Genomic DNA, 55,580 nt, shown 5'->3' with positions numbered 1-55,580 from the left:
CCGTACTCACAAGCACCCACACGAATTGCTTGATTCGATTTGTTAAAGAGCGGTTGGTTAAGAACTTTTCGTCTCAACCGAGGCGCGCATTCTACGCTTTCCTCATTTGCTGTCAAGCGTTTATTTTGAAGTTTTTGCCGAGAAACTCGTTTAGCTTCAAACACTTGACTCGCTGCGATCTCTCGTAGCGGGAGGCGAATCATACAGCGTTTAGAAGCGCTGTCAACCATCATCTCGACCGCTATCGACCGAAGGATCGAAGCGCTTCCAGTACTACCTGAATCGCTTAACTCTTTGAATTTCAAGGAGTTTTGCTTTCCGACTACGCTGGAAGTGGGGCGCATTATAAGGGGATTCGAAAGCCCGTCAACCTTTAATTTCAAGAAATTGAAATATAAGGGTAAAAGACCGTATCAAGGCCGCCAGGTGTTCGCCACAACACCTTCAGCGCCTATGCGATCGAGCGCCGCCCGCGCGGCGCATCGCCGGCAAGCCGGCTCCCACATTTGTTTCGGGCCAGTCACTCCTGGGGCCGAGGCACTCGGCCCCTTGGCGCCCGCCTTTATAGCGAGCTGGAACGACAAGGGGCGCGCGCCGGCGGCACAGGACACATTGGCCCGAAACAGATGTAGGAGCTGGCTTGCCGGCGATGCGCCGCGCGGGCGGCGCTCGATCTTGTAGGCGCCAGAGAACCCAAGGCAGGCACCTCTCAAAGCCAACACCATCTCAAAACAGCCCCTGAGCGCCCTGCCTCAACCAAGCAGCCAAAACCCTAAAAGCAAAGCAGGGAGGCCTGACGGCCTCCCTGCTTTTCAGTAAAACCCGCTGCCTCTAGAGCACACCAGCACCACGTAAGCGCTGCACCTCAGCAGTATCCAGACCCAACACCTCCCCCAGCACCATCTCGGTATGCTCGCCCAGCAGCGGCGGCGCCCGGCGATATTCCACCGGTGTCTCCGACAACCGTATCGGGCTCGCCACCTGCGGCACGCTACCCGCCAATGGATGCGGAATATTCACCGCCAACCCACGCGCCAGCACCTGAGGGTCCTGGAACATCTGCGCCAGGTCATTGATAGGCCCACACGGCACCCCCGCAGCCTCCAGCTGGCTCACCCACTCGGCCGTGGTCTTGAACACCGTAGCCTGGCGGATCAATGGAATCAGCTCGGCCCGGTTGGCCACCCGCAGCTTGTTGGTAACGAAACGCGGATCATCCGCCCATTGCGGCTGCCCGGCCACCTCGGCGAACTTGCGAAACTGGCTATCGTTACCCACGGTAAGAATGAAGTCGCCATCCGCCGTCGGAAAATCTTGGTAAGGCACGATATTGGGATGCGCATTCCCCAGGCGGCGAGGCGGGTTGCCCGTGGTCAGGTAGTTCATCGCCTGGTTCGCCAGGCAGGCTACCTGCACATCGAGCAACGCCATGTCGACATGCTGGCCTACCCCGGTCTGGTCCCGATGGGCGAGCGCAGCAAGAATGGCTACCGTGGAATACAACCCGGTCAGGATGTCGGTCAGTGCCACCCCAACCTTGACCGGCCCCGCACCTTCCTCGCCCTCCGGGCGACCGGTCAGGCTCATCAGCCCACCCAAACCCTGGATCATGAAGTCATAACCCGCGCGCTTGGCATAAGGCCCAGTCTGACCGAAGCCGGTGATGGAACAATAGATAAGCCGCGGGTTGACCGCCTTCAGGCTCTGATAGTCCAGCCCATAGGCAGCCAACCCACCCACCTTGAAGTTCTCGATGACGATATCCGACTTCGCCGCCAACTCATGCACCAGGCGCTGCCCTTCGGGCTGGGTAAAGTCGATGGTCACCGAGCGCTTGTTACGGTTGGCCGACAGGTAATAGGCCGCCTCACTGGTGTTCTCACCCTGGGCGTCCTTGAGGAAAGGTGGCCCCCATGAACGGGTATCGTCACCACTGCCAGGGCGCTCGACCTTGATCACGTCGGCGCCAAGGTCAGCGAGAATCTGGCCAGACCATGGGCCGGCCAACACGCGCGAAAGGTCCAGCACCCGCAGATGTGATAGCGCGCCCATGGGCTGGCTCCTTATCAATAGAAGGCCTGGATACCGGTTTGCGCACGCCCCAGGATCAGTGCATGCACGTCGTGGGTACCTTCATAGGTGTTGACCACCTCCAGGTTGACCAAGTGACGGGCCACCCCGAACTCATCGGAGATGCCATTGCCACCCAGCATGTCACGCGCCATGCGGGCGATATCCAACGCCTTGCCGCAGGAGTTACGCTTCATGATCGAGGTGATTTCCACCGCCGCGGTACCTTCGTCCTTCATCCGCCCCAGGCGCAGGCAGCCCTGCAGTGCCAGGGTGATTTCGGTCTGCATGTCGGCCAGCTTCTTCTGGATCAGCTGGTTGGCAGCCAGCGGGCGGCCGAACTGCTGACGATCCAGGGTGTATTGACGTGCGGTGTGCCAGCAGGCTTCGGCGGCACCCAATGCGCCCCAGGAGATACCGTAGCGGGCCGAGTTCAGGCAGGTGAACGGACCTTTGAGGCCGCGCACATCCGGGAAGATGTTTTCTTCCGGCACGAACACATTGTCCATGACGATTTCACCGGTGATCGAGGCGCGCAGGCCGACCTTGCCGTGGATCGCCGGGGCGCTAAGGCCTTCCCAGCCCTTTTCCAGAACAAAGCCGCGGATATCACCCGCATCATCCTTGGCCCAGACCACGAACACATCGGCGATCGGGCTGTTGGTGATCCACATCTTGCTGCCGGTAAGGCGGTAGCCGCCATCGACCTTCCGGGCACGCGTGATCATCGAGCCCGGGTCAGAACCGTGATTCGGCTCGGTCAAGCCAAAGCAACCGATCCACTCACCACTGGCCAGTTTGGGCAAATACTTCTGCTTTTGCGCCTCGGTACCGAATTCGTTGATCGGCACCATCACCAGCGACGACTGCACGCTCATCATCGAGCGGTAACCCGAGTCGATACGCTCCACTTCGCGAGCGATCAGGCCATAGCATACGTAATTGAGGCCGCTACCACCGTACTGCTCGGGAATGGTGGCGCCCAGCAGCCCGACCTCACCCATCTCGCGGAAGATCGCCGGATCAGTCTGCTCATGACGAAAGGCCTCGAGCACACGCGGGGCCAGCTTGTCCTGGGCGAACTGATAAGCGCTGTCACGTACCATGCGCTCTTCTTCAGTGAGCTGCTGATCGAGCAGCAGCGGGTCGATCCAGTTGAAGCTTGCTTTACCGGCCATGAGCGAAATCCTCGAAATAGGGGGGCAGTTTCTTGTGCCTTTGAGCCTAGGCCTGATCGGCCGCCGCGACAAACGAGGATTGCGCACCAATTAGTGATAATTTGTCACTTCGTGAATCGGCAAAACGCCATATTGACAGCCTTACAAGTGAGGTTGACGTACATGCGCCGCAAGATCCCCAGTACCGCCGCCCTGGTTTGCTTCGAGGCGGCGGCCCGCAACGAGAGCTTCACCAAGGCCGCCCAGGAACTCGCCCTGACCCAGAGTGCCGTCTGTCGGCAGATCGGCGGCCTGGAGGCCTTCCTCAATGTGGAACTGTTCCGCCGCTCGCGCCGCGGCGTGAAGCTGACCGAAGCCGGCCTTTCCTATAGCCGCCAGGTTGCCGCCCAACTGGACGCCGTGGAACGCGACACCCTGTCGGTGATGCGCCAGCAGGGCGCCAACGTGATCGAACTGGCCGTGGTGCCGACCTTCGGTACCCAGTGGCTGCTACCGCGGCTCAAGGACTTCCAGCAATGCCACCCGGAGGTCACGGTCAACCTCACAAACCGCACCCGGCCATTCCTGTTTGCAGACACCACCTTTGACGCCGCTATCTATTTCGGCGACGCCGACTGGTCCGGCACCCAGTCGCACCGGCTGATGGGGGAAAACCCGGTACCCGTGTGCAGCCCGGCGCTGCTGGGCGGGCAGGGCATGCTCGAGGCGCGCCGCATCGCGCAACTGCCACTGCTGCAGCAAAGCACGCGCCCCTATGCCTGGCGGCAATGGTTCGGCAGCGTGGGCATGAATGTAGAGCGCGACATGACAGGCCCGCGCTATGAACTATTCTCGATGCTCGCCCAGGCGGCCATGCACCAGATGGGCATCGCCCTGATTCCGCCGTTCCTGATTCAGCGCGAGTTGGAGGAGGGGAGATTGGTGGTCGCTAACAGACATGCCCTGAGTAGCGACAAGGCCTACTATCTGATGATCCCAGAGCGGAAGGTGGAGTCGGCCTCGCTGCGCGCCTTTCGCGACTGGCTGGTGAGCCAAGCCCAGGCGTATACGGCGAGAGCGATAAACTGACTTCGTAGTCAATTATTTTAAACACCTACAGATATATGTATTTGTCGCATATACATAAACTGTTATGCACGCCCAAAAAATGCCCTTTAACCCTGATGACTACGCGGCTTTGCGGGTTATTTTGCGACATTCACCAAGCCATAAGCGGATTGAGCGAAATTTTTTTGATTTTTTCTCCTAAGCTGCCAATAGCCCATGCTTGACGGGCTGCAGCCTTATCGTTGCGACATACGGTCACAGGGTGACTTGTAGTTTTAACTTCGTTTCGCTCCAGAACCGGTTGAAGGCCTCTGGCTTCGTCTGCAAAATGCTTCGCCCGCCCGGGATTCGGCGGGTTGGCGCTCCACAGCCGCCCCAGCGCACCATCCGAAGTGTGCTGGCTTTTACAAAGACAAAAGGTCACCGCAGGAGAAATAGTCGTGCACATTGGTGTTCCTCTCGAGACGCAGACCGGTGAGACAAGGGTCGCTGCGACCCCAGAAACCATCAAGAAACTGATTGGCCAGGGCCATCAGGTCACCGTCCAACGGGGGGCAGGGCTCAACGCCAGCATTCCGGACAGTGCCTATGAGGCCGTGGGCGCTTCCCTGGGGAGCGCCGCCGATGCCTACGGCGCCCAATTGGTGCTCAAGGTGGTCGCCCCCAACGACCAGGAACTGGCGCTGATCAACAGCGGCAGCCTTCTGGTGGGCATGCTCAACCCCTTCAACAGCGAGCTGATTGGCAAGATGGCCGAACGCGGCATTACCGCCTTTGCCCTTGAAGCGGCGCCACGCACCTCGCGGGCGCAGAGCCTCGATGTGCTGTCGTCGCAGGCCAACATCGCCGGTTACAAGGCGGTGTTGCTGGCTGCGCATCACTACCCACGCTTCATGCCCATGCTGATGACCGCCGCCGGTACCGTTAAGGCCGCGCGCGTGTTGATCCTGGGCGCAGGCGTTGCCGGCCTGCAGGCCATCGCCACGGCCAAGCGCCTGGGCGCGGTGATCGAGGCGTCCGATGTACGCCCGGCCGTGAAGGAGCAGATCGAGTCGCTGGGTGCCAAGTTCATCGACGTGCCCTACGAAACCGATGAGGAGCGCGAGTGCGCCGAAGGCGTCGGCGGCTATGCCCGACCAATGCCGGCCAGCTGGATGCAACGCCAGGCCCAGGCCGTGCATGAGCGCGCCAAGCAGGCGGATATCGTCATCACCACGGCGCTGATTCCCGGCCGCAAAGCGCCGACGCTACTTGGCGCCGAGACCGTGGCGCAGATGAAACCCGGCTCGGTGGTCATCGACCTGGCCGCTGCCCAAGGCGGCAACTGCCCACTGACCGTGGCTGATCAGGTGGTGATGGAGAACGGCGTGATCATCGTCGGCCCGACCAACCTGCCGGCCCAGGTGGGCGCCGATGCCTCGGCGCTGTATGCACGCAACCTGCTGGACTTCATGAAGCTGCTGTTCGACAAGGACGGCGCGTTGGTCATCAACCTCGAAGACGATATCGTCGCGGCCTGCCTCATGTGCCGTGATGGTCAAGTCGTCCGCAAGAACGGCTAAGGAGCACGACAATGGAAGACATGCTGATTTCCCATGGCATCTACAACCTGATCATCTTCGTGCTGGCCATCTATGTGGGCTATCACGTGGTGTGGAACGTCACCCCGGCGCTGCACACGCCGCTGATGGCCGTGACCAACGCCATCTCCGCCATCGTCATCGTCGGTGCCATGCTGGCCGCCGCTCTGACCGTGACCCCGGCTGGCAAGCTGATGGGCACCCTTGCCGTGGCCCTGGCCGCGGTCAATGTGTTCGGTGGCTTCCTGGTCACCCGTCGCATGCTTGAGATGTTCAAGAAGAAAGCCAAGAACGAGGCGCAGAAGTAAGCATGAGCATGAATCTGGTAACGCTTCTCTACCTTGTCGCCTCGGTATGCTTCATCCAGGCGCTCAAGGGCCTGTCGCACCCGACCACCTCGCGGCGCGGCAACCTGTTCGGCATGATCGGCATGGGGATCGCCATCCTCACTACGGTTGGCCTTATATATAAGCTGGGCGCGCTCTCTGTTGGCAACGGCAGCGCCACCGCCGGCATCGGCTACGTCATCGTCGGCCTGCTGGTCGGCGGTACCGCCGGTTCGATCATGGCCAAGCGCGTCGAGATGACCAAGATGCCCGAGCTGGTCGCCTTCATGCACAGCATGATCGGCCTGGCCGCGGTGTTCATCGCCATCGCCGCCGTGCTGGAGCCGCAGTCGATGGGCATCGTTGCCGCGATCAGCGACCCGATCCCCACCGGTAACCGCCTGGAGCTGTTCCTCGGCGCTGCCATCGGTGCCATTACCTTCTCCGGTTCGGTGATCGCCTTCGGCAAGCTGTCGGGCAAGTACAAGTTCCGCCTGTTCCAGGGCGCACCAGTACAGTTCGCAGGCCAGCACAAGCTGAACCTGATCCTCGGCCTGACCACCATCGCCCTGGGCCTGCTGTTCACCTTCACCGGTCACTACAGTGCCTTCACCCTGATGCTGGTCCTGGCCTTCATCATGGGCGTGCTGATCATCATTCCAATCGGTGGCGCCGACATGCCGGTGGTGGTGTCGATGCTCAACAGCTATTCGGGATGGGCGGCAGCCGGTATCGGCTTCTCGCTGAACAACTCGATGCTGATCATCGCAGGCTCCCTGGTCGGCTCAAGCGGTGCCATCCTCTCGTACATCATGTGCAAGGCGATGAACCGTTCGTTCTTCAACGTCATCCTCGGCGGCTTCGGCGGCGATACCGATACCGGCGCGGCACAAGGCTCGAAAGAGCAGCGCCCGGTGAAATCCGGCTCGGCCGACGATGCCACCTTCCTGCTGAGCAACGCCGACAGCGTGATCATCGTCCCGGGCTACGGCCTGGCGGTGGCCCGTGCCCAGCACGCACTGAAGGAACTGACCGAGAAACTGAGCCACAACGGCGTGACCGTGAAGTATGCGATCCACCCGGTGGCGGGGCGTATGCCTGGGCACATGAACGTGCTGCTGGCCGAGGCCGAAGTGCCGTACGACCAAGTGTTCGAAATGGAAGACATCAACGCCGAGTTCGGCCAGGCCGACGTGGTACTGGTGCTGGGCGCCAACGACGTGGTCAACCCGGCGGCGAAGAACGATCCCAAGTCGCCGATCGCCGGCATGCCGATCCTCGAAGCGTTCAAGGCCAAGACCATCATCGTCAACAAGCGCTCCATGGCCAGCGGCTATGCCGGCCTCGACAACGAGCTGTTCTACCTGGACAAGACCATGATGGTATTCGGCGACGCCAAGAAGGTCATCGAAGACATGGTGAAGGCGGTGGAGTGACAGCCGCCGTTGCAAACCAGCTGATATAAAGGAAGCCCCGGTCAGAAACGGCCGGGGCTTTTCTTTTATTGATCCGGATCAACGGCTCTATTCCAAGGCTTCTCATACGACCATGGTCGTGGGACGGCAACGGGCGAAATCTCTAGACTGCGCTGCAGTAGCTTCAGTAGCCCGAGATAACAATCCATGTACCGTGATCGTATCCGCTTGTCCTCCCTGCACAGCAAGGTAATGAGTGCGGCTGATGCCGCTGGTCTGATCGAGGACGGCATGACCGTCGGCATGAGCGGTTTCACCCGCGCCGGCGAAGCCAAGGCCGTACCACATGCACTGGCCGAGCGTGCCAAGCAATCGCCACTGAAAATCAGCCTGATGACCGGCGCCAGCCTGGGCAACGACCTGGACAAGCAACTGACCGAGGCCGGCGTGCTGGCCCGCCGCATGCCGTTCCAGGTCGACAGCACCCTGCGCAAGGCCATCAACGACGGCCAGGTGATGTTCATCGACCAGCACCTGTCGGAAACCGTCGAGCAACTGCGCAACCAGCAGCTGAAACTGCCGGATATCGCGGTCATCGAAGCCGTGGCCATCACCGAACAAGGCCACATCGTGCCGACCACCTCGGTGGGCAACTCGGCCAGCTTCGCGATCTTCGCCAAGCAGGTGATCGTCGAGATCAACCTCTCGCACAACACCAACCTCGAAGGCCTGCACGACATCTACATCCCGACCTACCGCCCGACCCGCACGCCAATCCCGTTGGTCAAGGTCGATGACCGTATCGGCAGCACCGCCATCCCGATCGACCCGGCCAAGATCGTCGGCATCGTCATCAGCGACCAGCCGGACTCGCCGTCCACCGTACTGCCACCGGACGACGAAACCCAGGGCATCGCCGACCACCTGATCAACTTCCTGAAGAAAGAAGTCGAAGCTGGCCGCATGACCAACAAGCTCGGCCCGCTGCAGGCCGGTATCGGCAGCATTGCCAACGCGGTGATGTGCGGCCTGATCGAGTCGCCGTTCGAAGACCTGACCATGTACTCCGAAGTACTGCAGGACTCCACCTTCGACCTGATCGACGCTGGCAAGCTCAGCTTCGCCTCGGGCAGCTCGATCACCCTGTCGACCCGCCGCAATGCCGACGTGTTCGGCAACCTGGAGCGCTACAAGGACAAGCTGGTACTGCGCCCGCAGGAAATCTCCAACCACCCGGAAGTGGTGCGTCGCCTGGGCATCATCGGTATCAATACCGCGCTGGAGTTCGACATCTACGGCAACGTCAACTCCACCCACGTGTGCGGCACCAAGATGATGAACGGCATTGGTGGCTCGGGCGACTTTGCCCGTAACGCCCACCTGGCCGTGTTCGTCACCAAATCGATTGCCAAAGGCGGCGCGATTTCCAGCGTGGTGCCGATGGTCAGCCATGTCGACCATACCGAGCACGACGTGGACATCCTGGTCACCGAGCAAGGCCTGGCCGACCTGCGCGGCCTGGCGCCACGCGAGCGGGCCCGCGCGATCATCGACAACTGTGTGCACCCAGACTACCGCGCTGCGCTGAACGACTACTTCGATCGCGCCTGCCAGCGTGGCGGCCATACCCCGCACATCCTGCGCGAAGCCCTGAGCTGGCACGAAAACCTGGAAGAAACCGGGCGCATGCTGGCTAGCTGATTCAGGCTTGGTACGGAACAGCGGCCCTGCTTCTGCTGTTCCGGCCTCTTCGCGGGTAAACCCGCTCCTACAAAGCTGTGCAAAACCCTGTAGGAGCGGGTTTACCCGCGAATGGGCCACAGCAGTCAAATTTTTCTGCCCAATATCCTCATCAACCATGAAATAAACTGTACTACTGTACTGGTTATTTCGAACCTTCCTCTCCCGAAAATCCTGCTCTTCAAGCCAAAGCGCACCAATAAAGTGCAGACCAGTACAGTTACGCCTATTTCGAGTGCAACAGTAGGGTTACACAGTTAACTGAGCCATCGTCTTTCAACTGAACTGTATCTACTGTTATGGACGACGAAGGAGGATCATGGGCACCAGTTAAATCACTACCTAATCCCGCCATAAGCGGAAGGATGAAACATCATGGAACGTACCCTCAGTTCCGGTCTGGTTTTTGAAAGCAACGCCCAGCAATCCAACGCTTCGCTGCCGCTGCGTGCCCTGTCTACCCTGCTGCTGTGGCAGCGTCGCATGGCCAGCCGCCGTCAACTGGCTCGCCTGGACGCCCGCCTGCTGGCCGACGCTGGTATCAGCGAGTCGCAGCGTTACGAAGAGCTGAGCAAGCCTTTCTGGCGCTAAGCACCGGCTTGCCGGCTGCGGCCGGCACCGCGAATTCCAAAAACCCGTTGCAGGTGACTGCGACGGGTTTTTTGTTTTCAGGGCGCGTACTAGAGCCCTTCGCAGAGCAACACATACAGTTCTGATGAAATCAAAATTCACCAGTACAGTTTATTCGCGCGCCGTTCATTTAACATCCAGATACATCAACGCGTGATACGCTTGGCTTAACAGTCTGGTAGAACCCACTGTTAAAAGTACCGCGACGAGCTGTGTGAGCGTCCGATAAGCAGAACCAGCAGAACCACCCGACCCTAGTCCAGGAGTCCACGATCATGTCCCGTACATACCTGATTGGCGCCGCTCTGATGCTGAGCCTGGCCGGCACCGCAAACGCCACCAGCTTCGTCGTCACCACTGACGCCGTCGTCGGCGCAGTGGCCGCGTCCACCGACGCCACTTCCGATGTTTCCTCTTCGTTCCGTGACGACAAGATCGTCCAGGCCGCTCGTGACGACGCCGCCAGCTTCGTTGGCAGCCAGGGCGACATCCGCGGCGCCAAGCTGGAAAGCGCTTTCCTGCACATCCGCTCGCAAATGCCCGCCCTGCAGGCCAGCGACGCGCAACTGGCCCAGGCCATCCTGGCGTTCTGATCCAGACTGAGCCGCCCAGCTGTGCTGGTCCACACCGGCACAGCCGCATCCACCCTTGCCATCCATGTTTCCAGCTGTTGTAGAGCCCATGCGTTATCTGTTGCCGTTGCTGTTCTCCGTTGTTGGCATGGCCAGCGCCAATGCCATGGATACCACCACGCAAGGTCTGGTCATCACCGGCTATGTCACCAGCCAGGTCACCACCGCACCGTTCGACCGCAAACTGGTCCGCCAGGCCCGCGACGATGCCGCCGCCTTCGTCGCCAGCGACGGCCAGATCCGCGGTGCGCGGCTGGAGGCGGCCCTGCAATCCTTACGTCACGATTGCGCCCGGCACAGCGTCGGCGACCTGGAACTGGCGCAGGCAATTCTCGTCCAATGACTACACCTGACTCCCTGTATTTTCGGAGATGCTCCATGCGTAAACCGCTGATTGCCGCTACCCTCGGCATGCTCCTGCTGGCCGACCTGGCCCAGGCACAGACCCTGGTGGCCACCAGCAATATCATCGTGCGTGCCTTTGGCCGTTCGATCGACTTCACCTCTGACACCACCACCTCGATCCGCGATTCCAAAGTGGTGCGTGAAGCCCACGACGACGCCGCCAGCTTCGTCGCCAGCAACGGTGACATCCGTGGTGCCCAGCTCGAGGCAGCCTTCAACACCTTGCGCGAACGCGTGCCCGAAGCGCGTGGCGCCAGCGACCAGGTACTGGCCGAAGCCATCCTCGCGCTGTGAACCGCGTGCGTGCCTGGCTGCTCGGCTGCGCCCTGACGCTGCTCGGCACACCCGCATTGGCCGGCCTGCAGCTTGAGCTGCAGGCATCCGGTCTCGACCCGCAACAGACCCAAGCCACCCAGGCCCTGCTCGACGAAGCCCTGGCCAAGCTGCCCCCTCGATTCAAGCAGCAGTTGGACCGCCGAGTGCGGGTCAGCTGGAGCGACAACATGCCCGCCGACGCCTATGGCCAGGCATCGTTGGTGTCCACCCTCGAGCTCAACCGCCGCCTGCTGCCCAGCCTCACCGATGGCAGCGCCGCCAGCGAGCGCACCCAGCGCCCGCATGGCACGGTGCGTGAAGAACTGCTGGCCACCGTACTGCACGAGCTCACCCATATCTACGACCGCGCCCGGCTGTGGCCCAGCGCCGAAAACTCGCTGATCGCCCGCTGCAAACGCCAGCAAGGCACGTTGGGCAAGGTGGGCCTGCCCGAGGAGTGCCGTGGCCAGGCCGAACGCCGCTTCACCCTCAGCGACGACCCGCGCCTGCTCGACCTGGCCGGCTGGCAGCAGTACGTAGGCCGCCGCGGCGAGCGCGAACAGCACAACGGCCAGTTCGTGCGCAGCCCCGACAGCTATGAACTGAGTAGCCCCAAGGAATACATCGCAGTCAACATGGAGTATTTCCTCCTCGACCCGAGCTACGGCTGCCGCCGTCCGGCGCTGAACCAGTACCTGCGCGAGCACTTCGGCTGGGCCCCGCAACAGGACACCTGCGCCAAGGGCTTGCCATTCATCAATGCCGGCAACGACTTCGCCCGCCAGCCACTGGGCGAAATCGACCCGGAGCGGGTCTATGAAGTGGACTACCTACTGGCCGAAGCCAACCAGAACCTGGTCAGCCGCTGGGGCCACAGCATGCTGCGCCTGGTGATCTGCAAACCAGGGCGCCCACGCGGGCCGGACTGCCGTCTGGACCTCGACCAGAGTCTGGTGCTGTCGTACCGCGCCTTCGTCAACGACGTGCAGCTGTCCAGCTGGGACGGCCTGGTCGGTGCCTACCCCTCGCGGCTGTTCGTGCTGCCGCTGGGCCAGGTGATCGACGAATACACCAAGACCGAACTGCGCAGCCTGGCCTCGGTACCCTTGAAGCTCAACCGCGACGAAATCGAGAACCTGGTGCGCCAGGCCGCCGAGATGCACTGGAGCTATGACGGCAACTACTGGTTCCTGTCCAACAACTGCGCGGTGGAATCGTTGAAACTGCTGCGCAGCGGCACCGCCAACCCGCGCCTGAACGACCTCGACAGCATCATGCCCAACGGCTTGCTGGCCGTGCTCAAGGGCAGGGGGCTGGCCGACACCAGCGTGCTCGACGACCCGCGCGAGGCGCTGCGCCTGGGCTACCGCTTCGACTCCTACCGCGACCGCTACCAGGCCATGTTCGAGGTGCTGAGGAAACAGCTGCCAATCAAGCAGGCCCAGGTCGAAGACTGGCTGGCCCTGGATGCCGAGCAACGCCGCCCGTGGTTCGCCCAGGCCGACCTGCGCACCAGCGCCGCCTTGCTGCTGCTCGAACAGGCCAGCTTGCGCCGGCAACTGCTGCTGGCCCAGGACGAAGTCAAGCAACGCTACCTGAATGCCGCGGCACGGAACGATGGCAGTGTCAGCAAGGCCGATGCGACCCTCAAGCAAATGCTCGCCAACAGCGGCTTCCTCAGCCGCCCGGCAGAGTTGCTCGATACCCAGGGCTACGGGCTGCCGCAGCCAGCGGAGCGCAAGCACCTGGAGCAGGTGAGCAGCGAGCGGCAGGCGCAGTTGCTGCGCTTGAGCACCAGCCTGGACAAAGAGGTGAGGGCGCTGCTGGAGCCTTCGCGGGCCAGGGAAATTGCCGCCGTCGAGGCCAATGTGAAGCAGATCGGTGAACATCTGCGAGCGCTGCACAAGGCTGCGGGTGGTCTGCAATTATGATGTCCGCTGCACCGGCCCTATCGCCGGCAAGCCAGCTCCCACAGTATCCCACTACCTTCAAGCCTGTAGTTATGCTGTGGGAGCTGGCTTGCCGGCGATAGGGCCAGCAGCACAAACATCATTCCTTAAAGGCTTTCCCCATCCTCTACCGGCAAATCCTCATCCAGATGCAGCCACGGCAACCGGCTACCCACCCAGATATGCCGATTTGCCCGCACCCGCTCCGGATGATCCAGCGTCGCCACCGTCACATCCACAGTCTCCGGGCTGTGCGTAGTCACCAGCGCCACATGCGCGCCACACTGCCCACAGAAGTAGCGGCTGCAACTGGCCGGCGCCACATAGCAGTTGGGCTGACCCGCCAGCCACCGAAACCCCGAGCGCGGCAGGGTGAGCCAGGTCACCACCAGCCCGCCGCTGACCCGCCGGCAGATCGAACAGTGGCAGTGGGCAATGTCCGTCAGGTCGCCCTCCAGCCGATAGCGCAAGGCGCCGCAGTGGCAGCCACCCTCGGTCACATCCTGCATCACCTACCTCTCGTCGCCTTTGCTTCAGCGAAAGCTGACTGAAAGCTTGCCCTCATAGGATAGCCCCACTACCGGCACGAGACCGGTCAGCCAGGGCACTCCGGTAAAAACCGCGCCCGGCCCAATCAACAACAACAATGGTGATTCTGATGTATTCCTGTACCCGCCTTCTCGCAGTCCCCCTCCGCATGCTCCCCGCGCAGCGCCAAACGCGCTGATCCGCCCGAATCGACGTTCCTTTCGCCGCGCCACGCCTGGAGTATTGCCATGCTGACCTTCCTCGGCTTTGCCATGGTCATCACCTTCATGTACCTGATCATGACCAAGCGCCTGTCGGCCTTGATCGCACTGATCCTGGTACCGATCCTGTTCGCCCTGTTCGGCGGTTTCTCCGCCAAGATCGGCCCCATGATGCTCGAGGGCATCAGCAAGCTCGCGCCTACCGGCGTGATGCTGATGTTCGCCATCCTCTATTTCGCCCTGATGATCGACTCCGGCCTGTTCGACCCGGCCGTGCGCAAGATCCTCAAGCTGGTCAAGGGCGACCCGCTGAAAGTCTCTGTCGGCACCGCAGTACTGGCCCTGGTGGTCTCGCTCGACGGTGACGGCGCCACCACCTACATGATCTGCTGCGCCGCCATGCTGCCGATGTACAGCCGCCTGGGCATGAGCCCGCGAATCATGGCCGGCCTGATCATCCTCGCCGGCGGGGTGATGAACATGACCCCCTGGGGTGGCCCGACCGCCCGCGCCGCCAGCGCCCTGCACGTCGACCCGTCGGACATCTTCGTGCCGATGATCCCGGCCATGCTGTTCGGCGTGCTGGCGATCCTGGCCATCGCCTACCTGTACGGCAAGCGTGAACGCGCCCGCCTGGGCGAGCTGCACCTGCCCACCGACGACATCGATCACAGTGAAATCACCGTATCGCAGTACCCGGATGCGCGCCGGCCAAAACTGCTGTACTTCAACGCTGCCCTGACAGCCGCCCTGATGGTCGCCCTGATCGCCGGCGTGCTGCCGCTGCCGGTGCTGTTCATGATCGCCTTCAGCATCGCCATGATCGTCAACTACCCGTGCCTGCAGCAGCAAAAGGACCGCATCGCCGCCCACGCCGGCAGCGTGCTGGCCGTGACCGGGCTGATCTTCGCCGCCGGCATCTTCACTGGCATCCTGTCGGGCACCGGCATGGTCGATGCCATGTCCAAGAGCCTGCTGGGAGTCATCCCCGAGGCGCTGGGCCCGTACCTGGCGGTGATTACCGCGATCGTGAGCATGCCGTTCACCTTCTTCATGTCCAACGACGCGTTCTACTACGGCGTGTTGCCAGTGCTGGCCGAAGCCGCCAGCCACTACGGCATCAGCCCGGTGGAAATGGCCCGTGCCTCGATCGTCGGCCAGCCGGTGCACCTGCTCAGCCCGCTGGTCCCTTCGACCTACCTGCTGGTGGCCCTGGCCGGTATCGAATTCGGCGATCATCAGCGCTTCACGCTCAAGTGGGCAGTGCTGGTGTGCCTGTGCATAATGCTCGCCGCACTGCTGATGGGGATTTTCCCGCTGTTCAGTAGTCTTTAATAAACACGTATCACCCTGACGCGATGCGCTCCTAGTCCGGGCGCATCGCCTTTACCGTTCGAAGGAAAACACATGGAATGGCTGACCAGCCCGGAAATCTGGGTTGCCTTTTTTACCCTCACCGCGCTTGAGATCGTCCTCGGTATCGACAACATCATCATGATCTCGATCCTGGTCAGTCGCATGCCCAAGCACATGCAGCCGCGTACCCGGATCTTCGGCCTGGCCTTGGCCATGGTCACCCGTATCATGCTGCTGCTATCGATCACCTGGGTCATGCGCCTTACTGCCGACCTGTTCGTGGTGTTCGGCCAGGGCATCTCCGGGCGTGACCTGATCCTGTTCTTCGGTGGCCTGTTCCTGCTGTGGAAAAGCTCGCAAGAGATCTACCACGGCCTGGAGGGCGAGGACGAGAGCGCGGAAGAGCCGAAAGGCGCGGGTGGCAAGTTCTTCTACACCATCATCCAGATCGCCATCATCGACATCGTGTTCTCGCTGGACTCGGTGATCACTGCGGTGGGCATGGTTTCCCACGTACCAGTGATGGTCGCCGCCATCGTCGTCGCCGTGCTGGTGATGATGCTGTGCGCCGGCGCCATCAGCGACTTCATCGACAAGCACCCGTCGCTGAAGATGCTTGCGCTGTCGTTCCTGATCGTGGTCGGGACCGTGCTGATCGCCGAAGCCTTCGATGTGCATGTGCCGAAGGGCTACGTCTACTTCGCCATGGCCTTCTCGCTGGCAGTGGAAGCCATCAACATCCGCATGCGCACCGCCTTGGCCCGCAAGGAAGGCAAAGAGCATGAGCCAGTGAAACTGCGCAAGGACATTCCGGGTCAATAAGATCAGGAAGTGCAGGACAACAAGGGCCCTTCGGGGCCCTTTTTCATGCCCACATTACTGAACACAGATCCTGAGGGTGGTGCGGTACCTGTGGGAGCGGGCGTGCCCGCGAAGAGGCCGGCACAGGAATCATTCATTTCACATGTATTTCAAATAAATGACCGCCATGCGAAGCTGGCGACAGCTGCGCAAAACAACTAAAGCTTTGAGTGAGCACTGAAAATTCTTCAAACGCTCACGCTTCTTCTCTTGGCCCACTGGGCCAATGCAACAGGGGGCTTTTGCCATGCTGACCCTGCTCAACCTGCTCTCGGCCGTTACCTTGCTGGTCTGGGGCACCCACATCGTGCGTACCGGCATCCTCCGGGTATTCGGTTCCAGCCTGCGCCGCATCATCAGCCAGAACATGAACAAGCGCCCGCTGGCGTTCATAGCCGGTATTCTGGTCACTGCCATGGTGCAGAGCAGCAACGCCACGGCCATGCTGGTCACCTCGTTCGTCGGCCAGGGCCTGATGGCCATGACCCCGGCGCTGGCGATCATGCTCGGTGCCGACGTGGGTACCGCGCTCATGGCCCGGGTGCTGACCTTCGATCTGTCCTGGCTGTCGCCGCTGCTGATCTTCCTTGGCGTGATCTTCTTCCTTTCGCGCAAGCAGACACGGGCCGGCCAACTGGGCCGGGTAGGCATTGGGCTCGGCCTGATCATCCTGGCATTGGAGCTGATCGTGCAGGCAGCCGGGCCCATCACCCACGCCCAAGGTGTGAAAGTGCTGTTCGCCTCGCTGACCGGCGACATCCTGCTCGACGCCCTGGTCGGCGCGCTGTTCGCCATGATTTCCTATTCCAGCCTGGCCGCCGTGCTGCTCACGGCAACGCTGGCCGGTGCCGAGGTAATCAGCCTGCCCGTGGCCATCGGCCTGGTGGTCGGCGCCAACATCGGCAGCGGGCTGCTGGCGTTCATCGGCACCAGCATGCAGAACGCCGCCGGGCGCCGGGTAGCCTTGGGCAGCCTGCTGTACAAGCTGATCGGCCTGCTGCTGATCATCCCCGTGCTGCACCCGCTGGTGGCATGGATGGACTCGCTGAGTTTCAGCCCGCAGGAGTTGGTCATCGGCTTCCACCTGCTCTACAACACGCTGCGCTGCCTGATCATGCTGCCTACGGTCAAGCCCATGGGCCGGTTGTGCAACACCCTGCTGCCCGAGCGGGAAACCGGCAACGGCCAGATGCGTCCGCGCCACCTCGATGCCTCGGCGCTGGAAACGCCCAGTTTGGCCCTGGCCAACGCCGCCCGCGAAACCCTGCGCCTGGGCGATATCGTCGATAGCCTGCTCGAAGCCATGCTCGGTGCCTTGCGCGGTACCCAGCCCGCCTTGCCACAGCAGGTCCGCGCCCTGGGCGAGGATGCCGAAGCCTTGTACAGCGCGATCAAGCTGTACCTGGCGCAGATGTCGCGCGAAGACCTCAGCGAGCAGGACAACCGCCGCTGGGCCGAGATCATCGAACTGGCGATCAACCTCAAGCTGGCCTGCGACTTGGTCGAACGCATGCTGCGCAAGGTCCAGCAGCAGAAAACCAGCCAGCGCCGAGAGTTTTCCCAAGTGGGCCTGCAGGAGCTGACCGGCCTGCAGGAACAGCTGCTGGCCAACCTGCGCCTGGGCCTGTCGGTGTTCCTCAGTGCCGACCCGGAAAGCGCCCGCTTGCTACTACGGGAAAAACGCCGTTTTCGCGCCCAGGAACGGCGCCTTGCCCACGCCCATGTCAGCCGCCTGCAACGCAAGGTAGTGCAAAGTATCGAGACGAGTTCGCTACACTTGGAGCTGATCGCCGACATGAAGCGGTTGAACTCTTTGTTCTGTAGCAGTGCCTATGTGGTACTGGGCGGCTCGGACACGGGCGGGCTAATGCTCGACAGCGTGCCGGACGAAGCCCGTCAGCCGTGATTTCGCCTACCAGAGGACCCAAGCTCGCCCATGCGTTGCCTGATGTTCGTTTGCCTGCTGATCTGCAGCCTGCCCTCATTCGCCCTCGACCGCTCGCGGGTGGAAGGCTACCTGCTGCCCAATGGCCTGCAGGTCATCCTGAAAAACGGCTACGAACGTGATCATGTGGCAATCCGCCTGGTGGTCGGGGTGGGCCTGGACGACTTCGATTGCGAGCAGAAAGAACTACCGCACCTGCTCGAACACCTGCTTTTCAGCGGCATCGACGAAACGGGCGAGGGCGGCCTGGAAGAGCGCCTGCAATCGCTGGGCGGCGAGTGGAACGCCTACACCAGCAGCGCCGACACCACCTTCGTCATCGAAGCCCCGGCGCGCAACCAGCGCAAGATCCTGGACCTGCTGTTGGCGGTGGTCCGCGATACCCGTATCGATGCCAAGGCCCTCGCCACGGCTAAAAGGATCATCGAACGCGAAGATGGCGGCCACTACGGCCACTTGCAGCGCTGGCTCGACCGTCAGGACATCGGCCACCCCGCCAGCGATCAGCTGGCCACCGAGCTGGGCCTGAAATGCCCCGAGCGCTCCAACCTCGACGACATGACCCTGGAACAGGTGCAGGCCTTGCGTGACCACTGGTACGCGGCCAACAACATGACCCTGATCATGGTCGGTGGCCTCGACCGCCTGCTACCCGCCTACCTGGAACGTACCTTTGGCGAGCTGCCCGCCAGCGAACCCGAAGAACGCCGCACCCTGGAAAGCATCACCCAGCAGGCCGAACAGCGCCGCGACCTGACCCGCGGCTGGCTGGGCGACAGCGTCAAACTGCACTGGCTGTTCATCGAGCCGGTGCTGGACAACGACCATCAAGCCACCCTCGACCTGCTGTCGCGCTACCTGGACTGGGCGCTGTACGACCAGTTGCGCCTGCGCAACGGCTTGTCCTACGGCCCGTCGGTGCAACGTGAAAGCTTTGGCGACAGCGGCCTGCTCAGCCTCAATGCCGACCTGGAGCGCGATGACATCGACAAGGCGATCAAGGTGATGCAGGCCTTGTTCGACCACCTGCGCAAGGAAGGCCTCGACCCGGAAACCTTCGCCCGCATCAAGGACGCCAGTGTTGCCAAGGAAAGCTGGAGCACCCAGGGCAACAGTGCCCTGGCCGACTACTACTGGGGCGCGCTGAACGACTATACCGACGGGCGTTTTGCCAACCCGGTGCGCAAGCTGCGCCAGGTCAGCCTGGAGCAGGCCAACGCAGCACTCAAGGAACTACTCAAGGAAGATGGCTATGTGCGCATCGAGAAACCGTTGCTTGGTTATGACGAGCTGTACGGGCTGGTCGCCTTGCTGTTAGGCCTGATCCTCGCCGCGGGCCTGTTGCGCTGGCGCCGGCATGGGCCGGAGCGGCCGAGTGGTGCTACACGGCAGCGCTGATTCGGCGGTATCCTTTTGCCAGTACCGGCCCTTTCGCGGGCTCGCCCGCTCCCACATTGACCGCGTTATCGCTGAACATTGTGGGAGCGGGCGAGCCCGCGAAAGGGCCAGCACTACCACCTCATCCTTTCTGTTGTAGCCCCAATGCCCCCAATACCCCGCATCGTCCAGCGCATCATCGAACTACTCAAACGCTACCCCGGCATCATCGCGCTCGGCGGTTTCCTTTCTGGCATCGGCAGCTTCATCCTGGTTGACCGCCAAGCCGGCCTGGCCAGCTGGGTGGCCGTGCTCATGCTGGTCAGCTGGGTCTGGCTGATGCTGGAAAACACCCTCACCGGCCTGTTCGCGCGCACCTTCAACCGCGAAATCCCGCAGCCATTGCTGCGCTACGCGACGCAGATGATTCACCAGGAATCGCTGTTCTTCGTCCTGCCGTTCTTCTTCATCACCACCACCTGGAACAGCAGCCAGCTGGTGTTCACCGGTTTGCTCGGTGCCGCCGGCCTGGTTTCGATCATCGACCCGCTATACTACAAGTGGCTGGCACCGCGGCGCTGGCTGTTCCTGGCGCTGCATACCCTGACCCTGTTCGCCGCCCTGCTGACCGCGCTGCCGATCATCCTGCACCTGACCACCGCGCAAAGCTTCAAGCTGGCCTTGATCGCGGCCATGGCCCTGTCGTTCCCCAGCCTGGCCAGCAGCTTCCCGATCAACACCTGGCGCCGTGGCGTGGCCCTGGTGCTGGTCACCCTGTCGGTCGGCGGCGGGGGTTGGCTGCTGCGCTCCTGGGTGCCACCGGCAACCTTGTGGATGACCGAAGTGGCGGTGAGTACCGAAGTGCTGAACCGCCAACCGGGCGAGTCGCTGGACGAAATTGCCGCCAGCCGCATACGCAGCAGCGGCCTGTATGCCTACACCGCCATCAACGCACCACGCGGCCTGAACGAGCGGATCTACCACGTGTGGCAAAAGGACGGCAAAGAGGTCGACCGCATTGCCCTGAACATCCATGGCGGGCGCAAGGAAGGCTACCGCGCCTGGACCCACAAGCAGAACTTCCCGCCGAACCCGGTGGGCAAATGGCAGGTGAGGGTGCTGACCGAGGATGGCCAGGTGATTGGCGTGCTGCGCTTCAAGGTGGTCGACGACGCCCCGGCGCAGTGATTGAAAAGGGGCTGCTTCGCAGCCCATCGCCGGCAAGCCAGCTCCCACAGATATTGCACAGGGCTTGCGGCCTATGCGGCCGAGGTGGGAGCTGGCTTGCCGGCGATGGGCCGCAAAGCGGCCCCAGGCTCCTGCAGCCAGCACATAATCACCAAACAGCCCATGCCCGCTACGCTATGATCAGCCCCTAAGCCTTAGCGCCGAGTCAATTGCATGGAGCCTATGACCCCCCCCAGCGCCACCCTGGACACCAGTAGCCAACCGCCTTGCCTGCGCATTACCGGTGACTGGACCCTGGCGCACTACGCCCGCCTCAAGCACGACAGCGAGCGCCTGCACGCGCAAACCGCCGCCGACACCATCGCCGACCTCAGCCAGCTGGGCCGCCTGGACACCGCCGGTGCCTCGCTGCTGGCCGAACTGCTCGGTTCCGAGCGCCTGTCGCACTGCACCCACGACCTGCCCGAAGCCAGCCGCGCGCTACTCAAGACCGTCTATTGCTCGGTCCAGGACTACTGCATCCCGGTCAAGGAACCCGAGCGCAACGTGCTGCTGTTGCTGCTGGAACGCATCGGCCGCGCCGTCGGCACGCTGTGGCAGGACACCATGCAGTTGCTCGGCTTCGTCGGCTTGATCCTCGAGACCTTGCTGCGCCGCGCCCTGCAGCCGCACCGCTGGCGCATCACCCCGGTCGTGGCCCACATCGAACAGACCGGCCTGGACGCCGCCCCCATCGTCGCCTTGCTGACCTTCCTGGTGGGCGCGGTGGTGGCCTTCCTCGGCGCCACGGTGCTGGCCGACTTCGGCGCGACTATCTTCACCGTCGACCTGGTGGCATTCTCGTTCCTGCGTGAGTTCGGCGTGCTGCTGACCGCCATCCTCATGGCCGGTCGCACGGCCAGCGCGTTCACTGCGCAGATCGGCTCGATGAAAGCCAACGAGGAGGTCGACGCCATCCGCACCCTGGGGTTGAACCCCATGGAGCTGCTGGTGGTGCCGCGGGTGCTGGCGTTGCTGATCGCACTGCCCTTGCTGAGCTTTGTCGCGATGATCTGCGGCATCGTCGGCGGCGCGGTGGTCTGCGCCCTGTCACTGGGCATCTCGCCCGCCATGTTCCTGTCGCTGCTGCAGAGCGACATCGGCGTGCAACATTTCCTCGTCGGCCTGGCCAAGGCACCGTTCTTCGCCTTCCTGATCGCGGCCATCGGCTGCCTCGAAGGTTTCAAGGTCAGCGGCAGCGCCGAATCGGTGGGGGCGCACACCACCTCGGCGGTGGTGCAGTCGATTTTCGTGGTCATCGTGCTGGACGCGGTGGCTGCCCTGTTCTTCATGGAGATGGGCTGGTGAGTGACCAGGAAGCCGTGATCGAGGCCCGTGGTATCTGCAACCGCTTCGGCCGCCAGAGCGTGCACGAAAACCTCGACCTGGACCTGTACCGCGGCGAGATCCTCGCCGTGGTCGGCGGGTCGGGCAGCGGCAAGTCGGTGCTGTTGCGCAGCATCATCGGCCTGCGCCGGCCCAACGAAGGGCAGATCAAGGTATTCGGCCAGGACCTGGCCGGCCTGCGCGAAGAACAGCGCTCACAGGTGGAACGGCGCTTCGGCGTGCTGTTCCAGAAGGGCGCTTTGTTCTCGTCGCTGACCGTCACCGAGAACGTGGCGTTGCCGTTGATCGAGCACGCTGGGCTGTCCCGCGCCGATGCCGAGCACCTGGCCGGCGTGAAACTGGCCCTGGCCGGGCTGCCGATCTCGGCCGCCGACAAGTACCCGGCCTCGTTGTCGGGCGGCATGATCAAGCGCGCGGCACTGGCCCGGGCCCTGGCACTGGACCCAGACATCCTGTTCCTCGACGAACCTACCGCCGGCCTGGACCCGATCGGCGCTGCCGCGTTCGACCAGTTGATCCTGACCCTGCGTGACGCCCTGGGCCTGTCGGTATTCCTCATCACCCACGACCTCGACACCCTGTACACCATTACCGACCGCATCGCCGTGCTGTCGCAGAAGAAGGTCCTGGTGGCCGGCCCGCTGGCCGAAGTCGAGCAAACCAACGACGCCTGGATTCAAGAATACTTTCACGGCCCACGCGGGCGCGCAGCCGAGCAGGCCGCCACTCGTGCGGGACAGGAGCGCTGAGCAATGGAAACCCGAGCCCATCACGTCCTTATCGGCCTGGTCACCGTCCTGGTGGTGAGCGGCGCCATGCTGTTCGGCCTGTGGCTGACCAAATCCAGTGTCGACGACGCCTTCAAAGACTACGAAGTGGTGTTCAACGAGGCTGTTTCCGGCCTGTCCCGCGGCAGCCCGGTGCAGTACAACGGCATCAAGGTGGGCGATGTGTCCACCCTGCGCCTGGACCCGAAAGACCCACGCCGGGTACTGGCACGGGTACGCCTGAGCGCTGACACCCCGGTGAAGGAAGACACCCAGGCCAAGCTGACCCTGGCCGGCGTCACCGGCAACTCGTTCATCCAGCTCAGTGGCGGCACGCCACAAAGCCCCGAGCTGAAGGGCAAGGACGGCAAGCTGCCGGTGATCGTCGCCTCGCCCTCGCCAATCTCGCGCCTGCTCAACGACAGCAGCGACCTGGTGACTAATATCAATCTGCTGCTGCACAACGCCAACCAGATGTTCTCCGAAGACAACATCGGCCACCTCAGCAGCACCCTGGCCAACCTCGACAAGACCACCGGCGCCTTCGCCGGCCAGCACGGCAGCATTGCCCAGGCCATCGAGCAACTGGTGCAGGTGGGCAAGCAGGCCAGCGCCACCCTGGCCGAAACCCAGGCACTGATGCGCAATGCCAACGGCCTGCTGGGCAGCGAGGGTAAACAGGCGATCGGCAGCGCCGAGCAGGCCATGCAGTCGCTGGCCACCAGCGCCGCCACTATCAACCGCCTGCTCGAAGACAACCGCGAAGCTATCGGCGACGGTGCCCAGGGCCTGAACCAGCTCAGCCCGGCCATTCGCGAGCTGCGCGAAACCCTCAACGCACTCAAAGGCATTTCCCGGCAACTGGAGGCCGACCCCAGCGGCTACCTGCTCGGCCGCGACAACAACAAGGAGTTCCAGCCATGAAACCGTCGCTGCGCCTACTGGCCTTGGCGGCCGCACTGAGCCTGGCCAGTGCCTGCTCGATCCTGCCGCAGAGCGAACCCGTCGACCTCTACCGCCTGCCGGTAAACCAGCCCAGCCGCACCGCGCCTTCGCTGGACTGGTCATTGCGCCTGAACAAGCCGCTGGCCAGCGAAGTGCTGGCCGGGCCACGGATCGCCGTGATTCCCCACGGCGACGTGGTCAGCAGCTACAAGGGTGCGCGCTGGAGCGATGCCGTACCGGTGCTGCTGCGCAACCGCCTGCTCGACGGTTTCCAGCGTGACGGCCAGGTGCAGCGCCTGAGCGCCGACGACAGCAACCTGCAGGCCGACTACGAGCTGGTCGGCGAGCTGCAGGCGTTTCAGAGTGAGTACCGCACGGACGGGACGGTAGAGGTGGTGATTCGCTATGACGCGCGGCTGGTGCAGGGCCGCACTCAACGCATTCTTGCCAGTAAACGCTTCGAGATCCGTCAGCCGCTGGCGGACAAGCAGGTGTCAGCGGTGGTTGTCGGCTTCGGCCAGGCTTGCGACCAGCTGACAGGGCAGGTGGTGGGCTGGACCATTGCCCAGGCTGGCAAACCTACCGCTCACTAAAGCCCAGCCCGCTTTTCTTGTGGGAGCGGCCTTGTGTCGCGAAAGGGCCGCAACGCGGCCCCAGGGTCTCAACATTAATGCAAATATTGCTGGGACCGCTTCGCGGCCCTTTCGCGACACAAGGCCGCTCTCACAATGCGACCGCATCAAGCAAAGAACCAGTAGCAGACGAAGATCGCCGCGACTACGCCTGAGAATTCGGCCAGCAGTGCGCAACCCACTGCATGGCGCACACGCTGGATACCCACCGCACCAAAGTACACCGCCAGCACGTAGAAGGTGGTTTCGGTACTGCCCTGAATGGTCGCCGCCACCAGCGCCGGGAAGCTGTCCACGCCATGGGTCTGCATGGTCTCGATCAGCATGGCCCGCGCCGCGCTGCCGGAGAACGGCTTGACCAGCGCGGTGGGCAGGCCCTCGACGAAGCGGGTGTCGAGGCCCATCCAGTTCACCGCATGGCGGATACCATCCAGGGCCAGCTCCAGGGCGCCGGAAGCACGCAGCACACCGACCGCCACCAGCATCGCCACCAGGTAGGGCAACAGGCTCTTGGCCACGTCGAAGCCTTCCTTGGCACCTTCGACAAAAGCTTCATACACCTTCACCCGCCTCAAGGCACCGATCACCAGGAACAGGATGATCACGCCAAACAGCGTGAGGTTGCCCAGGATCGACGACAGGCTGGCCAGCGCGGCTGCCGACAAGGTGCCGAGGAAAGCCATGAAGCCACCCAGCAGCAAGGCGCCGGGGATCAGGTAGGCGAGCACCACCGGGTCCCACACACGCAAACGCTGCATCACCGCTACCGACAGCAGGCCGACCACGGTCGAGACGCTGGTGGCCAGCAGGATCGGCAGGAACACCATGGTCGGGTCCGTCGCGCCTTGCTGGGCCCGGTACATGAAGATGGTCACCGGCAGCAGGGTCAGTGACGAGGCGTTGAGTACCAGGAACAGGATCTGCGCGTTGCTCGCCGTGATGCTGCTGGGGTTCAGCTCCTGCAGCGCGCGCATGGCCTTCAGGCCAATCGGCGTGGCGGCGTTGTCCAGGCCCAGGCCGTTGGCGGCGAAGTTCATGGTGATCAGGCCCAAGGCCGGGTGACCGGGCGGTACTTCCGGCATCAGGCGGGCGAACAGCGGGCCCAGGACCTTGGCCAGCCACTCGACGATGCCGGCTTTTTCGGCAATCTTGAGAAAGCCCAGCCACAGGGTCAGTGTGCCGAACAGCAACACCATCACCTCGACCGACAGCTTGGCCATGGCGAAGATGCTCTCGACCATTGCGGCGAAGATGCCAGCGTTACCACCTACCAGCCATTGGGCCAGGGCGGACACCGCCGCCACCAGGAAAAAGCCGAGCCAAAGGCCGTTGAGCATCCGTGTGTTCCCCCTGAAAAATGCCCGAATGATAGCGTATCGGGATGCATGGCTGGAGACTGCACGCCTGGCACAGGACTCTGTGGGGGTTTACCCTAAGCCAGTCAGTTAAGGTTTCTGCAGACTTTACTGGGGCTGCTCTGCAGCCCTTCGCGGGCACGCCCGCTCCCACAGGGACCGCGCATTTCCAAAGCTCAGCGCCAAACCTGTGGGAGCGGGCGTGCCCGCGAAGGGCCGCAAAGCGGCCCCAGGATCCCACAGACAACAAAAAGCCCCGACAGGTCGGGGCTTTTTGTTCACACATCAGGCTCAGCGCTTGACGGCTTCGCCAACCATGGCGGTTTCCTGCTTGCCGGCCATCAGCGAGGCGTAGTACTTCTCGCCCTTGGCGGCGTCGTACATGCCTTCCCAACGGGCGATGACCAGGGCTGCCAGGGCGTTGCCAACCACATTCAGCGCGGTACGGGCCATGTCCATGATGCGGTCGACACCGGCGATGAAGGCCAGGCCTTCCAGCGGGATACCCACGCTGCCCAAGGTGGCCAGCAGAACCACGAAGGACACGCCCGGCACGCCGGCGATACCTTTGGAGGTGACCATCAGGGTCAGTACCAGCAGCAACTGCTGGCTCCACGACAGGTCGATGCCGTACAGCTGGGCAATGAAGATGGCCGCGATGCTCTGGTACAGGGTCGAACCGTCGAGGTTGAAGGAGTAGCCAGTCGGCACCACGAACGAGCAGATCGACTTCGGCGCACCGTACTTCTCCATCTTCTCGATCACACGCGGCAGCACGGTTTCCGAGCTGGAGGTGGAGTAGGCCAGGATCAGCTCATCTTTCATGATGCGCATGATCTTGATCACCGAGAAGCCGAACACGCGGGCGACCAGGCCCAGCACCATGAAGGCGAAGAAGGCGATGGCGAAGTACACCAGCAGCACCAGCTTGGCCAGCGGCAGCAGCGAGCTGAATCCGAAGTTGGCCACGGTCACCGCGATCAGGGCGAATACGCCGATCGGGGCGTAGTTCATGATCATGTGGGTGACCTTGAACATGGTTTCCGAAACAGCCTGGAAGGTGCGCACCAGCGGGTCACGCAGCTCTGCCTGCAGGCTCGACAGGCCCAGGCCGAACATTACCGAGAAGAAGATGATCGGCAGCATTTCGCCACGCATCAGCGCTGCGAAGATGTTCGATGGGATCAGGTTGAGCAGGGTTTCGATGAACGCGTGCTCATGCTGCACTTCGGCCGCGGTGGCCTGGTACTTGGAGATGTCCACGGTACCCAGGGTGCTCATGTCGATGCCGGCGCCCGGGTGGAACAGGTTGGCCAGCACCAAGCCGACAACGATGGCGATGGTGGTCACCACTTCGAAGTAGATGATGGTCTTCAGGCCAATGCTGCCCAGTTTCTTCGCATCGCCAACCCCGGCGATACCCACGATCAGCGACGAAATCACGATCGGGACGACGATCATCTTGATCAGGCGAATGAAGATGTCACCAGCGGGTTGGAGGACGTTGCTGATCCACCATGCCTTTTCTGCACTGAAATGATTCAGTAGCGCGCCGATTGCAACACCCAGGACCAGACCGATGACGATCTGCCAGGCGAGGCTCAGTTTTGCCTTCTTCATGTCTTTACCCTTTGTTCTAGTGGTCATGGCACCCGACGGAAAAGCGCGTAACAGAGCCGTTGGCTAGGTCACGAGCAGTACAAGCTTGCGTCCGGCGACTTCATGTAAGGACACCGCAGGCGAGCGACAGGACGCTCTGGCCGGCGAAAAAGGCGGCAACTATTGCGATGGCAAAGGGGGAAAGCTAATGCCTGAACAGCATGACCCATGCCGTTTATGCATACTGTTTCAAGCCAAAACGGAGGGTTTGCAAGTGCTTGATTTATAACGTTCGGAATCCCGAACAAGACCAAACCGCCATATTTCGGCAGATTTGACGGGGTAAAAAGGACGCGGAAGATGGCCTGTTCGACAATCCGAATGGCTGAAATGTCACTTGTACAAGCACGGCGAGGGTCGAAAAAAAATTGATGTACGGTCGAGACAAAATGTGTCCCGAGGGAGAAATCGCGCAAGGTGAGAGACGTTTCCTACATGGCGCCTCGGAAGTCAGGTCTGGTTCGGTATCCCTGTGACACCGCCGACCTGATACTTCCGATTTTGCCTTTCCTGACCCGGCCCAACGCTGGAGGCACTCCCTGTACCCCTAGGCCACTCCGATCCTGCAACAATCAGAACAGCCCGGCCCCTTGGTCATGTGCTGCCCCTCCTCGGGGCGGCGCATCATAGAAGGCTGAAATATAGAAAGGTTCAGCTTCTATTACGTGACAGTGGATGACCTTTCATCGATACCGGCAGCGCAGGCTCAGTACCAGTTCGGGTCACGCTTGAGCTGCTCCTGCAGCATCGCCTTCATGCCATCGTCCGGCTTACCCAGCCAGCGGTACTGCGCATGACGGGTGGGCGACTTGTCGCTCGGCAAGCCTTCGGGTACCTCCACGAGCATCCCGTAGGCATCGTCCTTGTCCCAGCTGAAGGCCACGATCAGGCGCTTGTAGGTGCAGTTGTCCTGGGCCTCGCACAACGGGCCGACCAGGTATTTGTCACCGTCTTCGGTAACGGCAGACATCTGCTGCTGGGCACTACCGGTCAGATTGACCACCCAATCGGGCAGGCGTTCCTCGCCTTTGATCGTGTCCTGCCAGGTTTCCCGGTAGTCCGGGTCCGAGCCAAGCAGTTGGTCGACCCGGACCTGGCCGTCATTGGCCGCCATCGCCGCCGCACTGCCACCCAGTAACAGGGCGGCAGCCAGGGCTGTACAAAGCTTCCTGCTCATCTTCAACCTCGTCCACGTCCAAAGAAGAAGGAGGCTACGAACAGCACCAGGAAGACAATGAACAGGATCTTCGCGATACCCGTGGCAGCGCCCGCGATACCACCGAAGCCCAGTACGGCGGCGACAATGGCGATGATGAGGAAAGTGATAGCCCAACTCAGCATGGTGGTTCTCCTTTCTTTTCGGAATGGGTCCGGCCTGAGGTCAGAAGACCCAGCGCTCCTGGGGCACGACATTTTCCAGGGTGGCCGGTGAAGCAGTGGCCTGGCCGCCCGGCAGTGGGTCAGCGGCCTTGACCAGGGTATTGGCACGGGTTGCCTGAATCTGGGTCAACAGGGCGGTCTGCGCCGCCACTTGCTCGGTCAGGCGTGCGGTCTGCCAGCTGTAATAGAAGAGGCCTGCGGCCAAGGTCAGCAGCAGCGCCATGCCGAGTGACAGCAGCTGACGCAAGGGCAGTGCGGCGTTCTGCGAGCGGTTGACGGATTGGCGGTTCATGCCGGCTCCTCCTGCTGTAATTTTTGTTCAACCCTGAACAGGTGGTTGCAGCCTGCATGCCAGCCTTTAATTTCAAATAAAATCCTTTTAAATCATAAAGTTATGATATTTCCGCAAAACCGCTGAGGACGTATCCTGCACGATGCCGCCCAGGCCGTCGTGCGAATTGCACGATCAGCCCTCGACCTTGGTCGCCACCTTGAGCATGTCGGCATCCACCCCGCGCACGCCGATGATCTGCCGGGCAATCTCCACGGCGATGGTTTTCTGCTCAGGGCTGACCACCTCGCCCGACAACCGCACCAGGCCCTCTTCACTGGCCACTTTCAGGTTCAGGCCATCGAGGTTGCGGCTGAACCGGTAGCTGTTCTGGATCTTGTCGATGATCCAGCTGTCGCTCGGTTGCGGCCCGACCGGTGTTCCCACCGGGGTTTCCCGGGCCTTGGCCATGGCGGCGGTATCGAGGCTGACCAGGTTGTTGACCAGGTGCACACCCTCGGTGGTACGCGCCAGCACGCCCGCCAGCTCCTTGGCTTCTACACTGTCGACCTTGCCACGCAGGGTCACCACGCCTGCGCTGCTTTGTACTTCTATAGGCGCCTTCTCGGTGATGCGGCTCCACAGCAGCCGCGCACGAATCACCGCGGCCAGGGTGGCGTCTTCCAAGCGCTGGGCGTAGGCACGCAGCTCCAGCGGGCGCTCCACCAGTTGGGCGTTGACCTGCAGCTGGTTGTCCACCTGCTCGATGCCGCGGGTGGCCAGGGCGACATGCTCGGCCAACTGGCGCTCGACTTCGCTCTCGACCTCACCGGAAAGCCGTGCCTGCTTGCCGTCCACCGCAACCTCGATACGGAACGGGTTGAGCATGCGGTTCAACGACAGGGCTGTTTGCAGGGCACCTTGCAGGCGAGCGTCCTGCACCGGATCGGCGAATGCCGGCGTGCACAGCGGCAGCAAAGCGGCCGCCAAAACGACGGTACGGATGAAAAAGGACATGGCAGTGCCTCCTTTTGTAGGCAAAAGCTGAAAATCGTCGCAACCAATGTGCCACCGCGTGGCTCTAAGGAAATCATCGGCATATCGCGGCCTTCAGCCGTCGATTGGCCATTGGCTAGCATGCAAAGGACAGAATCCTTCAGAATTGACCATGCAACTTGCCCGATTTTTCCCACACTAATTGAAGATCTATCCCTAAGGAGCGTAGGAAATGGAATCAGCCCAGGACAACCAAGGCCGCATTCTGCTGGTGGATGACGAGTCCGCGATCCTGCGCACCTTCCGTTACTGCCTGGAGGACGAGGGCTACAGCGTGGCCACGGCCAACAGCGCCGCCCAGGCCGAAAGCCTGTTGCAGCGCCAGGTGTTCGACCTGTGCTTCCTCGATTTGCGCCTGGGCGAGGACAACGGGCTCGACGTGCTGGCGCAGATGCGTATCCAGGCCCCGTGGATGCGGGTGGTGATCGTCACTGCGCATTCGGCGATCGACACGGCGGTGGACGCGATCCAGGCTGGCGCCGCCGATTACCTGGTCAAGCCATGTAGCCCCGACCAGTTGCGCCTTGCCACGGCCAAACAACTGGAAGTGCGCCAGCTTTCTGCGCGCCTGGAAGCCCTGGAAGGCGAGGTACGCAAACCCAAGGACGGCCTCGACTCGCACAGCCCGGCGATGATGTCCGTGCTGGAAACCGCCCGCCAGGTCGCCACCACCGACGCGAATATCCTCATCCTTGGCGAGTCCGGCACCGGTAAAGGCGAGCTGGCCCGAGCCATCCATGGCTGGAGCAAGCGTGCGCGCAAAGCCTGCGTGACCATCAACTGCCCGTCGCTGAACGCCGAGCTGATGGAAAGCGAGTTGTTCGGCCACACCCGCGGCGCTTTCACCGGCGCCAGTGAAAGCACCCTGGGGCGGGTCAGCCAGGCCGACGGCGGTACCCTGTTCCTCGACGAGATCGGCGATTTCCCACTGACCTTGCAGCCCAAACTACTGCGCTTCATCCAGGACAAGGAATACGAACGCGTCGGTGACCCGGTCACCCGCCGCGCCGATGTGCGCATTCTGGCCGCCACCAACCTCAACCTCGAAGAGATGGTGCGCGAAAGCCGCTTCCGCGAAGACCTGCTGTATCGCCTGAATGTCATCACCCTGCACCTGCCGCCCCTGCGCGAGCGCAGTGAAGACATCCTGACCCTGGCCGACCGTTTCCTTGCCCGTTTCGTCAAGGAATACTCCCGGCCCGCCCGTGGGTTCAGTGACGAAGCGCGCACGGCCCTGCTCAACTACCGCTGGCCCGGCAACATTCGCGAACTGCGCAACGTGGTGGAGCGGGCCAGTATCATCTGCCCGCAGGAGCGCGTGGAAATCAGCCATCTGGGCATGGGCGAACAGCCCACCGGCAATGCCCCGCGCGTCGGTGCCGCCCTGAGCCTGGATGAACTCGAGCGCGCCCATATCGGTGCCGTCCTGGCTGCCAGCGACACCCTGGACCAGGCCGCCAAGACCTTGGGCATCGATGCCTCCACCCTGTACCGCAAGCGCAAGCAGTACAACCTATGAAGTGGCCACCGATGAAGCTGCGCACGCGGCTTTTCCTCAGCATCTCGGCGCTGGTCACCGTGGCCCTGCTCGGCCTGCTGCTGGGCCTGGTCAGCGTGCTGCAGATGGCCACGGTGCAACAGAAGCTGGTGCGCGATACCACCCATGCCCTGGAAGTGGGGCTTAAGTTGCGCCAGAACCTTGGTGAACAGTTGACCCTGATCCTCGATGAAGACACCGCCCCGGAAAACCTGCGGCTACTGCAAGACACCTTCCAGGCCCTGCTCACGCAGGGGCTGGAGCAAGGCGGCGAGCGCACCGGCTTCAGCAAGGCCAGCAGCAACTACCAGGCCTTCCTCCAGGCCTACCGCGACAGCCCTGCGCCCGCCCGCAGCATGGGTGTCGAGCAACCGCTGGGAGCCGCGTTCAACCAGGTCCGCATCGACCTGATCGATTCCCACAGGCAGGCTCTGGAACACATCACCCGCAGCGAGGAACATACCCGTGACCGCGCCCTGCTGGTCAGCGGTGTACTCGGCCTGATGGGCCTGGTGGTGCTGGTACTGGGCTTCGTCACCGCACACAACATCGCCCGGCGCTTCGGCCAGCCGATCGAAGCCCTGGCCAAGGCGGCCGACCAACTGGGCAAAGGCAATTTCGACGTCACCCTGCCAGTCACCCAGGCCACCGAACTGAACCAGCTGACCCGCCGCTTCGGCCTCATGGCCGATGCCTTGCGCAAGCACCAGGCCACCAACGTCGACGAACTGCTGGCCGGCCAGCAACGCCTGCAGGCCGTGCTGGACAGCATCGACGATGGCCTGCTGATCATCGACCGCCAGGGCTGCCTGGAGCACCTGAACCCGGTAGCGCAGCGCCAGCTGGGCTGGAGCGACAGCCGTGTGGGCAGCAGCCTGGCCGAGGCCCTGCAGCGCCCGGAGCTGGAGCAACAGCTGCGCCAGGTACTACGCGGCGGTAGCCTCGACCGCCCGCCGGACGACCTGAACATGGAGGTCGATGAAGAAACCCGCCTGCTCACCTACAGCCTGACCCCGGTCAGCCACCCGCAAGGGCCGATCCTCGGCGCGGTGATGGTGCTGCACGATGTGACCGAGCAACGGGCCTTCGAGCGTGTGCGCAGCGAGTTCGTGCTGCGCGCCTCCCACGAGCTGCGTACCCCCGTAACCGGCATGCACATGGCCTTTGGCCTGTTGCGCGAGCGGGTCAAGTTCCCGCCCGGGGCGCGCGAGAACGACCTGCTGGAAACCATCGGCGAGGAAATGCAGCGTCTGACCCAGTTGATCAACGACCTGCTCAACTTCTCCCGCTACCAGAGTGGGCTGCAGAAGCTCGACCTGGCCCCCTGCGCCATCGACGAGCTACTGCAGCGCGCGCAACTGCGTTTTGCCGAGCAGGCTGCGCACAAGCAGATCGAGTTGGTCAAAGCACTGGAACCGCCGCTGCCACGCATCCAGGCCGACGTCGCCCAGCTTGACCGGGTGCTGGACAACCTGCTGCACAATGCCATCCGCCATACCGCCCGCGGCGGGTGTATCCGCCTGCATGCACGGCGGCATGCGGAACGGGTGATCATCAGCGTCGAAGACAACGGCGAGGGTATTGCCTATGGGCAGCAGGGGCGCATCTTCGAACCCTTCGTGCAGGTAGGCCGCAAGAAAGGTGGCGCGGGGCTGGGGCTGGCGTTGTGCAAGGAGATCGTGCAACTGCATGGCGGGCGCATGGGCGTGTTCTCCCGGCCAGGGCAGGGGACCCAGTTCTACATGGCGCTGCCGGTTTGATATCTGGCCAGACCTGCAATCTCTGTGTGTGGGAGCGGCCTTGTGTCGCGAAAGGGCCGCAAAGCGGCCCCAGCAATTTGAGCAGTGCTGCAAAAATCCCTGAGGCCGCTGCGCGCCCTTTTCGCGACACAAGGCCGCTCCCACATGTACATCATGAGCCCTAAACCTGTGCAGTACCTGTGGGAGCTGGCTTGCCGGCGATGAGGCCAGTGCAGGCCACTCAATGCTCAACCCGCCGCGGCAGTCGCCCGCGGGTCACCAGCTCGGCAAACTGCCGGGCGTTCAGCGGCCGGGCAAACAGCCAGCCCTGGCCATAATTGACCCCTTCGCTGTTGAGCAGCTCCGCCTGGTCTTCACATTCGATGCCTTCGGCAATCACCCTCAGGTGCAGGTCATGGGCCATGCGGATGATATGCGGGGCAACACCGCTACTGGCAGCGTCATGCCCCAGGGCATCGATGAATGCCTTGTCGATCTTCAGGCAGTCCACGGGCAGGGTCTGCAGGTAGGCCAGGCTGCAATAACCAGTGCCGAAATCGTCGATCAGCACCTGATGCCCCACCGCGCGCAACGCCTGCAGGTTGTCGCGGGCCACCACTACATCGATCAGGCCGCGCTCGGTCACCTCGAACGCAATCTGGCTGGCCGCCACCCGATGCAGGGCCAACAGGCGCGCAGCTACCCGGCCAATACGCGGCACCATCACGTCGCATGCCGCCAGGTTCACCGAAATGTACAGGTTGGGGTGCGAGCGCAGCAGTTGCCCCAGCTGTTCGAGCACACGCTGCAGGACAAAGTCGGTAATCTGGCGAATCTGCCCGGTGTTCTCGGCAAGCGGGATGAACAGGTCCGGGCTGGTCAGGGTGCCATCCGGGCGTCGCCAACGCACCAGAGCCTCGGCCCCCACACAGCGCCGGCTGTCGAGCTCGAAGATAGGCTGGTAGAGCACCTGCAGCTCCCCACGGCGCAAAGCATGCTGCAACTCCGAGCTCATCGACCGCCGTTGCAGGATCAGTTGCAGCACCAGCCAGCCGATGCAGCAGGCCGCCAGCACACTGCCAGGGAACAGCAACCAGAGCATGCCGTTCATCCTCAGGGGCAAGCTTGCCCGTGGGGCAATCAACACCAGTTGGTAATCCGGCGACTTGGTCGGCATTCGGTAGATCAGCCGATCGCTGAGCTCCAGCAGCGACTTGTTGCTCGTCGACCAGGCCGAAGGCGGCGGCCACACCTGCGGCGGGCCCAGCACCGGGATGGCCCGGGCGCCGTTGTCCAACACCACCACCAGGCTGCCGCCCGGGGGCAGGTCTACCACGTCGGTCAGGTGCCCGCGGGAGGTGGAAACCAGAAACTTGCCCCGCCCCAGCATGAGCGCGGCCAGGTTCTCGTTCGGTTCAGTCGTGGTGTTCAGCCAGTAGCTGTAGGTCGGGCCTTGGATGTCGGGTGCCCGCCGCGGTACGAACGCCCGCTCATCGCCGCGGTTGGAGCAGGCGACATCGCCATCCACGTAAGCGGCTTCATAAATGAAGCGCGAGCTCAGGCCAACCTGCTGCAACGCCGCCAGCATCGCCGGGCTGCAACCGCGCAAGGGCTGCGCCTGCAGCAGGTCGACCCCTTCGCGCAACTGGCCGAACACCTGCTCGAGGCGGTCGAGAAAACGCTCGCCCTGGGCGTTCATCTGTTCGCTTTCGCTTTGTTTCGCCTGTTGCAGGGTTATACCGATGCTGGCGGAAAGCAACAGTGCGGCGCAGGCCAGTGCTGTCAATGTAGCCAGCATCCAGGGGCGGTAAAAAATTTGGCGCAGCGTGGCGATGATGGCAGGCATCGAAGGCATCCAGTTGATTACTAAGGTATAGCAACTGAATCAGGAATCACCCTCGCCGTTTGGCGCCTCGGAGGGCACGAACTGCGCAGCCCGGCCCGCCCTCAACGCATCCGATTGAGCACCTGCAGCATCGCCGCCGTCTGCGCATCAGGCATGCCGTCGAAACGCTGCGGGCGGAAACGCATCTGGAACGCGGCGATCACATGGCGGGTGGCCACGTCCAATACGCCGGTCTGTTCGATCGCATAGCCAAACCGCGCCAGTTCCTGCTGGTACCAGCCAATGCTTGGCGGGTTGACGCTGAAATAGGCCTGTTGGCGCGCCACTGCATTGGCATCTGGCCAGATACCCAGCCCGGCATCGGCCAGGCGCTTCCACGGGAACAACGGCCCCGGATCCAGCTTGCGCAGCGGTGCGATATCGCTGTGGCCGATGATATGCCGTGGTTCGATGTTGTTACGTTTGACGATGTCCTTGAGCAGCGCGATCAGCGACTGGACCTGGGCTTCGCTGTAGGGGTACCAGACACGACCATTGGCGGTTTCCTCGAACCCGGGGTTGACTATCTCGATGCCAATGGAGCTTGAATTGAGCCACGTACGCCCTTGCCACTGGCTGTCACCGGCATGCCAGGCGCGCCGATTTTCGTCAACCAACTGGTAGACGGTGGCCGGGCCGTCTCCGATCAGGTAGTGGGCGCTGACTTCACCATGGGTGAGCAGCGCTAGCGAACGCTCCAGCGAAGCATTGGTGTAGTGCAGGACAACGAACTGGATGCGGTTGTCCTGGTTGGCCGAAGGGTGGCTGCGGTCGATGCGCAGGCCTGTCGAGCAACCAGCGACAGACAACAGCAAAAAGCAGATCAGTGTTTTTTTAAGCGTGGAAAGCACGTCAGTGGCCTCGGCGTATGAGCGCTACAGTATAACGTGCTCCCCAAGCGCCGTGCTTGCCGCGAGTCAGCGGCGCGCCGGCTAAGCCTGCTCGACGCGATTGCGCCCCAACTCCTTGGCTCGATACAACGCCGCATCGGCGCGCTTGAGTACTTGGTCTCCGCGCTCGCCAGCACGGAATGCGCCCAGGCCGATGGAGGTGGTAATGACCACCCGTTCGCCCTTGAAGTGGAACGGGCACGCTTCGACCGTAGCCCGCAGCACCTCGGCTACCTGGGCCGCCGCTGCCGGCGAAGTCTGCGGCAACAGCAGCACGAACTCCTCGCCGCCAAAACGGGCGATGAAGTCACGGCCGCGCAGGCGCTTGCCCAATTGGTCGGCGACGATCTTCAGTACCTTGTCTCCGGCCAGGTGCCCATAGCTGTCGTTGATTCGCTTGAAATGGTCCAGGTCGAGGATCGCCATCGCCAAGTGGCCGCCGTGCTCCTGCCACTCGAGCACTTCGCGTTCGACCCGCTCGCTCCAGGCCGCACGATTGGGCAGGCCGGTAAGGGGGTCGAGCAGGGCTTTCTGCCGCTGCTCTTCCAGGTGCTCGCGGTAGCCGAGCGCCTCGTGCTCCATGTTCGCTACCCGCTCGGACAACCCTTGCAGGCGCCCCGCCAGTTCTTGTTCGCGACGATCCCGTTCGTGCTTGTGCTCATCCATGGTCACCAGCAGGCCTTCCAGGCGGTTTTCCAGGATGTGCTTGAGGCTGTCCACATCGGCAGCCCCCTGCATGCTGCTCTGCAGCCCGTCGACATGCTCACGCAGCTGGGTATCCAGCTCGCGGGCGGCGGAGCTGTTGTCGGCGTGCCCGGCACTGGCCTCCTGCAAGTGGCTCTGGAAGCCTTCCAGGCGCTCGTTGAGCTGCTGCAGGTAGGTTTCGAATTCGTGCTGACCGCTGTCGGTGATCGCCAGCATGAGCACGGCCAGGTCATCCAGCACCGGGATCAGCTCATACCAGTTCAAGCCGCGGGCGACCCGCTCGCGCATTTCCAGCGCCTGGGCCTTGTGCCGCTCCGGCAGGCTGAGGTCATCGAGCAGGCCGATCAGGGTTTGCTCGATGTGTGCGGCCACTTGGCTGTAGGGCGGCTCCACCGCGTAGGGCAGGGCATAGGGGCCATCTTCGCCGAAGGTCTCTGCGAGTGTTGCTGCCGGTTCCGCTTCAGCCAGCGGTTCGCTGACGGCAGCTTCCGGCGCTGGCGGTTCATCCTGTAGCGGCAGCAGGGCTGGCGGTATTTCGACCGATTCGATCAGCGCCGGGCCTGGCGCCTCCATCTCGGGCTCAGGCACCAGGGCGGCAGGGGCTGGCAGCGGTTGTAGCGCATCCACGTCATCGGGCTGCAAGGCCTCGGCAGTGCCCGGGACCACCTGGGGCTGCGTCTCGGCAACAGGTACCGCCACCGGCACAAGCGCTGGCTCGCCTTGTGGGTCATCCTCGCGGCTGCCGAACAAACGTTGCAGCAAGCCTGGCCGGGCTTCTTCCCCCGGCTTGCCAAAGGCCGACAGCGCGCGGCCTTGCAAGCCGCTCAACTCGCCCAGCAGGGGCGGCAAGTCGCGTGACTGGGCAACGCCACCGTCGAGTTTCTTCGCCAGTTTTTTCAACGGCCGCGAAATATCGCTTGGCAGCGGCAGGCCTTGAAGCTGGCCGACCAGCGCGGTCAACGCATCGCTGACCTGGTTCATGCGGGTTTCCCGGCGCTGTTCGGAATCCAGCACCGCTTTCTCAAGCCGCGGAATCAGCCCGGCAAGGCCGGCGTCCATATTGTCGCTGCGGATGACCTCGCGCATTTCCTTCATGCACTGGTCCACCACCTTGTCACTGCCTTCGGCAGCCAGGGTGCTGCGCACCAGGCCACGGCGCAGCAGGTCGAGACGGGCTTCCCAACGGCGTTCGAGCCTTTCCTGCTGCTCGATGCTTTTCAGGTACTTTTCTTTCCAGCGCTCAGCGTCTTCAGTCATGCCCGGGTCCGCAAACGGTGATGGCAATTAGCTCAAAACCGGCAGCGTATCCACAGTCAATGCATCAGGCAATCGAATCTCGACAGCAACGGGAAGGTGGTCGGAAATTGGCTGCGCCAGCACCTCGACACGCTCCAGCGTGAGGCTTGGGCTGAGCAGGATATGGTCCAGGCAACGTTGCGGGCGCCAGCTGGGGAAAGTGGCCTCGACTTGCGGGGCAATCAGGCTCAGGTCGCGCAGGGGCGAGTGCTCCAGCAGGTCGGTAGCATGGGTGTTCATGTCGCCCATCAGCACCTGGTGGCGGTAGCCGCCAATCAGCTCGCGGATATAACCCAGCTGCAGGGCGCGGGTCTTGGCCCCCAGCGCCAGGTGCATCATCACCACGATCAGCGCATCTTCGCCCTCGCCAAAACGCACCAGGATCGCGCCACGCCCAGCCGGGCCGGGCAACGGATGATCCTCGAGCAGTTGCGGCTTCAGGCGGCTGAGCACGCCATTGCTGTGCTGGGCAAAACGCCCGAGGTTGCGGTTGAGCTGCTGGTACCAGTAGGGGAAGGCCCCCAGCTGTGCCAGGTGCTCGACCTGGTTGACGTAGCCCGAGCGCAGGCTGCCGCCGTCGACTTCCTGCAAGGCTACCAGGTCGAAGTCAGTGATCAGGCTGCCGATCTTCTGCAGGTTGCCAGCACGCCCGTTGTGCGGCAGCAGGTGCTGCCAGCTACGGGTCAGGTAATGCCGGTAGCGCTCGGTGCTGATGCCCACCTGGATGTTGAAGCTTAGCAGCCGCAGGCGACCATCCTCCGGCAGGCCAGTGGCCTGCAGGTGATGCTCGTTGACCTGCGGCTGGTGCAGGCCGATACCACGGGTGGACCTGAAGCGGGCCATGGTTACGCCGCTTACTTAGCGGCGCGCTCCTTGTCGATCAACTGGTCGGCGACATTCAGCACGCCTTCCGGCCCGCCAGCGGTACCCAGGTCGAAGCGGTACTTGCCGTTGACCACCATGCTCGGTACGCCGGTGATTTCGTACTTCTTCGCCAGCTCCTTGGCCTGGTTGACCTGGCCCTTGATGGCGAACGAGTTGAAGGTGGCGAGGAACTTGTCCTTGTCGACGCCCTGGGTAGCGAGGAAGTCGGCCATTTCTTCTGGTTTGGTCAAGTGCTTGCGCTGGTTCTGGATGGCATCGAAGACTGCCGCATGCACCTTGTGCTCGACGCCCATGGCTTCGAGGGTCAGGAACATCTGGCCATGAGCGTCCCATGGGCCACCGAACATGGCCGGTACGCGCTTGAAGTTGACGTCCTTGGGCAGCTTGTCGACCCACGGGTTGATGACTGGCTCGAAGTGGTAGCAGTGTGGGCAGCCGTACCAGAACAACTCGACCACTTCGATCTTGCCAGGCACGGAAACCGGAACAGGGTTGCTCAGCTCGATGTATTCCTTGCCGGCGACAGGCTCGGCGGCCTGGACGGCAGTCATACCGAATACGCTGGCAGCGACCAGCGCGGCGCTGAGAATCAGTTTACGCATGCTTTACTCCTGAGCAGTCATTGGTCGCCACGACGCGACCTGCACTGAGACAGGCCGGGAAGGGGTCGAGTTCTGTAGTGTAACGGCTGCGGACGGAAAAAAGGGCAGTCCGGCCGCCCTTTCATCATCGGCCTGCAACATTAACTGAAAGTTAATGCAGCACCTGTCATGGCCCTATCGCCGGCAAGCCGGCTCCCACCCGACCGCATCAGCCTCAAGCCAGGTGCAATTCCTGTGGGAACTGACTTGCCGGCGATAGGGCCTTTACAGGCTACCGACGGCCTCAGTGCAGGCCCTGGATGTAGCTGGCCAATGCCTCGATGTCGTGGTTGCTCAGCTTGCCGGCGATGGTGCGCATGGTCATGGCGTCGCCATCGTTGGTGCGGTTGCCTTCGCGGAAGTCGGTCAGTTGCTTGGTCACGTACTGCGAGTGCTGTCCACTCAGGTGCGGGAAGCCGGCCAGGGCGATGCCCGCGCCATTCGGCGAGTGGCAGCCGGTGCAGGCAGGCATGCCTTTTTCCAGGTCACCGCCGTTGAACAACGCACGGCCACGCTCCACCAGCTTGGGATCGGCTGCACCCACGCTGCCTTTCTGGCTGGCGAAGTAGGCCGCGATGTCGGCCAGGTCCTGGTCGCTGAACTCGGCCAGCATGCCGGTCATCTCCAGCACGGTGCGCTTGCCCGACTTGATATCGTGCAGTTGTTTTTCCAGGTAGCGCTGGCCTTGGCCGGCCAGTTTCGGGAAGTTCGGTGCCAGGCTGTTGCCGTCGGGGTTGTGGCAGGCGCCACAGACGGCGGTCTTGGCCTGGCCAGCGGCGGCATCGCCTTTGATGGGTTGCGCAGCAGTGGCCGCACCTGCGACACCCAGGGTCAACAGCAGACTCACGACTAGTTTGTTCATCAGCTAATCCAACACGGCTAAGGGTGAAATGTTATGTATCGGGACTGCCACTCATCCAAAGGATGACCAAACGGTAGTCCTCGGCACTGCAGTCCATGCACAATCCACGCGGCGGCATAGCCTTGAAACCCTGGGTCACGTGCTTCACCAGTACATCCATGCCTTGCGCCAGCCTTGGCTCCCATGCTGCCCGGTCACCCTGCCTGGGTGCCTGTGGCAACTGCCCGGTGTGACAGGCCGCACACGTGCGGTTGTACAACACCTCGGGATCCTGTGTAGCCTGTGCGCTGAAAAACGGCAGGAACATACCGACAGCAAGCAGCCATTTCGCCAGTCGAAACGACCTGACAGGGTTGGGGGACGCGCTGCGTTCTGATGCGCAAGCTATAGTTCGGCACCCCATGCCCGCTCTCCTTCGCTGGGAGAATGGGCACACAAAAACTGGGGCATTATATACTTCTGTCAGCCAAACGGAAACGACACCGCTTGCCGGCCTAGGCTTTGGCAACACCCACATCGGATATCCCATGCAAGTCAAGAACCCCATCCTCGGCCTCTGCCAGAAAGCCAAATTCGCCCTCAGCGCTGCCAAGGTCGAACAATGCCCGGACGACCAGGGTTACGAGGTGGCTTTCGCCGGCCGTTCCAACGCCGGCAAATCCAGCGCCCTCAATACCCTGACTCATGCCAGCCTGGCGCGTACCTCGAAAACCCCCGGACGCACCCAGCTTTTGAATTTCTTCAGTCTGGACGATGAACGGCGTTTGGTCGACCTGCCGGGCTACGGTTATGCAAAAGTGCCGATTCCGCTCAAGCAGCACTGGCAGAAACACCTGGAAGCCTACCTGGGCAGCCGTGAGTGTCTGCGTGGCGTGATCCTGATGATGGACGTGCGTCACCCGATGACCGACTTCGACAAGATGATGCTCGACTGGGCCAAGGCCAGCAGCATGCCAATGCACATCCTGCTGACCAAGGCCGACAAGCTGACCCACGGCGCGGGCAAGAACACCCTGCTCAAGGTGCAGTCGGAAATCCGCAAGGGCTGGGGCGATGGCGTGACCATCCAGCTGTTCTCGGCGCCCAAGCGCCTGGGCGTGGAAGACGCCTACCGGGTGCTGGCGGGCTGGATGGAGCTGGAAGACAAGCCAGTCATTTGAAGGCTTGCTCGTAACCTTGTAGGAGCGGGTTTACCCGCGAATACGGCGGTGCAGGCCGCATCGCATTCGCGGGTAAACCCGCTCCTACAAGGCTCTGCGCCAGCCATAAGTCAAATTCCGGGCAAAAAAAACCCCGGACTTCGTATGGGGAGGGGGAAGTTCGGGGTCCAAGTCCGGACCGCTAGGGCGGGGTCCAGATATCTGCCAACACTTAACACAACATAGGAGCATCGAAAGGCTTCACCAGCCATTCAGTTACTCTGAGTTCCGGTTCACCGGTTTAGTTCCAAAGCCCTCGAAACTATTTGCGATAGTTTCATGAAACTTCAGCACCAATGGCACTGAGCAGTGCCAGGATCCGCGTCCCTACGGCGCAGATCCTACACAGCTTTCCCCGCTCGATCAGTGAGCTTCGTCCCAATTCGCACCAATTCCTGCCTCGACCACCAATGGCACCGCCAATTGCGCGGCCTGGCTCATGTGCTGGCGAATTTCATCTTTCACCTGCTCCACCAGGTCCTCGCGCACTTCCAGCACCAGTTCGTCGTGTACCTGCAGGATCACCCGGGCATCCAGCCCGCTGTCGGTCAGCCAGTTATCCACATTGACCATGGCCCGCTTGATGATATCGGCCGCAGTGCCCTGCATCGGCGCGTTGATCGCCGTGCGCTCGGCGCCTTTGCGCAGGGCCGGGTTCTTGGCGTTGATGTCTGGCAGGTACAGGCGGCGGCCGAACAGTGTTTCGACAAAACCTTGCTCGGCCGCCTGGGCGCGGGTGCGCTCCATGTAGGCCAGCACGCCAGGGTAACGGGCGAAGTAGCGGTCGATGTAGTCCTGCGACTGCTTGCGGTCGACGCCAATCTGCTTGGCCAGGCCGAAGGCGCTCATGCCGTAGATCAGGCCGAAGTTGATGGCCTTGGCTTTACGACGCTGGTCGGTCGTGACGTCTTCCAGGGCCACCCCGAATACTTCCGCCGCCGTGGCGCGGTGCACGTCGAGGTCGTTGCGGAAGGCGTGCAGCAAGCCTTCGTCCTTGGCCAAGTGGGCCATGATACGCAGCTCGATCTGCGAGTAGTCTGCCGCCAGCAGCTTATAGCCCGGGCTGGCGATGAACGCCTGGCGGATGCGCCGGCCTTCGGCGGTACGGATCGGGATGTTCTGCAGGTTCGGGTCGCTCGACGACAGCCGGCCGGTAGCCGCCACGGCCTGCTGGTAGGAGGTATGGATACGCTTGGTGCGAGGGTTGATCTGCCCCGGCAGTTTGTCGGTGTAGGTGCTCTTGAGCTTGCTCAGGCTGCGGTACTGCATCAGCACCTCGGGCAACGGGTAGCCCTGCTCGGCCAGCTCGTCGAGCACCGCTTCGGCCGTGGATGGCTGGCCCTTGGCGGTCTTGCTCAGCACCGGCATGCCCAACTTGTCGTAGAGGATCGCGCCCAGCTGCTTGGGCGAGCCGAGGTTGAATTCCTCGCCGGCCAGCTCATAGGCACGCTGCTCCAGTTCGGCCATCTTCCCCCCCAGCTCGCCGCTCTGCACCTGCAGCAGCGCGGCATCGACCAGGGCACCCTGGCGCTCGATCTTGGCCAGCACCGGTACCAGCGGCATCTCGATGTCCATCAGCACCGGTTGCAGGCTCGGCGTCTGCGCCAAGCGTGCCTGCAGCGCGTAGTGCAGGCGCAGAGTGATATCGGCGTCTTCGGCAGCGTAGGGGCCGGCCTTGTCCAGGTTGATCTGGTTGAAGGTCAGCTGCTTGGCGCCCTTGCCGGCAATGTCCTCGAAGGCGATGGTGGTGTGGTCGAGGTACTTCTGCGCCAGGCTGTCCATGTCGTGACGGGTGGCGGTGGAGTTCAGCACGTACGACTCGAGCATGGTGTCGTAGGCCACGCCACGCATCTGGATGGCGGGCGAGCCGTTGGCGAGGATGTTGATATCGTACTTGGCGTTCTGCCCGACCTTGGCCTTGGCCGGGTCTTCCAGCAGCGGCTTCAGCGCCAGCAGCACGGCCTCACGGTCCAACTGACCCGGCGCGCCTTCATAATCATGGGCCAAGGGCACATAGGCCGCTTCATGCGGCTCGACGGCGAACGACAGGCCGACCAGTTGCGCCTGCTGGGCGTCCAGGCCGGTGGTCTCGGTATCGAAGGCGAACAGCGGCGCCTGGCGCAGCTTCTCCAGCCAAGCGTCGAAGCGGGCCTGGTCGAGGATGGTTTCATACTTCGGCTCGACCTTGGCTGCCGGTTCCTCGACCGCCGCGATGTCGTCGCCGGCCTTGGCAGCATCACGCTGTACCTCGGCAATCCAGCTCTTGAATTCCATCTCGGTGTACAGCGCCAGCAGCGCCTCGCGGTCCGGCTCGCCGCATACCAGGGCATTCACCTCGATATCCAGTGGCACGTCGACCTTGATGGTGGCCAGCTCATAGGACAGGAACGCCGCGTCGCGGTGCTCTTCGAGCTTGGCCGGCAAGGTCTTGGCGCCACGAATGGCCAGCGCCGGGACCTTGTCCAGGTTGGCGTACAGATCGCTGAGGCCACCACCAATGCCGGTCAGCAGGCCCACCGCGGTTTTTTCACCCACGCCCGGGACGCCGGGGATGTTGTCGACCTTGTCACCCATCAGGGCCAGGAAGTCGATGATATGTTCCGGGCCGACGCCAAATTTCTCGTGCACGCCAGCCACGTCCAGCACGCTTCCGGTCATGGTGTTGACCAAGGTAATGTGCCCGTCCACCAACTGCGCCATGTCCTTGTCACCGGTCGAGATGATCACCGGGCGGTCCAGGGCGGCACTGCTGCGCGCCAGGGTGCCGATCACATCGTCGGCCTCGACACCTTCGACGCACAGCAGCGGGTAGCCCAGCGCCTTGACGCTGGCATGCAGCGGCTCGATCTGCACCCGCAGGTCGTCGGGCATGCTTGGGCGGTTGGCCTTGTACTCGGCGAACATGGCATCGCGGAAGGTGCCGCCCTTGGCGTCGAACACCACTGCGAACAGGCTGTCGGGGTACTGCTTGCGCAGGCTCTTGAGCATGTTCAGCACACCTTTCACCGCGCCGGTCGGCATGCCCTTGGAGGTGGTCAACGGCGGCAGCGCGTGGAAGGCGCGGTACAGGTAGGAGGAACCGTCCACCAGGACGAGGGGCGCTTGGCTCATGAGCAGAATCAACCTTTTCGACGGGTCCGGCGCTAGAATAGCCAGAATCATTGACGACAAAGGGACAAGGTTATCATGCGTACACTCAATCGCCTGTTACTGCTCGGCCTGTTGGCAACCACGCCTGTCGTCACCCTGGCGGCGGACGACGCCCCCTCGGCCGATCCCGAGGTGACCATTCGCACGGAAGGCGACAAGACCATCCAGGAATACCGGCAGAACGGCTTCCTGTATGCGATCAAGATCACGCCGAAAAACGGCAAGCCTTATTTCCTGGTACGCGCCGATGGCACTGATGCCAATTTCATTCGATCCGACCAGCCGGACATGCTGATTCCGTCCTGGAAGATCTTCGAGTGGTAATCTGACGCGCACCGTTCACATCAACCCGGCACTTCCCGGCGGAAGTGCCCGTATGGGCAATTTTTCATCATGTCAGTCTTCACCCCCGTGACCCGGCCTGAGCTGGAAACCTTTCTGGCACCGTACGAGCTGGGCCGTCTGCTCGACTTCCAGGGCATTGCCGCCGGCACCGAGAACAGCAATTTCTTCGTCAGCCTCGAACAGGGGGAGTTCGTCCTGACGCTGATCGAGCGTGGGCCCAGCGAGGACATGCCGTTCTTCATCGAGCTGCTCGACACCCTGCACGCTGCCGACATGCCGGTGCCCTATGCCATTCGTGACCGCGACGGCAACGGCCTGCGTGAACTGTGCGGCAAGCCTGCGCTGCTGCAACCAAAGCTGTCGGGCAAGCACATCAAGGCACCCAACGCCCAGCACTGCGCCCAAGTCGGCGAGCTGCTGGCGCACATTCACCTGGCCACCCGCCAACACATCATCGAGCGGCGCACCGACCGTGGCCTGGACTGGATGCTGGCCGCGGGTGCCGAGCTGCTGCCGCGCCTGACCACCGAGCAAGCCGCGCTGCTGCAGCTGGCGCTGGATGAAATCACCGCGCACAAGGCACAGATCCTGGCGTTGCCACGGGCCAACCTGCATGCCGACCTGTTCCGCGACAACGTGATGTTCGAGGGCACCCACCTGACCGGTGTGATCGACTTCTACAACGCCTGCTCCGGGCCGATGCTGTATGACATCGCCATCACCGTGAACGACTGGTGCCTGGATGAGCACGGCGCGGTGGATGTACCGCGCGCCCAGGCGCTGCTGGCGGCCTATGCGGCATTGCGGCCGTTCACCGCGGCCGAGGCCGAGCTGTGGCCGGAAATGTTGCGGGTAGGCTGCGTGCGCTTCTGGCTATCGCGCCTGATTGCAGCGGAATCGTTTGCCGGGATGGATGTGATGATCCATGACCCGAGCGAGTTCGAGGTGCGCCTGGCGCAGCGCCAGCAGGTGGCCTTGCACCTGCCGTTTGCTCTCTAGCCCTTCTTCTGCTTCTTCGCGGGCACGCCCGCTCCCACAGGTACAACAGCAACCTTGAGGTTTGTGTTATCCCTGTGGGAGCGGGCATGCCCGCGAACGAGGCCGGTACAGGTTTACAACTGTTCCAAGCACCCAGCCAGGTCACCGCCCAGCTTTTCCAGCAAGCGCTCATAGCCCTTGCCATCCACCGGGTCGGTACCGCCCAGGGCATCCAGCTCGGCCAGGCGCACCGGCAGCCCGGCAGTCAAGGTCTCGGCCAAACGCGGTCGCAGCGGTGGCTCGCTGAACACGCAGGTCTTGCCAACTTCCTGCAGGCGCTTGCGCATGGCCGCCACGTGCTGCGCCCCCGGCTGCACCTCGGACGCAACGCTGAACACTCCGGTGTGCTTCAAGCCATATTCAGCCTCGAAGTAGTCGAACGCTTCGTGGAACACGAAATACGGCTTGCCGGCGATACCTGCCACCCGCGCCTTGATCCGCCCATCCAGGGCATCCAGGCGAGCATTGAAGGCCTTCAGGTTGCTCTGGTAACGCGCCGCATTGGCCGGGTCGACCTGAGCCAGGTCAGCCGCCATTTTCGCCGCGATCACTCGCGCGTTGACCGACGATAACCACAGGTGCGCATCCAGGCTGCCTGGGCGGTGGTCGTGGTCATGGTCGTCGTGGTCTTCTTCCTCATGGGAATGGCTGTCCTCGCCAAAGTGGCGCAGCTTCATGCCCGGCAGCGCCTGCACGGCCACCGTGGCCTTGCTGCGGCTACCCAGTACACGCGGCAGGAAGTTCTCCATGTCCGGGCCGATCCAGTACAGCAGGTCGGCATCGCCCACCCGCCGTACGTCGGACGGGCGCAGCGCATAGTGGTGCGGCGAGGCGCCTGGCGGCAGCAAAACATCCGGGCTACCGACGCCATCCTGTACGGCGGCGGCAATCTGCTGCAGGGGTTTGATACTGGTCAGCACGCGCACGTCAGCCTGGGCGGAAAATGCGATGAAAGCGACAAAAAGGGCTAGGAATCGGGACACGGTGAATACTCGGGTCGTCAGAAACAGGTAACATAATAACGTCTCCATCCAGAACCGTCGCTGCCCATGTCCATCACGCCGCTGGCCAACCGTCCTCACGATCACTCCCACTGCGTACACAGCGCACTGGCTGAAGCCGACGCCTTGTGCACCCGCCAGGGCCTGCGCCTGACCGCGCTGCGCCGCCGGGTGCTGGAGCTGGTGTGGCAAAGCCACAAGCCGCTGGGCGCCTACGACATCCTCGCCGTGCTCAGCGAGCAGGATGGCCGCCGCGCCGCACCGCCCACGGTGTACCGCGCGCTGGACTTCCTGCTGGAAAACGGCCTGGTGCATCGCATCGCATCGCTCAACGCGTTCATCGGCTGCAGCCACCCCGAGCACGTGCATCAGGGCCAGTTCCTGATCTGCCGGGCCTGCCATGTGGCCATCGAACTGGAGCAGGACAGCATCAGCGAAGCCATCATCAGCAGTGCCAAAGGCGTGGGCTTCACGGTCGAGACCCAGACCGTGGAGGTGGTCGGCCTGTGCGGCAACTGCCGGAGCGCGGCATGAGCGATGCACTGATCCGCCTGGAGCAGGTCGGCGTCACCTTCGGCGGCGAGGCGGTGCTCGACAGCATCGACCTGTCGGTAGCACCGGGCCAGATCGTCACCCTGATCGGCCCCAACGGGGCGGGCAAGACCACCCTGGTGCGTGCCGTACTCGGGCTGCTCAAACCGCACCGCGGCAAGGTATGGCGCAAGCCGAAACTGCGCATTGGCTACATGCCGCAAAAGATCCAGGTCGACGCCACGCTGCCATTGTCGGTGTTGCGTTTCCTGCGCCTGGTGCCCGGGGTAGACCGCGCGGCAGCCTTGTCGGCACTGCAGGAAGTAGGCGCCGAGCAGGTCATCGACAGCCCTGTGCAGACCATTTCCGGTGGCGAGATGCAGCGCGTGCTGCTGGCCCGCGCCCTGCTGCGCGAACCCCAGCTGCTGGTGCTCGACGAGCCGGTACAAGGGGTGGATGTGGTCGGCCAGACCGAGCTCTACAACCTCATCACCCGCCTGCGCGACCGCCACGGCTGCGGCGTGCTGATGGTTTCCCACGACCTGCACCTGGTCATGAGCGCCACCGACCAGGTGGTGTGCCTGAACCGCCATGTATGCTGCTCGGGCCACCCCGAGCAAGTCAGCGGCGACCCGGCGTTCGTCGAACTGTTCGGCCAGACCGCACCCAGCCTGGCCATCTACCACCACCATCACGACCACAGCCACGACCTGCATGGCTCGGTGGTCGCCCCTGGCACCCATGTTCACGGAGCGCACTGCAAGCATGGCTGATTTTCTTCTCTACGCCCTGCTTGCCGGTTTGTCCCTGGCGCTGGTGGCTGGCCCACTGGGCTCCTTCGTGGTGTGGCGGCGCATGGCCTATTTTGGCGACACGCTGTCCCACGCCGCCTTGCTCGGCGTAGCCCTGGGCTTTGCCCTGGATGTCAGCCCGGCGCTGGCGGTGACCGTGGGCTGCCTGTTGCTGGCGATCCTGCTGGTGACCTTGCAGCAACGCCAACCGCTGGCCTCCGACACCCTGCTGGGTATCCTCGCCCCCAGCACCTTGTCGCTGGGCCTGGTGGTACTGAGCTTCATGCATGACGTGCGCATCGACCTGATGGCCTACCTGTTCGGCGACCTGCTGGCCATCAGCACCACCGACCTGGCCTGGATCCTCGGCGGCAGTGCGCTGGTCCTGCTGCTGATCGCCGCGTTGTGGCGGCCATTGCTGGCGGTCACCGTGCACGAAGAGCTGGCCATGGTCGAAGGCCTGCCCGTGACCGGCCTGCGCATGGCGCTGATGCTGCTGATCGCGGTGGTGATTGCGGTAGCCATGAAGATCGTCGGCGTGTTGCTGATCACCTCGTTGCTGATCATCCCCGCTGCGGCGGCGCAGCGCCACGCCCGCTCCCCCGAGCAGATGGCCCTGGGCGCCAGCCTGCTGGGCGTGACCGCGGTATGCGGTGGCCTGGCCATGTCGTGGTTCAAGGACACCCCCGCCGGCCCTTCGATCGTGGTCTGCGCGGCGGTGCTATTCTTGCTGAGCCTGGCCCTGCCGAAACGCTGAGAAGCAAGAGGTGTGAAAGCACACCCTGCAACCTTTTCGGGGGTAAAGGGTCTGTAAGACTTATTTTCGAGCGTGCGCACCTGGGTGTAGACTTGCTCGCTTTTTGCGCAAATAGAGAGTCGCAGGAATGAAGCCGTTCGCCTCCCGTTATCTGCTTGTTGCCGCGTTTTCCCTGTTCCTGGCTGCGTGTTCCAGCGCGCCGGTCGACCAGGCCGCTGTACCCCAAGCCGATGCCTGGCAGCAGTTGCAACAGAGTATCGCCAGCAACGAGCTGGCCACCGCCGAAGACCAGCTGGCTGCCCTGCAGGCCCAGGCGCCCGATGATGCGCGCCTGGAGCAATACCAGCGCCAGCTCGCCGAAGCCTATCTGCAACGCAGCCAGATCGTCCTGCAAAAGGGTGATGTGAACGCTGCGGCCACCGCCCTGGCCCGCGCCCGTGCGCTGATGCCGCAGGCGCCGGCGGTGACCGGCGGTGACGCCGTGACCCAGGCGCGCAAGGCTGAGCTGGAGAAGGCTGAAGCGGCACTGAAAGCTGCCGAAGCCAAACCCAAGGCACGCATTATCGACCCAACGGCACCGAGCACCGTGGTGGCCTTGAAGACCACCGACAGCCGCGCAATGCGCCGCCAGCTCGATGACATTGCCGCCGATGTGGTGAATTACCAGTGCGAAGTGGTATTCCAGGTGCCGCGCACCGAGGACGCGCCTTGGCTGAAGACCTTGCTGGAGAAGCGCGTGCGCAAGATCGACAGCAGGTTCCAGCTGAAGCAGAAGCATGAAATCCAGCGCTCGCTGCCGGCGCAGGTGGTTCTGGTTCCGCACCAGCAATAAAAGCTTCGCGTGTGAATCGGATCGCGGTGGATGGCACGGGCTTCGCCCGTGTTCGCTGGCACGCCCGCTCCCACCTCGACCGCATAGGCCTCAAGCCCTGTGCAGTACCTGTGGGAGCCGGCTTGCCGGCGATGAGGCCAGCTCAGGCGGGAATCGCTTGCGCAGCCGCCTCCCGCTCCCACACCCGATGCCCCTCGACCGCTTTGACGAAGGCATCCACCACTTTCTGATCATCCCCCACCAACAGGCCCTTGTCCTCCTTGAGCCCCAGGGCGCCCAATAGCTCCTTGGTCAACACCATCGCCTTCAGGTGCTTGTAGCCTTCGAGCAGGAAGTGCTTGGCCAGACCGCTGCCCGCCAAAGCATCGGTCGAAGCCTTGCCCGTGGGCACGACGATCCCGTCAAACATGATCGAAGGCATCCCCTCCATCGACGCATCCACCGGCAATTGCTTGCCATCTGCCGCCTTCACCGGTGCCGAAGTGGGCCCCAGCAGCATCGGCCGTGCGCTATGCGCCTCCAGCGCTTTGACCAACTTGTCGACACTCGCCGCATCCACACCATCAGCCACCAGCACGGCAATCTTGCGGCCTTTGATGCCTACCGAACCGGGGTGATTCATTTGGCTCAAAGCCGGAGACTGCGCCTGTTGGCTACCTTTGACTTTCACCGTGCCAGCCTTGGGTGCTGGCAGGCCGAGGTTGGCCGCCACCGCCGCCGCCAGTTTCAGGTCGATGTTCGCCAGGATCTCATTCACTTCACGCGCGCGAATGGTTTCGCGCTCCACCTTGCCCAACTCGAAGCTGTAGGCCTTGATGATGTGCTGCTGTTCGGTAGGGCTCATGCTCTGGAAGAACAGCCGCGCCTGCGAGAAATGGTCGCCGAACGACTCGCTGCGCTGGCGGATCTTGTGCGCATCGATGCGCTCCTGGTAGCTCTCGAAACCGCCGTCCTGCGCGGCAGGTGGGGTTTCCTTCGGCCAGCCGCCGTCGATGGAGTTGGGCTCGTACGAAGCCCGCCCCTTGTCGATGGTCATGCGGTGCATGGCGTCGCGCTGGCTGCTGTGGTTCGGCGCCACCGGCCGGTTGATCGGGATTTCATGGAAGTTCGGCCCACCCAGCCGGCTGATCTGCGTATCGGTGTAGGAGAACAGCCGGCCCTGCAGCAGCGGGTCGTTGGTGAAGTCGATACCCGGCACGATATGCCCTGGACAGAAGGCCACCTGCTCGGTCTCGGCGAAGAAATTGTCCGGGTTGCGGTTGAGCACCATCTTGCCCAGCAGCGTGACCGGCACCAGCTCTTCGGGGATGATCTTGGTCGGGTCCAGCAGGTCGAAGTCGAATTTGTGCTCGTCGGCCTCGGGCACGATCTGCACGCCCAGTTCCCACTCAGGGTAGTCGCCTGTTTCGATGGCTTCCCACAGGTCGCGGCGGTGGTAGTCGGTGTCCTTGCCCGCCAGCTTCTGCGCTTCGTCCCACAACACCGAATGCACGCCCTGGCGCGGCTTCCAGTGGAACTTGACGAAACTGGCCACGCCTTCGGCGTTGATCAGGCGGAAGGTATGCACGCCAAAGCCTTCCATCATCCGCAGGCTGCGCGGGATGGCCCGGTCGGACATGGCCCAGATCACCATGTGCGCCGACTCCGGCACCAACGAAACGAAGTCCCAGAAGGTGTCATGGGCCGAGCCGCCGGTAGGCATCTCGTTATGCGGCTCAGGCTTCACTGCATGCACGAAGTCAGGAAACTTGATGGCGTCCTGGATGAAGAACACCGGCATATTGTTGCCAACCAAGTCGAAGTTGCCTTCATCGGTATAGAACTTGACGGCAAAACCACGCACGTCGCGCACTGTATCGCCGGAGCCACGCGGCCCCTGCACCGTGGAAAAGCGCACGAACACCGGGGTGATCTTTTCCGGGTCCTGCAGGAAACCGGCCTTGGTCAGCTCGGCATGGCAACCGTAGCTCTGGAAGTAGCCATGCGCCCCGGTGCCACGGGCGTGGACGATACGCTCCGGGATACGCTCGTGGTCGAAGTGGGTGATCTTCTCGCGCATGATGAAGTCTTCGAGCAGCGACGGCCCGCGCGCACCAGCCTTGAGGCTGTTCTGGTTATCGGCGATCTTCACCCCTTGGTTGGTGCGCAGCGCCTGACCGGTGGCATCGCTGCGGAAAGCCTCCAGGCTCTGCAGCTTGGCATTGATATTGGCCCGATCGGGGGTCTGGGTACCGGCGGCCTCGCTGTGCTTGGGCGCGTCCGTTTTCTTGCTGGGCATGGGTCGGCTCTCCTCATCAGTCTTCAGGCGTGCCCGTTTCGGGCTTGTTCAACTAGTGACTGGAAGGCTTTGCCGAGCGTTCAATCAGGATTACCGGTTGTCGCGATATACCCGATGGATTGGAGCATTACGAAATAAATGCTAAGAACAGCTATGGGAAAAGGCTAAAATGCGCGACCCCAGCTAACCGCTGACCAAAATTCAATGCGCCCCACAAGGTTCGCTACGTGATCGAGTTCCAACAGGTACACAAGACCTACCGCGTTGCCGGTAGGGAAATCCCCGCACTGAATCCGACCACCCTGACCATCGAGAATGGCCAGGTGTTCGGCCTGATCGGCCATTCCGGCGCTGGCAAGAGCACCATGCTGCGCCTGATCAACCGCCTGGAAGAGCCTTCCGGCGGCAAGATCATCGTCGACGGCGAAGACGTCACTGCGTTCAACGCCAGCCAGTTGCGCGGCTTCCGCCAGCAGGTCGGGATGATCTTCCAGCACTTCAACCTGCTGGCGTCCAAGACCGTTGCCGACAACGTCGCCCTGCCGCTGACCCTGGCCGGCGAGCTGTCGCGCGGCGAAATCGACAAGCGCGTCACCGAGCTGCTGGCCCGCGTGGGCCTTTCGGACCACGCCAGGAAGTACCCGGCGCAGCTGTCCGGTGGCCAGAAGCAGCGCGTCGGCATCGCCCGCGCCCTGTCCACCAACCCGAAGATTCTGCTGTGCGACGAGGCCACCAGCGCCCTCGACCCGCAGACCACCGCTTCGGTCCTGCAACTGCTGGCCGAGATCAACCGTGAGCTGAAGCTGACCATCGTGCTGATCACCCACGAAATGGACGTGATCCGCCGGGTCTGCGACTGCGTGGCCGTGATGGATGCCGGGCAGATCGTCGAGCAAGGCTCGGTGGCCGAGGTGTTCCTGCACCCGCAGCACCCCACCACCAAGCGCTTCGTCCAGGAAGACGAACAGGTCGACGAAAGCGAGCAACGCGACGACTTCGCCCACGTGCCGGGCCGCATCGTGCGCCTGACCTTCCAGGGCGACGCCACCTATGCGCCGTTGCTGGGCACAGTGGCCCGCGAAACCGGTGTGGACTACAGCATCCTCGCCGGGCGCATCGACCGTATCAAGGATGTGCCCTATGGGCAGCTGACCCTGGCCGTGACTGGCGGCGACATGGAAGCGGCGTTCGCCCGCTTCAAGGCAGCTGACGTACATATGGAGGTACTGCGTTGATGGACGCGCTGAATTTCTTTGCCAACGTCGACTGGGCCGAAATCTGGCTGGCCAGCGTCGACACCATGATCATGCTGTTCGGCTCGCTGTTCTTCACCGTGCTGCTGGGCCTGCCGCTGGGCGTGCTGCTGTTCCTCTGCGGCCCACGGCAGATGTTCGAGCAGAAGGGCGTGTACGCGCTGCTGTCGCTGATCGTCAATATCCTGCGTTCGCTGCCGTTCATCATCCTGCTGATCGTGATGATCCCGATCACCGTGTTGATCACCGGCACCTCGCTGGGCGTTGCCGGCGCCATCCCGCCGCTGGTGGTGGGCGCCACGCCGTTCTTCGCCCGCCTGGTGGAAACTGCCCTGCGTGAAGTGGACCGCGGCATCATCGAAGCGACCCAGTCGATGGGCGCCACCACCCGCCAGATCATCACCAGCGCGCTGCTGCCAGAGGCCCGCCCGGGTATCTTCGCAGCCATTACCGTGACCGCCATTACCCTGGTGTCCTACACCGCCATGGCCGGTGTGGTCGGTGCCGGCGGCCTCGGCGACCTGGCCATCCGCTTCGGCTACCAGCGCTTCCAGACCGACGTGATGGTAGTCACCGTGGTGCTGTTACTGGTACTGGTTCAAGTGCTGCAGAGCGTGGGCGACAAACTGGTCGTGCATTTTTCCCGTAAGTAACCCCAATGGGGTCGGCCTGGCCGACCCGTTCGGGGGCCATCGCGGCCCTCACAAGGAGTGATCAATGAAGAAGCTGCTTGCTGTTGTCGCCGCTGTCGCGGCCTTCTCGGCCCACGCCGAATCCCTCACCGTCGCCGCCACCCCGGTACCGCACGCCGAGATCCTCAACTTCGTCAAACCGCAGTTGGCGAAAGAGGGCGTGGAGCTGAAGGTCAAGGAATTCACCGACTACATCCAGCCGAACGTGCAGGTGGCGGAAAAGCGCCTGGACGCCAACTTCTTCCAGCACCAGCCGTACCTGGATGAGTTCAACAAAGCCAAGGGTACCGAGCTGGTCAGCGTTACTGGCGTGCACATCGAGCCGCTGGGCGTCTACTCGGCCAAGGTCAAGAAGCTCGACGAGCTGTCTTCCGGCGCCACCGTGGTCATCCCCAACGACGCCACCAACGGCGGCCGCGCCCTGCTGCTGCTGGACAAGGCCGGTGTGATCAAGCTCAAGGACAACAAGAACATCCTGTCCACCGTGAAGGATGTTGCCGAGAACCCGAAAGGCCTGAAGTTCCGTGAGCTGGAAGCGGCCACCATCCCGCGCGTGCTGACCCAGGTCGATGCCGCCCTGATCAACACCAACTACGCGCTGGAAGCCAAGCTGAATCCGGAGAAAGACGCCCTGGTCATCGAAGGCAGCGACTCGCCTTACGTGAACATCCTGGTGGCCCGCCCGGACAACAAGGACTCCGACGCCATGAAGAAGCTGGCCGCTGCACTGCACTCGCCTGAGGTGAAGCAGTTCATCGTCGAGAAGTACAAAGGCGCTGTGGTTCCGGCGTTCTGATCCTGAATCCCCGGGGCCGCTTCGCGGCCCTATCGCCGGCAAGCCAGCTCCCACAGGTACAGCGCCAGCGTCAGGCCTTGTGAATCCCTGTGGGAGCAACTGTGTTGTATTGCCTGGGCTGGCCTCATCGCCGGCAAGCCAGCTCCCACAGGTACAGCGCCAGCGTCAGGCCTTGTGAAATCCCTGTGGGAGCAACTGTCTTGTATTGCCTGGGCTGGCCTCATCGCCGGCAAGCCAGCTCCCACAGGTACAGCGCCAGCGTC

General features: G+C 62.8%; 52 protein-coding genes. 31 read left to right on the top strand and 21 right to left on the bottom strand.

The genetic code is table 11. The annotated features are described in order from the left end of the window. The 3 genes from TZ03_RS31635 to TZ03_RS24720 all read right to left on the bottom strand — a co-directional run. Positions 1 to 305: hypothetical protein (locus TZ03_RS31635; protein ID WP_236692893.1), on the bottom strand; the 305-nt coding region annotated here is incomplete at its 3' end. A 526-nt stretch (positions 306 to 831) separates the two neighbouring features. Then, positions 832 to 2,052: a CaiB/BaiF CoA transferase family protein gene (locus TZ03_RS24725; RefSeq protein WP_051101011.1), complete on the bottom strand. Its 1,221-nt coding sequence runs from the start codon at positions 2,050 to 2,052 to the stop codon at positions 832 to 834. 14 nt (positions 2,053 to 2,066) lie between these two features. Beyond that, entirely contained in the window at positions 2,067 to 3,248 is a 1,182-nt protein-coding gene (locus tag TZ03_RS24720) for an acyl-CoA dehydrogenase (RefSeq protein ID WP_016712875.1), read from the bottom strand. 162 nt (positions 3,249 to 3,410) lie between these two features. Between TZ03_RS24720 and TZ03_RS24715 the strand changes: the two genes are divergently transcribed. Next, positions 3,411 to 4,316 carry a LysR family transcriptional regulator gene (locus TZ03_RS24715; protein WP_051101010.1) on the top strand — a complete coding sequence of 302 codons (906 nt, stop codon included), beginning with the start codon at positions 3,411 to 3,413 and terminating at the stop codon, positions 4,314 to 4,316. Between the two features lie 130 nt (positions 4,317 to 4,446). Here the strand turns inward: TZ03_RS24715 and TZ03_RS30795 are convergent, their stop codons facing one another. Continuing rightward, a complete protein-coding gene (locus tag TZ03_RS30795) occupies positions 4,447 to 4,743 on the bottom strand; it encodes a hypothetical protein (protein ID WP_152645537.1) in 297 nt (98 codons plus the stop codon). Between TZ03_RS30795 and TZ03_RS24710 the strand changes: the two genes are divergently transcribed. The 9 genes from TZ03_RS24710 (at position 4,736) to TZ03_RS24670 (ending at position 13,269) form a co-directional block, all read left to right on the top strand. Continuing rightward, the gene (locus TZ03_RS24710; RefSeq protein WP_051101009.1) at positions 4,736 to 5,857 is read left to right on the top strand and encodes a Re/Si-specific NAD(P)(+) transhydrogenase subunit alpha; all 1,122 of its coding nucleotides are present in this window, start codon (positions 4,736 to 4,738) and stop codon (positions 5,855 to 5,857) included. The genes TZ03_RS30795 and TZ03_RS24710 overlap by 8 nt on opposite strands. 11 nt (positions 5,858 to 5,868) lie before the next feature. Further along, positions 5,869 to 6,183 (top strand): NAD(P) transhydrogenase subunit alpha, encoded by a 315-nt coding sequence (locus TZ03_RS24705; RefSeq protein ID WP_013970346.1) that lies wholly within the window; start codon positions 5,869 to 5,871, stop codon positions 6,181 to 6,183. Positions 6,184 to 6,185: 2 nt separating this feature from the next. Further along, a complete protein-coding gene (locus TZ03_RS24700; protein ID WP_051101008.1) occupies positions 6,186 to 7,637 on the top strand; it encodes an NAD(P)(+) transhydrogenase (Re/Si-specific) subunit beta in 1,452 nt (483 codons plus the stop codon). A 186-nt stretch (positions 7,638 to 7,823) separates the two neighbouring features. Then, complete coding sequence (locus tag TZ03_RS24695) at positions 7,824 to 9,317, top strand: acetyl-CoA hydrolase/transferase family protein (RefSeq protein ID WP_013970344.1); 1,494 nt, start codon at positions 7,824 to 7,826, stop codon at positions 9,315 to 9,317. Positions 9,318 to 9,731: 414 nt separating this feature from the next. After that, entirely contained in the window at positions 9,732 to 9,947 is a 216-nt protein-coding gene (locus TZ03_RS24690; protein WP_003256968.1) for a DUF1127 domain-containing protein, read from the top strand. Positions 9,948 to 10,261: 314 nt separating this feature from the next. Further along, on the top strand, positions 10,262 to 10,579 hold the full coding sequence (locus TZ03_RS24685) for a DUF2388 domain-containing protein (RefSeq protein WP_051101007.1): 318 nt from the start codon (positions 10,262 to 10,264) through the stop codon (positions 10,577 to 10,579). 88 nt (positions 10,580 to 10,667) lie between these two features. Next, positions 10,668 to 10,961: a DUF2388 domain-containing protein gene (locus tag TZ03_RS24680; RefSeq protein ID WP_051101006.1), complete on the top strand. Its 294-nt coding sequence runs from the start codon at positions 10,668 to 10,670 to the stop codon at positions 10,959 to 10,961. A 35-nt stretch (positions 10,962 to 10,996) separates the two neighbouring features. After that, entirely contained in the window at positions 10,997 to 11,317 is a 321-nt protein-coding gene (locus tag TZ03_RS24675) for a DUF2388 domain-containing protein (RefSeq protein ID WP_012316830.1), read from the top strand. Next, positions 11,314 to 13,269 carry a DUF4105 domain-containing protein gene (locus tag TZ03_RS24670; protein ID WP_051101005.1) on the top strand — a complete coding sequence of 652 codons (1,956 nt, stop codon included), beginning with the start codon at positions 11,314 to 11,316 and terminating at the stop codon, positions 13,267 to 13,269. Before TZ03_RS24675 ends, TZ03_RS24670 begins: the two co-directional genes overlap by 4 nt. A 125-nt stretch (positions 13,270 to 13,394) precedes the next feature. Here TZ03_RS24670 and TZ03_RS24665 read toward each other — a convergent pair whose 3' ends face one another. Beyond that, on the bottom strand, positions 13,395 to 13,796 hold the full coding sequence (locus TZ03_RS24665; RefSeq protein ID WP_051101004.1) for a GFA family protein: 402 nt from the start codon (positions 13,794 to 13,796) through the stop codon (positions 13,395 to 13,397). A gap of 267 nt (positions 13,797 to 14,063) precedes the next feature. On the opposite strand from TZ03_RS24665, the gene TZ03_RS24660 reads away from it, so the two are divergent. The 9 genes from TZ03_RS24660 to TZ03_RS24620 all read left to right on the top strand — a co-directional run bounded on the left by TZ03_RS24660 (position 14,064) and on the right by TZ03_RS24620 (position 24,454). Next, positions 14,064 to 15,371, top strand: a complete 1,308-nt coding sequence (locus TZ03_RS24660; protein ID WP_051101003.1) for a CitMHS family transporter — start codon at positions 14,064 to 14,066, stop codon at positions 15,369 to 15,371. A 72-nt stretch (positions 15,372 to 15,443) separates the two neighbouring features. Beyond that, positions 15,444 to 16,214: a TerC family protein gene (locus tag TZ03_RS24655; RefSeq protein ID WP_051101002.1), complete on the top strand. Its 771-nt coding sequence runs from the start codon at positions 15,444 to 15,446 to the stop codon at positions 16,212 to 16,214. A 286-nt stretch (positions 16,215 to 16,500) separates the two neighbouring features. Then, the gene (locus TZ03_RS24650) at positions 16,501 to 18,159 is read left to right on the top strand and encodes a Na/Pi cotransporter family protein (protein ID WP_051101001.1); all 1,659 of its coding nucleotides are present in this window, start codon (positions 16,501 to 16,503) and stop codon (positions 18,157 to 18,159) included. Positions 18,160 to 18,189: 30 nt separating this feature from the next. Continuing rightward, positions 18,190 to 19,596, top strand: coding sequence for a M16 family metallopeptidase (locus TZ03_RS24645; protein ID WP_051101000.1), 1,407 nt, complete (start codon positions 18,190 to 18,192; stop codon positions 19,594 to 19,596). Positions 19,597 to 19,740: 144 nt separating this feature from the next. Further along, the gene (locus TZ03_RS24640; protein ID WP_013970335.1) at positions 19,741 to 20,763 is read left to right on the top strand and encodes a DUF5924 family protein; all 1,023 of its coding nucleotides are present in this window, start codon (positions 19,741 to 19,743) and stop codon (positions 20,761 to 20,763) included. A gap of 213 nt (positions 20,764 to 20,976) precedes the next feature. Then, positions 20,977 to 22,110, top strand: coding sequence for an ABC transporter permease (locus TZ03_RS24635; protein WP_082056718.1), 1,134 nt, complete (start codon positions 20,977 to 20,979; stop codon positions 22,108 to 22,110). Further along, positions 22,107 to 22,898 carry an ABC transporter ATP-binding protein gene (locus tag TZ03_RS24630; protein ID WP_051100998.1) on the top strand — a complete coding sequence of 264 codons (792 nt, stop codon included), beginning with the start codon at positions 22,107 to 22,109 and terminating at the stop codon, positions 22,896 to 22,898. The genes TZ03_RS24635 and TZ03_RS24630 overlap by 4 nt, the downstream gene beginning before the upstream one ends. A 3-nt stretch (positions 22,899 to 22,901) precedes the next feature. Further along, a complete protein-coding gene (locus TZ03_RS24625; protein ID WP_051100997.1) occupies positions 22,902 to 23,840 on the top strand; it encodes an MlaD family protein in 939 nt (312 codons plus the stop codon). Then, entirely contained in the window at positions 23,837 to 24,454 is a 618-nt protein-coding gene (locus TZ03_RS24620; RefSeq protein ID WP_051100996.1) for an ABC-type transport auxiliary lipoprotein family protein, read from the top strand. The genes TZ03_RS24625 and TZ03_RS24620 overlap by 4 nt, the downstream gene beginning before the upstream one ends. Positions 24,455 to 24,600: 146 nt before the next feature. On the opposite strand, the gene TZ03_RS24615 is transcribed toward TZ03_RS24620, so the two are convergent. The 6 genes from TZ03_RS24615 to TZ03_RS24590 all read right to left on the bottom strand — a co-directional run bounded on the left by TZ03_RS24615 (position 24,601) and on the right by TZ03_RS24590 (position 30,175). Continuing rightward, on the bottom strand, positions 24,601 to 25,830 hold the full coding sequence (locus TZ03_RS24615; RefSeq protein WP_051100995.1) for a nucleoside recognition domain-containing protein: 1,230 nt from the start codon (positions 25,828 to 25,830) through the stop codon (positions 24,601 to 24,603). A 309-nt stretch (positions 25,831 to 26,139) separates the two neighbouring features. Next, positions 26,140 to 27,468: a glutamate/aspartate:proton symporter GltP gene (gene gltP, locus TZ03_RS24610; RefSeq protein WP_051100994.1), complete on the bottom strand. Its 1,329-nt coding sequence runs from the start codon at positions 27,466 to 27,468 to the stop codon at positions 26,140 to 26,142. Positions 27,469 to 28,213: 745 nt separating this feature from the next. After that, entirely contained in the window at positions 28,214 to 28,684 is a 471-nt protein-coding gene (locus TZ03_RS24605) for an inhibitor of vertebrate lysozyme family protein (RefSeq protein WP_051100993.1), read from the bottom strand. A 2-nt stretch (positions 28,685 to 28,686) separates the two neighbouring features. After that, positions 28,687 to 28,848 carry a DUF1328 domain-containing protein gene (locus tag TZ03_RS29285; protein ID WP_003252966.1) on the bottom strand — a complete coding sequence of 54 codons (162 nt, stop codon included), beginning with the start codon at positions 28,846 to 28,848 and terminating at the stop codon, positions 28,687 to 28,689. A gap of 40 nt (positions 28,849 to 28,888) precedes the next feature. Beyond that, entirely contained in the window at positions 28,889 to 29,179 is a 291-nt protein-coding gene (locus TZ03_RS24595; protein ID WP_051100992.1) for a hypothetical protein, read from the bottom strand. Between the two features lie 174 nt (positions 29,180 to 29,353). Beyond that, positions 29,354 to 30,175 (bottom strand): BON domain-containing protein, encoded by an 822-nt coding sequence (locus tag TZ03_RS24590; RefSeq protein WP_051100991.1) that lies wholly within the window; start codon positions 30,173 to 30,175, stop codon positions 29,354 to 29,356. Between the two features lie 211 nt (positions 30,176 to 30,386). On the opposite strand from TZ03_RS24590, the gene algB reads away from it, so the two are divergent. Both algB and TZ03_RS24580 read left to right on the top strand, forming a co-directional pair. Then, entirely contained in the window at positions 30,387 to 31,733 is a 1,347-nt protein-coding gene (gene algB / locus TZ03_RS24585) for a sigma-54-dependent response regulator transcription factor AlgB (RefSeq protein ID WP_051100990.1), read from the top strand. Next, entirely contained in the window at positions 31,730 to 33,511 is a 1,782-nt protein-coding gene (locus tag TZ03_RS24580) for a KinB sensor domain-containing domain (RefSeq protein ID WP_051100989.1), read from the top strand. The genes algB and TZ03_RS24580 overlap by 4 nt, the downstream gene beginning before the upstream one ends. 220 nt (positions 33,512 to 33,731) lie before the next feature. Here the strand turns inward: TZ03_RS24580 and TZ03_RS24575 are convergent, their stop codons facing one another. The 7 genes from TZ03_RS24575 to TZ03_RS24545 form a co-directional block, all read right to left on the bottom strand. Continuing rightward, positions 33,732 to 35,336 carry an EAL domain-containing protein gene (locus tag TZ03_RS24575; protein ID WP_051100988.1) on the bottom strand — a complete coding sequence of 535 codons (1,605 nt, stop codon included), beginning with the start codon at positions 35,334 to 35,336 and terminating at the stop codon, positions 33,732 to 33,734. A 101-nt stretch (positions 35,337 to 35,437) separates the two neighbouring features. Continuing rightward, the gene (locus TZ03_RS24570; RefSeq protein WP_051100987.1) at positions 35,438 to 36,226 is read right to left on the bottom strand and encodes an N-acetylmuramoyl-L-alanine amidase; all 789 of its coding nucleotides are present in this window, start codon (positions 36,224 to 36,226) and stop codon (positions 35,438 to 35,440) included. A gap of 81 nt (positions 36,227 to 36,307) precedes the next feature. After that, entirely contained in the window at positions 36,308 to 38,227 is a 1,920-nt protein-coding gene (locus tag TZ03_RS24565; RefSeq protein WP_051100986.1) for a GGDEF domain-containing protein, read from the bottom strand. 27 nt (positions 38,228 to 38,254) lie between these two features. Then, complete coding sequence (locus TZ03_RS24560; RefSeq protein ID WP_051100985.1) at positions 38,255 to 39,109, bottom strand: endonuclease/exonuclease/phosphatase family protein; 855 nt, start codon at positions 39,107 to 39,109, stop codon at positions 38,255 to 38,257. Between the two features lie 11 nt (positions 39,110 to 39,120). Next, positions 39,121 to 39,753: a thiol:disulfide interchange protein DsbA gene (gene dsbA, locus TZ03_RS24555; protein ID WP_051100984.1), complete on the bottom strand. Its 633-nt coding sequence runs from the start codon at positions 39,751 to 39,753 to the stop codon at positions 39,121 to 39,123. Between the two features lie 283 nt (positions 39,754 to 40,036). Beyond that, on the bottom strand, positions 40,037 to 40,654 hold the full coding sequence (locus tag TZ03_RS24550) for a c-type cytochrome (protein WP_051100983.1): 618 nt from the start codon (positions 40,652 to 40,654) through the stop codon (positions 40,037 to 40,039). Positions 40,655 to 40,685: 31 nt separating this feature from the next. Continuing rightward, on the bottom strand, positions 40,686 to 40,988 hold the full coding sequence (locus TZ03_RS24545) for a c-type cytochrome (RefSeq protein WP_015268479.1): 303 nt from the start codon (positions 40,986 to 40,988) through the stop codon (positions 40,686 to 40,688). Between the two features lie 193 nt (positions 40,989 to 41,181). Between TZ03_RS24545 and yihA the strand changes: the two genes are divergently transcribed. After that, positions 41,182 to 41,814 carry a ribosome biogenesis GTP-binding protein YihA/YsxC gene (gene yihA / locus TZ03_RS24540; protein WP_051100982.1) on the top strand — a complete coding sequence of 211 codons (633 nt, stop codon included), beginning with the start codon at positions 41,182 to 41,184 and terminating at the stop codon, positions 41,812 to 41,814. A gap of 402 nt (positions 41,815 to 42,216) precedes the next feature. Here the strand turns inward: yihA and polA are convergent, their stop codons facing one another. Then, positions 42,217 to 44,964: a DNA polymerase I gene (polA, locus tag TZ03_RS24535; protein ID WP_051100981.1), complete on the bottom strand. Its 2,748-nt coding sequence runs from the start codon at positions 44,962 to 44,964 to the stop codon at positions 42,217 to 42,219. A gap of 75 nt (positions 44,965 to 45,039) precedes the next feature. Between polA and TZ03_RS24530 the strand changes: the two genes are divergently transcribed. Next, positions 45,040 to 45,327 carry a DUF2782 domain-containing protein gene (locus TZ03_RS24530; RefSeq protein ID WP_003252997.1) on the top strand — a complete coding sequence of 96 codons (288 nt, stop codon included), beginning with the start codon at positions 45,040 to 45,042 and terminating at the stop codon, positions 45,325 to 45,327. 69 nt (positions 45,328 to 45,396) lie between these two features. Further along, positions 45,397 to 46,347, top strand: a complete 951-nt coding sequence (locus TZ03_RS24525) for a homoserine kinase (protein ID WP_051100980.1) — start codon at positions 45,397 to 45,399, stop codon at positions 46,345 to 46,347. A gap of 113 nt (positions 46,348 to 46,460) precedes the next feature. Here TZ03_RS24525 and TZ03_RS24520 read toward each other — a convergent pair whose 3' ends face one another. Then, positions 46,461 to 47,417, bottom strand: a complete 957-nt coding sequence (locus TZ03_RS24520) for a zinc ABC transporter substrate-binding protein (RefSeq protein ID WP_051100979.1) — start codon at positions 47,415 to 47,417, stop codon at positions 46,461 to 46,463. A gap of 18 nt (positions 47,418 to 47,435) precedes the next feature. Between TZ03_RS24520 and zur the strand changes: the two genes are divergently transcribed. The 4 genes from zur (at position 47,436) to TZ03_RS24500 (ending at position 50,298) form a co-directional block, all read left to right on the top strand. After that, a complete protein-coding gene (zur, locus tag TZ03_RS24515) occupies positions 47,436 to 47,921 on the top strand; it encodes a zinc uptake transcriptional repressor Zur (RefSeq protein WP_051100978.1) in 486 nt (161 codons plus the stop codon). Further along, a complete protein-coding gene (gene znuC, locus TZ03_RS24510) occupies positions 47,918 to 48,691 on the top strand; it encodes a zinc ABC transporter ATP-binding protein ZnuC (RefSeq protein ID WP_051100977.1) in 774 nt (257 codons plus the stop codon). Before zur ends, znuC begins: the two co-directional genes overlap by 4 nt. Continuing rightward, positions 48,684 to 49,466, top strand: coding sequence for a zinc ABC transporter permease subunit ZnuB (gene znuB, locus TZ03_RS24505; RefSeq protein ID WP_051100976.1), 783 nt, complete (start codon positions 48,684 to 48,686; stop codon positions 49,464 to 49,466). Before znuC ends, znuB begins: the two co-directional genes overlap by 8 nt. 127 nt (positions 49,467 to 49,593) lie before the next feature. Continuing rightward, entirely contained in the window at positions 49,594 to 50,298 is a 705-nt protein-coding gene (locus TZ03_RS24500; RefSeq protein WP_051100975.1) for a PA5502 family lipoprotein, read from the top strand. Positions 50,299 to 50,440: 142 nt separating this feature from the next. Here the strand turns inward: TZ03_RS24500 and katE are convergent, their stop codons facing one another. Further along, complete coding sequence (gene katE, locus TZ03_RS24495) at positions 50,441 to 52,576, bottom strand: catalase HPII (protein ID WP_051100974.1); 2,136 nt, start codon at positions 52,574 to 52,576, stop codon at positions 50,441 to 50,443. A 227-nt stretch (positions 52,577 to 52,803) separates the two neighbouring features. Here katE and TZ03_RS24490 point away from each other — a divergent pair, with 227 nt between their 5' ends. The 3 genes from TZ03_RS24490 to TZ03_RS24480 all read left to right on the top strand — a co-directional run bounded on the left by TZ03_RS24490 (position 52,804) and on the right by TZ03_RS24480 (position 55,317). Then, positions 52,804 to 53,811, top strand: coding sequence for a methionine ABC transporter ATP-binding protein (locus tag TZ03_RS24490; RefSeq protein ID WP_051100973.1), 1,008 nt, complete (start codon positions 52,804 to 52,806; stop codon positions 53,809 to 53,811). Beyond that, positions 53,811 to 54,482, top strand: coding sequence for a methionine ABC transporter permease (locus tag TZ03_RS24485; protein WP_051100972.1), 672 nt, complete (start codon positions 53,811 to 53,813; stop codon positions 54,480 to 54,482). The genes TZ03_RS24490 and TZ03_RS24485 overlap by 1 nt, the downstream gene beginning before the upstream one ends. A 64-nt stretch (positions 54,483 to 54,546) precedes the next feature. Further along, a complete protein-coding gene (locus tag TZ03_RS24480; RefSeq protein WP_051100971.1) occupies positions 54,547 to 55,317 on the top strand; it encodes a MetQ/NlpA family ABC transporter substrate-binding protein in 771 nt (256 codons plus the stop codon). Positions 55,318 to 55,580 lie beyond the last annotated feature (263 nt).

The organism is Pseudomonas sp. 10-1B, from assembly GCF_000935045.1.
Classification (GTDB): domain Bacteria; phylum Pseudomonadota; class Gammaproteobacteria; order Pseudomonadales; family Pseudomonadaceae; genus Aquipseudomonas.
The sequence above is the reverse complement of the archived record's forward strand: the minus strand, read 5'-3'. Positions and strand labels throughout refer to the sequence as shown.

Bases quoted from the DNA above. Each gene is read 5' to 3' on its own strand.
- TZ03_RS24665 (WP_051101004.1), bottom strand. From the start codon at position 13,796: ATGCAGGATGTGACCGAGGGTGGCTGCCACTGCGGCGCCTTGCGCTAT.
- TZ03_RS24480 (WP_051100971.1), top strand. From the start codon at position 54,547: ATGAAGAAGCTGCTTGCTGTTGTCGCCGCTGTCGCGGCCTTCTCGGCC.
- TZ03_RS24715 (WP_051101010.1), top strand. From the start codon at position 3,411: ATGCGCCGCAAGATCCCCAGTACCGCCGCCCTGGTTTGCTTCGAGGCG.
- TZ03_RS24725 (WP_051101011.1), bottom strand. From the start codon at position 2,052: ATGGGCGCGCTATCACATCTGCGGGTGCTGGACCTTTCGCGCGTGTTG.
- TZ03_RS24625 (WP_051100997.1), top strand. From the start codon at position 22,902: ATGGAAACCCGAGCCCATCACGTCCTTATCGGCCTGGTCACCGTCCTG.
- TZ03_RS24655 (WP_051101002.1), top strand. From the start codon at position 15,444: ATGGAATGGCTGACCAGCCCGGAAATCTGGGTTGCCTTTTTTACCCTC.
- TZ03_RS24705 (WP_013970346.1), top strand. From the start codon at position 5,869: ATGGAAGACATGCTGATTTCCCATGGCATCTACAACCTGATCATCTTC.
- TZ03_RS24560 (WP_051100985.1), bottom strand. From the start codon at position 39,109: ATGGCCCGCTTCAGGTCCACCCGTGGTATCGGCCTGCACCAGCCGCAG.
- TZ03_RS24605 (WP_051100993.1), bottom strand. From the start codon at position 28,684: ATGAGCAGGAAGCTTTGTACAGCCCTGGCTGCCGCCCTGTTACTGGGT.
- TZ03_RS24635 (WP_082056718.1), top strand. From the start codon at position 20,977: ATGGAGCCTATGACCCCCCCCAGCGCCACCCTGGACACCAGTAGCCAA.
- TZ03_RS24550 (WP_051100983.1), bottom strand. From the start codon at position 40,654: ATGAACAAACTAGTCGTGAGTCTGCTGTTGACCCTGGGTGTCGCAGGT.
- TZ03_RS24680 (WP_051101006.1), top strand. From the start codon at position 10,668: ATGCGTTATCTGTTGCCGTTGCTGTTCTCCGTTGTTGGCATGGCCAGC.
- TZ03_RS24565 (WP_051100986.1), bottom strand. From the start codon at position 38,227: ATGACTGAAGACGCTGAGCGCTGGAAAGAAAAGTACCTGAAAAGCATC.
- TZ03_RS24620 (WP_051100996.1), top strand. From the start codon at position 23,837: ATGAAACCGTCGCTGCGCCTACTGGCCTTGGCGGCCGCACTGAGCCTG.
- polA (WP_051100981.1), bottom strand. From the start codon at position 44,964: ATGAGCCAAGCGCCCCTCGTCCTGGTGGACGGTTCCTCCTACCTGTAC.
- TZ03_RS24520 (WP_051100979.1), bottom strand. From the start codon at position 47,417: ATGGAGACGTTATTATGTTACCTGTTTCTGACGACCCGAGTATTCACC.
- TZ03_RS24660 (WP_051101003.1), top strand. From the start codon at position 14,064: ATGCTGACCTTCCTCGGCTTTGCCATGGTCATCACCTTCATGTACCTG.
- TZ03_RS24650 (WP_051101001.1), top strand. From the start codon at position 16,501: ATGCTGACCCTGCTCAACCTGCTCTCGGCCGTTACCTTGCTGGTCTGG.
- TZ03_RS24590 (WP_051100991.1), bottom strand. From the start codon at position 30,175: ATGTCCTTTTTCATCCGTACCGTCGTTTTGGCGGCCGCTTTGCTGCCG.
- TZ03_RS24615 (WP_051100995.1), bottom strand. From the start codon at position 25,830: ATGCTCAACGGCCTTTGGCTCGGCTTTTTCCTGGTGGCGGCGGTGTCC.
- TZ03_RS24700 (WP_051101008.1), top strand. From the start codon at position 6,186: ATGAGCATGAATCTGGTAACGCTTCTCTACCTTGTCGCCTCGGTATGC.
- TZ03_RS24575 (WP_051100988.1), bottom strand. From the start codon at position 35,336: ATGCCTGCCATCATCGCCACGCTGCGCCAAATTTTTTACCGCCCCTGG.
- TZ03_RS24645 (WP_051101000.1), top strand. From the start codon at position 18,190: ATGCGTTGCCTGATGTTCGTTTGCCTGCTGATCTGCAGCCTGCCCTCA.
- TZ03_RS24530 (WP_003252997.1), top strand. From the start codon at position 45,040: ATGCGTACACTCAATCGCCTGTTACTGCTCGGCCTGTTGGCAACCACG.
- TZ03_RS24675 (WP_012316830.1), top strand. From the start codon at position 10,997: ATGCGTAAACCGCTGATTGCCGCTACCCTCGGCATGCTCCTGCTGGCC.
- TZ03_RS24695 (WP_013970344.1), top strand. From the start codon at position 7,824: ATGTACCGTGATCGTATCCGCTTGTCCTCCCTGCACAGCAAGGTAATG.
- gltP (WP_051100994.1), bottom strand. From the start codon at position 27,468: ATGAAGAAGGCAAAACTGAGCCTCGCCTGGCAGATCGTCATCGGTCTG.
- TZ03_RS24485 (WP_051100972.1), top strand. From the start codon at position 53,811: ATGGACGCGCTGAATTTCTTTGCCAACGTCGACTGGGCCGAAATCTGG.
- TZ03_RS24525 (WP_051100980.1), top strand. From the start codon at position 45,397: ATGTCAGTCTTCACCCCCGTGACCCGGCCTGAGCTGGAAACCTTTCTG.
- znuC (WP_051100977.1), top strand. From the start codon at position 47,918: ATGAGCGATGCACTGATCCGCCTGGAGCAGGTCGGCGTCACCTTCGGC.
- TZ03_RS24500 (WP_051100975.1), top strand. From the start codon at position 49,594: ATGAAGCCGTTCGCCTCCCGTTATCTGCTTGTTGCCGCGTTTTCCCTG.
- algB (WP_051100990.1), top strand. From the start codon at position 30,387: ATGGAATCAGCCCAGGACAACCAAGGCCGCATTCTGCTGGTGGATGAC.
- TZ03_RS24640 (WP_013970335.1), top strand. From the start codon at position 19,741: ATGCCCCCAATACCCCGCATCGTCCAGCGCATCATCGAACTACTCAAA.
- TZ03_RS29285 (WP_003252966.1), bottom strand. From the start codon at position 28,848: ATGCTGAGTTGGGCTATCACTTTCCTCATCATCGCCATTGTCGCCGCC.
- TZ03_RS24595 (WP_051100992.1), bottom strand. From the start codon at position 29,179: ATGAACCGCCAATCCGTCAACCGCTCGCAGAACGCCGCACTGCCCTTG.
- dsbA (WP_051100984.1), bottom strand. From the start codon at position 39,753: ATGCGTAAACTGATTCTCAGCGCCGCGCTGGTCGCTGCCAGCGTATTC.
- TZ03_RS24685 (WP_051101007.1), top strand. From the start codon at position 10,262: ATGTCCCGTACATACCTGATTGGCGCCGCTCTGATGCTGAGCCTGGCC.
- TZ03_RS24690 (WP_003256968.1), top strand. From the start codon at position 9,732: ATGGAACGTACCCTCAGTTCCGGTCTGGTTTTTGAAAGCAACGCCCAG.
- znuB (WP_051100976.1), top strand. From the start codon at position 48,684: ATGGCTGATTTTCTTCTCTACGCCCTGCTTGCCGGTTTGTCCCTGGCG.
- TZ03_RS24720 (WP_016712875.1), bottom strand. From the start codon at position 3,248: ATGGCCGGTAAAGCAAGCTTCAACTGGATCGACCCGCTGCTGCTCGAT.
- TZ03_RS24580 (WP_051100989.1), top strand. From the start codon at position 31,730: ATGAAGTGGCCACCGATGAAGCTGCGCACGCGGCTTTTCCTCAGCATC.
- yihA (WP_051100982.1), top strand. From the start codon at position 41,182: ATGCAAGTCAAGAACCCCATCCTCGGCCTCTGCCAGAAAGCCAAATTC.
- katE (WP_051100974.1), bottom strand. From the start codon at position 52,576: ATGCCCAGCAAGAAAACGGACGCGCCCAAGCACAGCGAGGCCGCCGGT.
- zur (WP_051100978.1), top strand. From the start codon at position 47,436: ATGTCCATCACGCCGCTGGCCAACCGTCCTCACGATCACTCCCACTGC.
- TZ03_RS30795 (WP_152645537.1), bottom strand. From the start codon at position 4,743: ATGTGCACGACTATTTCTCCTGCGGTGACCTTTTGTCTTTGTAAAAGC.